This window comes from Streptomyces europaeiscabiei (assembly GCF_036346855.1).
Lineage (GTDB): Bacteria > Actinomycetota > Actinomycetes > Streptomycetales > Streptomycetaceae > Streptomyces > Streptomyces europaeiscabiei.
Genome location: NZ_CP107841.1, coordinates 6773001 through 6830671 on the forward strand (window position 1 = coordinate 6773001; position 57671 = coordinate 6830671).

Consider the following 57671-nt stretch of genomic DNA (forward strand, 5'->3'; position numbering starts at 1 on the left):
CCACCGAGGTGGACGGTGCCCCGGGGTTCCAGGTCAACGTCGTGACGGACTACACCGTGGGCGATTCGATCATTCCCGGCACCGAGGGCATGACAGCCACGGCCCAGGCGGTCGCCGTCATCCAGCCCCGCTGCGACTTCGCCCCGAACACCAACACCACGCAGCCCGTCAGCCTGGACTGCGACGGCGTGCCCGTGAACATCGACCCCGGGAATTTCAATCCGGCCGACCTTCCCGACGCGTCCGTGATGTTCTCTGTGTATCTGGCCAAGTGAGAGGAAGCCGTACCGATGAACTTTCGGCACACCACGAAGGGCCGCAGGGCAGTGACCGCGGTGGCGATCGCGACCGGGCTGCTCCTCACGGTGGCCGGTTGCGGTGGCGGAGGGGATGACGACAATAAGTCGTCGGACTCAGCCTCGTCCTCTGAGCCTTCCAGCAAAGAAAGCGGCGGCAAGGAGGAATCGCAGACCTCTGATGTTGACCCAGCGTTGGCTGAAGTGAAGAGCGGAGACATCACCCTCTCCGTGACCTCTGCCGAGCGTGACCAGGGCGGCTATGTGACGGTCAACGGCACGGTCACCAACAACGGCGGCAACTTCTGGCCCGCAGCGGACTGGCGCGGCGACGAGCGCGAACTCAACAAGAACGGATCCTCCTTGGCCGGGGCATCGCTGGTGGACGGCGCGGGTAAGAAGAAGTACCTCGTGCTCAGGGACACCGAAGGGCGCTGCCTGTGCACCAAGTTCACGGGAGGCGGAGTGGAGTCGGGGCAGACAACCGACTGGTTCGCCCAGTTCCCCGCCCCCCCCGAATCCACAACCTCCGTAGACTTCCAGGTCGGCTCCATGCCCCCCGCCACGGTCGAACTCTCCGAGGACGAGTGACGTGACGATGACCGCCCCCACCCCACGTGCCGCAAAGACCGGCACCGCGGCGCTGGCCGCAGCCGTGGCGGTCCTGGCCGCCCTCACCCTCGCGACGCCCGCCCAGGCCGCGGACGACCCGAGCGAACCCCCGGGCACCGTCACCACCTCCCCACCCCCGGAGGTGGACGCGAACAGCCCGGGACTGAAGCTCGCGCAGGGCGCCACGCTCGCCCCCGCCAAGGTCCTGGACATCAAGTCGGTCGTGGAGGACATGGGCGGCGAGGAGCGCCGGGAGGACACGAACGAGAACGTGACGTTCGCGCTCCAGGCGGAGGTCCTCTTCCCCAAGAACAGTGCGAAACTCAACCCGCAGGCCCGCTCCCGCATCCAGACGATCGCGGAGGAGGTCAAGAAGCAGAAGGCGGGCACGGTCCGCGTCTTCGGCTTCACGGACAACCTCGGCTCGTACGCCAGCGGCCTGACCCTCTCCAAGAAGCGCGCGGAGGCGGTCCACGACCTCCTCGCCGCCGACCTGGGCGGCAACGTCACCTTCGAGGTACGCGGCTACAGCGAGGACTACCCCATCGCCGACAACTCCTCCGAGGAGGGCCGCAAGAAGAACCGCCGGGTCGAGGTCTCCTTCCCCCGCACCACGACGGACACGGAATCCGACAGCGAACAGAGCTGACCGTCGCCCCACCCCACCCCGTCAGTTCTCCTGTCAACTCACCCGTCACCTCACTCCGGCAACGAATCCCGTACGTCCCGGAAGTGCTCCATCGGCCACCGCTCGATGACCTGGTACGCACGCGAGTAGTACCGGGTTTCGGCCGGCTCGTCGAGATAGTGCCGTACGAGGATCTGCTCGGCGCGGAAGGGCAGTGGACGCCCGGTCCCGAGCATCCCCAGCGCGCAGGCCGCGTCATGGACGACCGACGGGTCCGGGTCGTACAGGGCGCGGCGGAGGACGGTGTGAACGGTGGTGTGGACGGTGGGAGGCCGGCCGATGAGGCTGGAAAGGTGGGCGACGGCGTAGCGGCGTACCTCGGCGTACGGGTCGCGGGCCATGCTGAGGACGGCTTCGAAGGCTTGACGGTCCTCCGGTTCCGTGGAGGCGTCGACCGCGAAGGCGACCGCCGCCCGGACGTCGGGGTGCGGATGGCCGGCGTGCCGCAGGATCTCCCGGGCGTCGTCGGCGGACCCGGACTGCATCGACAGACCCCGGATGAGGAGACAGAGGACGGCCGGATGCTCCTCCACGGCCAACCGCGCGCGTAGCAGCGCCGCCGCCTGCCTCGTCCGGTGCCTGCCGTTGCGCAGGGAGGCGTTGTACAGGCAGAAGAAGCCCATCAGCTCCGCCGCGAAGTAGCGCTCGGGCGCCCGGGGGCTGTGCAGCGCCACCTCGGCCCCGGCCACGGTCTCGTCGTCCGCCCAGGTGTCCAGGGTCCAGCCCATCCGCATCCAGATGTCGCTGCCGGGGTCGCCGAACCGGACCGCCCGCTCCATCGTCGTCGCGAAGTCGGCCCGCTTGCCGAAGAACTTCTCCAGATCCGTGACGATCACCAGATACCCGGGCTCGTCCGGGTGCCGCTCGGCACCCTCCTCCGCGAAGTCCAGCGCGGTGCGGTTCTGTTCGTCCCGCAGGGCAACATGAGCCCCGTTCTCCCGCAACGCGTCCGCCGCGTGGTGCGCGCCCGCCCCTGCCGCCAGCATCAACGCGGTCAGCCCGCCGGGCGACCGCCCGTTGACGTCGGCACCGCTGTCGAGAAGGGATCTGACCGTCTCCTCGTCGTCGTCGCGCGCGGCCAGCCCCAGTGGCTCCAAGCCCGATCCCCCTCGAACCTCTCGAATGCCTATCCGGGGAACCCTAGGTCGGTACGCCGACACGGGCGACCGATTTCCCCGCCGAGGGCCCACGTCCGCGCGACCGGCCCTCACCCGCGCCATCCTCTCCAGAGAAGCCGAGAAGCCGAGAAGCCGAGAAGCCGAGAAGCCCTCAAGCCGAGTAATCCGCAAGCCGAGTCACCCACCAGCCGACGCCGTAGGGCCGGGAGCCGCCGCCATGCGAAAGATCGTTCTGATGATGTCCGTGTCCCTCGACGGCTACATGGAGGGCCCGAACCGCGAGATCGACAGTCACCTCTTCGACGACGAACTGTTCACGCACTTCAACGACGTCCTCAGGGACATGGGCGCCTTCCTCGGAGGCCGTGTCACCTACGAGCTGATGGCCGACTACTGGCCCACGGCCGATCGGGACCCCGCGGCACCGTCCTACGTCGCCGACTTCGCCGCGATCTGGCGAACGATGCCGAAACTGGTCTTCTCCCGGACCCTGCAGCGCGCGGAGGGGCACACGACGATCGTCCGGGACGTCGTCGTGGAGGACATCGAGGCCCTCAAGGCACAGGACGGCGGCGACCTCGTCGTGGGCGGCGCCGAACTGGCGGCCGAGTTCATGCGGCACGACCTGGTCGACGAGTACCGGATCTACGTCCACCCGGTGCTCCTGGGAGCCGGCAAGCGGCTCTTCCCCGCAGCCGACACCGCGACCCCGACCGGCCTGCGCCTGATCGAGACCCGCACCTTCGGCAACGGAGTCGTGCTCCTGCGCCACGAGCGCCCGCGCACCTGAGGCCCGTCGTCACCCTGCAGCCTGCCTCGTGACGCCGTGCAGCTCGCCCACCCCCGGCCCGGCTTCGTCCGAGCGGGAGATACCCCCACGCCGCCGCGAGGCCGCCCTCCGGGCGGCGACGGGAATGTGACGTCAGGCCTTAGGGTGCTTGTCCGTGTTCGTCCGCGTACGCCCGCAACGACCCCACCACCGTGTTCGTGACCGCGACCAACGGCACGGCCACCACCGCGCCCCCGATGCCCGCGATCATGCCACCGGCGGCGACCGCCAGGACGACGGCCAGGGGGTGCACCCGCACGGCCCGCCCGAGGATGAACGGCTGGAGGATGTGTCCCTCGATCTGCTGGACGGCGAGTACGACGGCCAGCGTCATGACGGCCGTGAAGACGCCCTGCGTCACCAGCGCCACGACCACCGCCAGCGCGCCCGAGACGACGGCACCCACCAGCGGGATGAAGGAGAACAGGAAGATGAACACGGCCAGCGGGACCGCCATCGGCACATCGAGGAAGTAGATCCCGAGGCCGATGAAGATCGCGTCGATCAGTGCCACCACCACCGTGCCGCGCACATACGCCGTCAACGTCTGCCAGGCGCGCGGCCCGGCCGCCGAGACACCCGGCCGTGCCGCCGCCGGCACCAGCTTCAGGGTCCACTGCCAGATCCGCTTGCCGTCGTAGAGGAGGAAGAGCGTGGAGAACACCGTCAGGAGGATGCCGGTGAGCGCCTCGACGATGACGGTCACGCCCTCCAGTCCCGCCGAGGTGATCGTGTCCGTGTTGTCGCTGATCGCCTCGCGGAGATTCTTGGCGATGTCGTTGATCTGGTTCTCGGTGACGTGGAACGGGCTGTCGAGCAGCCAGCGCTGCAGTTCGTCGATGCCGTCCTGGATCTGGTCGGAGAGGTCGTCGATGTTCTCCATGACCTGCCAGGTCACGAACCAGCCGATCAGTCCGATGACGACGAAGCCGAGGGCGGCGGTCAGGGCGGTGGCCAGGCCGCGCGGTACACCGTGCCGGGTCAGCCGTGCCACGGCAGGCTGGAGCATGGCGGTGATGAGCAGTGCGGCGGTGAACGACAGCACCAGCAGCTGTACGGAGCTGATGACCCGCATCAACACCCAGACGGTGCCCGCGAGCACGAGCAGCCGCCATCCGGCCTCGGCCGCCACCCGCATGCCCCAGGGAACCGCCGACGCGGGGTCGGGACGGGTGGAGAGAACAGGGGCGACCGCCCTCTGGTCCCGAGCACCGGCGGAGGAGTGCGGAGAACCCCCCGCACCGCCTTCGGCGCCCCCGGTGTCCTTCGCGATCCCGGCGCCGACAGCCTCCTCGGAGTCTCCGGAGCCGGAGCCGGAGCCGTGGGGAGTGCCGGACCCGGACCCGGACCCAGTGCCGAGGCCGCTGTCGCCACCGCCACCGTCCGCGCCGCTGTCGCGCCGGCGCCCCGCCGAGGCATCCCTGCCGTCGTCCGGACCCGCCGTCTCCGACTCGATCTCGGCCCGGCGCCGCTCCAACCGCTCGCCCCACCCGCTCAGCCCGGCGCCGACCCGGCCGAGCCACCCAGGAACTCGCGACATCATCCGCCTTCTTCCCCCGTCGCCTGTGCTGGTCACCGCTCCTCCCGGAGGCCGTCATTCCTCTCGGTGGCCTCGACCGTACATGGCCGAAGCCCCCCACCGAAGGACGGTGGAGGGCTGCGGAAGGTTGAGCGGCGGGCGGTCAGCCCTCTACGGCCTACTGGCCTAGTACCAGTGATTGGCCTGCCAAAACGTCCAGGCCTCGCACGGGCTGCCGTAGCGCGATTCCATGTAGTTGAGGCCCCACTTGATCTGCGTGGCCGGGTTGGTCCGCCAGTCCGAACCGGCGGAGGAGTACTTGCCGGCGGGCAGCGCCTGGAAGAGACCGTAGGCACCCGAAGACGGGTTGACGGCCTTGTAGTTCCAGGTGGACTCGTGGTTCACGATGTTGCTGAAGCACGTCCACTGGTCGCTGGCCACGACCGCCTTCGCCATCGCCTGGATCTCGGCGACGGTGTACGAGCTCTGCGTGGGGATGTCACCGAGCGAACCGGCGGCCTCGGACTTCGCCTCGGCGTCGGCCTGCGCCGCTTCCTTCGCCTTGCGCTCCTGCTCGGCCTTCTCCGCCGCCTTCTGCTTGTCGATCGCGTCCTGGGCCGCCTTCTTACGGGCGGTCTCCTCGGCGTCCTTGCGGGCGCTCGCGTCGGCAGCGATGGCCTGGGCGTCGGCCTGAGCAGTCAGGGACGCGGTCTGCACCTGGGCCTGCTGGCCCACGGGAATGTCGGCGAGCAACGTGGTGTCGTTCGCGACGGCCTCGGCGTCGTCAGTGGTCGTCTGGGCGGTGCTGCCAGAGGCAACTCCGACGACACTGCCGACTGCGGTGACCGCGGTGGCCGAAGCCACGGCGAATCCCCGGACCGAAATCCGGCTCACACGGTTTCCTTCCAGCATCGCCCGCCTCGGTGACCCTGGCGGACGCAATCGTGCCCCTGACGCTGGCCTCCCAACTGCGGGGTCACGGAGGCGCGGGCCCGGTGGGCAACTCCCTTGCGAGGAGTGCCACGAGATGCTCGGGCGGCATACGACGACGCTATGGAGTTGACCTGGTGATGCTGTTGTTCCGTACCGCTGGGGGTACAGGTGTGTCGTATGCGGGGTCTGACAGGAATGAGACTCTGCCGTAACCCGACACCGTGAGGCAATCCAGTGGTGAGTGTGAAAGCTCACACCTCGTTTGACGCAGGAGATGCAAGGAAACCCCCACGCGCCGAGGCGCCGCCCGGCTAGGCTCATCGCCTTTGCCGGACGGCGCCCATGGGATCCAAGGGATCGGCGGCCGACCGAAGTTGACCAAACCGGTTGAGACCGGTCAGGTCCCGTCAGATCTGTCCGTCCTCCAGCATTTCGGTCACCAGGGCCGCGATCTGGGACCGCTCGGACCTCGTCAACGTGACGTGGGCGAAGAGTGGATGGCCCTTCAGCTTCTCCACCACGGCGACGACACCGTCGTAGCGACCGACGCGCAGATTGTCGCGCTGGGCCACGTCATGGGTCAGAACGACGCGGGAATTCGCGCCGATCCGGGACAGAACGGTCAGCAGGACGTTCCGCTCCAGCGACTGTGCCTCGTCCACGATCACGAACGCGTCGTGCAGGGAACGGCCGCGGATGTGCGTGAGCGGCAGGACCTCCAGCATCCCGCGGGCGGTGATCTCCTCGATGACCTCCCGGCTGGTGACCGCGGAGAGCGTGTCGAAGACCGCCTGCGCCCAGGGGCTCATCTTCTCGGACTCGGAGCCGGGCAGATAGCCGAGCTCCTGCCCGCCCACCGCGTACAGCGGCCGGAAGACCATCACCTTCTGGTGCTGACGGCGTTCGAGGACGGCCTCCAGGCCCGCGCACAGCGCGAGCGCGGACTTGCCGGTGCCGGCCCGGCCGCCCATGGACAGGATGCCCACGTCCTGGTCGAGCAGCAGATCCAGCGCGATGCGCTGCTCCGCGCTGCGGCCCTTGATGCCGAACGCCTCCCGGTCGCCCCGCACGAGCCGGATGTTGCCGTCGGGCGTCACCCGGCCCAGTGCCTTGCCGCGCTCCGACTGGATCGTCAGGCCGGTGTGCACGGGCAGCGTGCTCGCCTCCGGGACATGGATCGACCCTTCCTCGAAGAGGATGTCGACCTGTTCGCCCGACAGGGTCAGCTCGGACATCCCGGTCCACCCGGAGGCGCCCGTGATGGCGAGTTCCGCGCGGTACTCCTCGGCGAGGAGGCCCACGGACGACGCCTTGATCCTGAGCGGGAGGTCCTTCGACACCACAGTGACGTCGAAGCCCTCCGCCTGCAGGTTGCGGGCGACCGCGAGGATGCGGGAGTCGTTGTCCCCCAGGCGGTAGCCGCTCGGCAGCACGCTGGGATCCGAGTGATTGAGCTCGACCCTCACGGTCCCGCCGAGTTCCCCGATCGGAATGGGGGCGTCGAGGCGGCCGTGCCGGACCCGGAACTCGTCGAGCAGGCGCAGGGCCTGCCGGGCGAAGTAGCCGAGTTCGGGATGGTGCCTCTTGGCCTCCAGCTCCGTCACCACGACGATCGGCAGCACGACTTCGTGCTCGTCGAAGCGGCTCAAAGCATTCGGGTCGGCCAGCAGGACGCTGGTGTCGAGGACGTAGGTGCGCCGGTCTGGCATACGGCGCTTTGTGCTGGTCACCACGGAAGGACGTACCCCCTCGGATGAGGTCGGGGAGCGACGGGTTCGAACTGGGCCGGTCGTCGGCACCGTTGCACGGGCCGGTGACCGGCCCTCCGCTGCTTCGTCCGTGCTGTGACCGCACGATCGGGCTGGTGCAAAGGGCCTCCCGGGCGGACGGCCCCGAGCCGCCCGCTGAGATCCGACACCCGTGGTTCGGGTGTCGACCTGACTGCCTTATGCCCTCGAACATGCGCCGCCATGCCAAGCGGTACGACGGCGTCCCGGTGAACTCCTCGTTACTTCTGGCCCGATGGGGGTGATGCGCACCTCACCGGCGATGCGGAGTCTCAGCCTCCGAAACGGCGGCCGCGCACCGCGTAGTCGCGCAGGGCGCGCAGGAAGTCCACCTTGCGGAAGGCCGGCCAGAAGACGTCGCAGAAGTAGTACTCCGAGTGGGCCGTCTGCCAGAGCATGAATCCGGACAGCCGCTGCTCGCCGCTCGTACGGATCACCAGATCCGGGTCGGGCTGGTCGACGGTGTAGAGATGCCGACCGATCATGTCGATGTCGACGGACTCGGCGAGTTCCTCCATCGAGGTGCCCTTGTCCTGCGCCTCCAGCAGCATCGAGCGCACCGCGTCGGCGATCTCCTGGCGACCGCCGTACCCGATGGCGACGTTGACCAGTATCCCGTCGATGTCCGAGGTGGACTCCTCGGCCTCCTTGAGCGCGCGCTGCATGCCGGGGGACAGCAGGTCCAGCGCCCCCACGTGGTGCACACGCCAGCGACCGTCGGCGGCGAGGGAGCGGACGGTGTCCTCGATGATGCCGAGGAGCGGGACGAGCTCTTCCTTGGGCCGGTTGAAGTTGTCGGTGGACAGCAGCCATAGGGTGACGACCTTGACGTCCGTCTCGGTGCACCAGCCGAGGAATTCCTCGATCTTGTGGGCGCCGGCCTGGTGGCCCTGCATCGTGGTGGAGCCCGCCGCCTTCGCCCAGCGCCGGCTGCCGTCCACGATCACGCCGATGTGCTCGGGCACCTGGGCGTGGTCGAGGTGGCCCTCGACCCTGCGTGCGTAGACCTTGACCAACAGGCCGCGCAGTGTGTCGCGCAGGTTCACGTGTTCCAGCCCCTCCGGTGCGGTGGCAGTCCCCTTGGTTGGCAGAGCCTACCGGGGCTGGAGGCCAACTCCGCCAAGGGGTGTGCGGGGTTGGGGCGGGCCCGGGGGCCTGCCGGGCGGCCCTCCGGAGGGCCGACTTCCGGGCAGAAAAAACGGGCCGGTCCGTGGGGGGGAGACGGACCGGCCCGAGGGGGGGTTTCCACCATAACCCTTCGTGAGTGATGCTGCGTGCATCGGCGTGCCACAACTACTCTCCGCAGCCGGACGACAGCGTGGCGGTGAGTGCGGAAGCGTTCATTCAGGGTGCGAACAAGGGGTGATCATGGCCGAATTCTGGCGGATTCGAAGGCGGAGAGGCGGAATCCGGGCTGGAATGCGGGGTTTGCGCATGGTTGTGTGACTTCCGGGGAGGAACGGCCCGGCGTGCTCGTACGGGTGAAGCGCGGGCGGAACGCGCGCTTGACGCCGGCCGTGGGGGCGCACGGCTTCGCGCAGCCCCCTCCACTGCGCGATGCCGTACCGCGCAGCTTTGCTCGCGCGAATTACCTTGGTCCGAACCTACGCGAGTAGACCCGGGGAAGCCAAGCCGTCGGCGATAACGATGTGGACACCGGCATGGAGGACAGGATCCGACCTATGGCGGCCCTAGCTTCGTCCCATGACGTCGACGAGCGTGAGCGTGAGGGGTGCCAGGGCCATGGCGACCGTGCAACCCATGACGGCCAGGTCGGTCACCTGGGAGCAGGCGAGTGCGCGGCGGGCGGAGCGGCAGTTCCTGGGGGCTCCGGCACCGGCCGGTACACCGGTCGCCGAGGTGGCGAGCACCATGCTGGGCGCCCACGCACAGGTGCTCTCGGCTGCCGAGCTGTCGGTGGGCCTGCGCACCGACGGGGCGACACGGGCCGGGGTACGGGCCGCGCTGTGGGAGGACCGGACGCTGGTGAAGACGTACGGGCCGCGCGGCACAGTGCATCTGCTGCCCACCGCCGAGCTGCCCTTCTGGACGGCCGCGCTGACCGCGATCCCGTCCGGGGCGAGCCCGTTCGCCCCGGACGTACGGCTCACCGACGAGCAGGCCGAGGAGGTCGTGGCCGCCATCGGCGCCGCCCTCGACGGGACCACACTGACCCTCGACGAGCTGAGCGAGGAGGTCGTCGCGCGCACCGGGTCGTGGGCCGGGGATCTCGTCATGCCCGCCTTCCAGGGCCTGTGGCCCCGCTGGCGCCAGGTGATGCACCGCGCGGGCCGGTCCGGCGCCCTGTGCTTCGCCCCCGACCGCGCACGCAGGGCGACCTACACCCGGCCACCGCACTTCGAGCCCCTGACCTCGGCGGAAGAAGGGCTGACAACGCTCGTACGGCACTATCTGCGCGCCTACGGCCCCGCCTGCCCGCGCCACTTCGCCAAGTGGGCGGCGGCACCCGGAGCCTGGTCCGACCGGCTCTTCGCCTCGCTGGCCTCCTCCGGCGAGATCGAGCGGGTCGACTTCGAGGGCGAGCCGGCCTGGGTGGCGGCGGGCGACACCGACTTCCCCGAGGACCCCGCCCGTGTCCTGCGGGGCGTACGGCTGCTGCCCTACTTCGACGCGTACGGCATCGCCGCGCAGCCTCGCGAGCGGCTGTTCCCCGGGGCGGCGTACGACCGGGCTCTCGCGCGTGGACAGGCGGGCAACCATCCCCTGCTCCTGGTCGACGGCGTGGTCGCGGGCGTCTGGCACCAGCGGCGCCGGGGACGGCGTACGACGGTCACGGTGGAGCCGCTCGGACGGCTGACCGCGCGGCAGGAGAGGGAGCTGGGGGAGCGGGTGGAGCGGGTCGGTGAAGTGCTCCAGGCGCGGGCCGAGTTGGCGATCGGAAAGGTCACGGTCGGCCCGCACGCATGAGTGTGTGCCTCACACGGCTGCCGGCTTGCGGGCCTCGAAGAGGTGCCGGGCGCTGTGTGCGACGAAGGGGCCCTCGCTCTCGATCCGCTCGTGCAGGGAGCGGAGCCGGGGGAGATATGCCTCGACGGTGAAGCCGGGCACCATCCAGACGACCTTCTTCAGGAAGTGCACGACGGCGCCGATGTCGTGGAACTCCATCCGCAGCCGCTCGGCCCACAGGTCCACGACCTCCAGCCCGGCCGCCTCTGCGTCGGCGCGCTCGCCGTCCGGGTGGCGGCCTCGGCGGGTCTCCTCCGGCAGCGGTCCGGTGAAGTGCTCGACCAGCTCGAAGACACTGCTCGGCCCCACATGCTGCGCGAAGTACGTGCCGCCGGGCCGGAGCACCCGGGCGATCTCCGCCCAGTGCGCGCGCACTGGATGCCTGCTGGTGACCAGGTCGAACGCCCCGTCCGCGAACGGCAGCGGCGCGTCCTCGGCACTGGCCACCACCACCGCGCCCCGCGGGTGCAGCAGCGCGGTGGCCTTGGCGACGTTCGGCGGCCAGCCCTCCGTGGCCACGGTCACGGCCGGAAGGCGCGGAGCGGAGCCGAGCACCTCCCCACCCCCGGTCTGGATGTCCAGCGCCGCGGAGGCCCGCCCCAGCCGCTCACCCATCGCCCGCGCATACCCCCACGACGGCCGGGCCTCCGTGGCGCGCCCCTCGAACCACGAGAAGTCCCACCCCGCGGTGGGCACGGCATCGCCTTCGGCGACGAGGTCTTCGAAGGTGCGGGAGGAGTGGGAGGAGAGGGAGGTCATGGTGATGGAGTTTCCCAAGGGAGAGCAAGGGGCCGCGACTGATTTTCCGGGCCCTTCGAGCAGGGGCGAAGCCCCGTGTCCTTCAGGGGCGCGGGGAACTGCGCGATCAGCCCCGACCGACCCGCAGCCGCCCCACGGCCCGACCCGCCGAGCTCGCAGGCGATTCCAGGCCACCCCTTACAAGGACCTACTCGCAGAGGCGCAAGGACTTACTCGGAGAGGATCGCCTCCGCGTCCAACGTGACCCCGACCGCCTGAACCACCGACGCGATCTTGAACGCCTCCTGTACGGTCGCCCGGTCCAACCCGGCCTTGCGGAGCACCCGCTCGTGGGAGTCGAGACACAACCCGCATCCGTTGATCGCGGACACGGCGAAGGCCCAGAACTCGAAGTCGACCCTGTCGACCCCGGGATCGCCGATGACGTTCATCCGCAGCCCCGCCCGCAGCCTGCCGTACTCGGGGTCGGACAGCAGATGCCGTGTGCGGTGGAAGACGTTGCTCATGGCCATCATCGCGGCCGCGGACCTTGCCGCGGTGTAAGCCTCCGGCGACAGCTTCGCCCTGGCCTCCGGTGCCAGCTCGCGCAGCACGATCGCCGAGCGCGAGGCGATCGCCGTGGCCAGCACGGTGCCCCACAACCGCTGCGCCGACAGGCCGGAGTCGCCGAGGACGGAGTCGAGGTTGCGGCGGAGGTCCGCGGCGTAGTCCGGTACCGCGGACCTGAGTGCGTCGAGCGACATGGCAGTTCACTCCCCGGCGAGCAGTTCGACGGGGTCCAGTGTCCACGAGGAGCGGCCGCAGCGCCTCGGGGAAGCGCTGCGGCCGTCGAGCGCCGCGGCACGGGTCTACTCCGTGCCGCCGCGGCACGGGTCTACTCCGTGCGGAGCCCCTCCGGTCGCATCAGCCGCACCAGCGGCGGCATGCTCAGCATCGTGACCAGGACGACGATGCCCGTGCCGATGCCCGTCATCGACAGCACGCTCGGCCAGTCCACGGCCACCGGGAAGCCCGTCATCTTCAGCAGGACCGCCCCCAGGGTCAGTCCGACCGCCGACGCGAGGACGAGGCCCAGCGTGATCGGGATCGCCGTCTGCCACAGCACGGACAGACCGAGCGTGCGGCGCCGGGTGCCGAAGGCGACCAGCGCCGACAGCAGCTTCCTGCGTTCGCGCAGCTGCTCCAGCTGGGAGACGAGGAGGCTCGCGCCGATGAGGACGAGCACGGCGGACGCGCCGACCAGCAGACCGGTGCGGATGTCCGTGAACTGGTCCAGCCGGCGGGTCGAGGTCCACTCCCAGGTCCGGATCAGCGGATCGACGGCGACGGCGGCGTTGCGCACCTCGTCGAGCGCGTTCGGGACCGCGGGATCGGTGCGGACGTAGACGGTGCTGGAGAGTTCGTCCCCGGTCTTCGCCGGCAGGGCGCCCGGGGTGGCCAACAGTCCTTCCGCGCCCATCCGCAACGGGTCGGCCCGCTGCGACACCTGCTTCACCTCGCCCGGCAGCTTCCAGGCGGTCTCGGCCCCCGGCTCGTCCCCGCTGAAGGACGGGTCGAAGTACAGCGTGTTCCCCGGGGTGCCCAGCTTCGCCGGATCAGCCTCCCGGAGGCGCTCGGGGGTATCCAGCAGGAAGACGTCACCGTCTCGGCACGAGGGGAGGGCGGCGAGTTCGCGCAGCGCGGTGCAGTCGCCGACGGTCACCCCCACCCACGCCTCGGGGTCCTTGGCGGTGGGGGAGACCTCCGCGCTGGAGAGCACGGCGATGGCCCGGGCCCCCTTGGCCCGCTTCAGCTCCTTGGCGGCGACGCTCACCGGCAGGTCGTCCGGCAGCATCATCTCCATCTGGGTACGGGTGACGTCCTGGCCGGTCGACTCGGTGTACCTGCCCTCAACACCCGCGAACAGCATCTGCAGGGCGATCGCGCCGGCCACCGCCACGGCGATGCCGTTGACCATGCGGGCCGCCGAGCCGCTGCTCAGCTGGAGCCTGCGGACCGCCAGCTGCCAGGAGAGGCTGCCGGAGCCGAGCCGGGCGACGAACGCCTCGACCACCCACGGCAGCAGCGCGGTGATGCCGAACAGCAGCAGCACGACACCGCCGGTCACCATGTACTCGTTGAACTCCCCGCCTTCCGAGCCCTGGTCGATCATCGGGTAGAGCAGGGCGAGACCGGCGAGCGGCGGCAGCAGCCGCCACCAGAGCCTGCGGCGCGCGGGCCTGGCCGTACGGACCACGCCGAGCGGTTCGATGACGACGCCGCGCAGCGCGAACAGGGTGACGAGGACGGCGGCGGCGGGCACCGCGAGCGCCACCAGCAGGGCGAGCCCGGGGGAGGGGTCGAGGTAGCTCGGGAAGACACTGACGTCGAACACCTCGACGGAGCCGATGACCTCCCGGCCGAGCAGGAAGACGAAGGTGCCGAACAGCAGCCCCAGCACGGCACCCGCGAGCGCCTCGCCCGCCGCGATCCTGCGCGTCATCCGCCCGTCCGAGCCGACCAGCCGCAGTGCCGCCAGCCTGCGGTCGCGCCGCTCGCCGCCGAACCGTACGGCCGTGGCGATGAAGACGGCGACCGGCATCAGCAGCACCACGAAGACGACCAGTGTGAGCAGCAGGAGTATCGGGTCCATCTCCTCCTGCGGCTGGTCGGTCGTACCGAATCGGTCGATCCGTGCCACCACGGAGCCGTCGAGCCGTTTCGCGAGTCCTTCGGCTCCGGCGTAGTAGGCGAGTTCACCCGGGCCGATCAGCCCGGTCTCGCCGATGGTGCCCGCCGACCGGTACGGCAGCCGACCGCGCAGGAGTTCCCCGGCATCCGACTTCAGCAGGTCCGCGAGAGCGGGGGAGACGACCATCTCACCCGGCGCGGGGAACGACATGAGCCCCGGCGGCGGCGGCGCGTCCGGGCCCTCCTGTTCGAGGAGCCGTCCCCTGATCTCCTGGTGCCGGTACTCGGTGTCGGCGTCGGCGACGATCAGGCTCCGGTCGGTCGGCTTGGAGCGGGTGTTGTCGTCCAGGTAGCCGATGCCCCGGTCCTGCCGGGCGTCCTCGCGGGCTCCCCGGGTGTCCAGGGCGTTCGGTATGGCCGCGGTGAGCAGCAGCAGCGCGACCCCGAGACCGACGCCGACCGCGGTGAGCAGGGCGCGCACCCATCCCTCACGGCCCCCGGTGAAGGTGAACCGCACCCCCATCGCCAGGTCCCGGTACCACTGGCGGACCACGGCGGAGCTCATACGACGCGCTCCATGTCCCGCGACTTCCCGTCCCGTACGACGATCTCGCGGTCGGAGTACGCGGCCACCCGCGCCTCGTGCGTGACCAGGACGACGGCGGCGTTGGTGGACCGGGCGGCCTCGGTGAGCAGCTCCATCACCCGCTCGCCGTTGAGCGAGTCGAGCGCGCCGGTGGGCTCGTCCGCGAACAGCACCCGTGGACCGGTGACCAGCGCCCGGGCCACGGCGACCCGCTGGCCCTGACCGCCGGAGACCTCACCGGGACGCTTGCGCGCGAGGTCGTCGACCTCCAGGCGCTCCATCCAGGCCAGGGCGGTCCGCTCGGACTCCTTGCGGGAGCCGCCGTTCAGCCGCAGCGGCAGCGCCACGTTCTCCACGCAGGTCAGCTCCGGCACGAGCTGGCCGAACTGGAAGACGAACCCGAACTCGCTGCGCCTCAGCGCGCTGCGCTGGGCGTCGTTCATGGTGGCCATCTCGCGGCCGTTGTACGTGATCGAGCCCGAGTCGGGCGGCACGATCCCGGCGAGGCAGTGCAGCAGCGTCGACTTGCCGGAGCCGGAGGGACCCATCACCGCGACGACCTCGCCGGGGTGGATGGAGAACTCGGCGCCGTCCAGGGCGTTGGTCGGCCCGTACGCCTTGCGCAGGTCGGTCGCGACGAGCAGGGAGCCGGCGGGGGTCATCACCGGACCACCGCCTCGGCCAGCTTGCCCAGTCGGGCGGCGGTCAGCTCCAGCCATCGCAGGTCGGCCTCCAGATGGAACAGGGCGTGGTCGCAGATCAGTTGATCGGCCAGGTCGCCCTTGCGCTTGCGGTCGGTGAGGATGCGCATCATGCGCAGGTGCTCGGAACGCTGGGTGTCGAGGATGTCGGCCGCGTTCCGGCCGGTGAGCAGGGCGAGGACGACCTTCGTGTAGAGGGTCGACTGCAGATACGGCTCGGGCTTCTCGGGCGTCGCGAGCCACCGCTGGACATCCGTGATGCCCGCCTCCGTGATGGCGTACCGCTTGCGCTCGGGGCCGCCGCCGGGCTCGATGCCGTCGACCTCGACGAGGCCGTGCTTCAGCAGCCGCGACATCGTCGAGTAGACCTGGCCGTAGTGCAGCGGCCGGTCGTGACCGAACTTCTCGTCGAAGGCCCGCTTCAGGTCGTAACCGTGTCGGGGCCCGGACTCCAGGAGTCCCAGGAGAGTGTGACCGATGGACATGAGCACGACTGTACACACGAGGTATACACCGCACGTATACATACCGTGTATAGGTCGCCGCCGGGTGTGGAGGGGGCGCAGGTCAGAGCCGATTGTCACGGTTCTGTCACTGGCGTCGGTGGCTGCGGTGCGGCGACTCATGGGTCGGGTGGGGCAACCATCTGCCCTGTTGGAACGTCCGTTCCGTTGGGATGAGGTCTATGGGCGCGCGTGTCGCGTGCGCATTGTCACGCCGCCACAGGGCGGACCGACTCCCTCTTGTCATAGTCCTCGGTGTTAGCTTGCTGAGCTGACATGACCTGAGTGACGTATGAGACCGAGCAGAAGTCGGAGCGGACCGGAGCCATGGGACGAGCGGAAGAAAGACGAGCGCGGCAGCGCGGCGGTCGCCGCGCGGCGCCCCAGCGCTCGTCCGGGAGCGAAGCAGGCGCGACGACGGCCGTCATAGGCACGCCCGAGGGCGGCGGCCGGGCGGCGGCGAGGGCGGCGGCCAAGGGCGGCGGCAAGAAGCAGCAGAAGAGCTTCCTGCGCCGCCTCTTCACCTGGAAGAAGATCCTCGGCACGTTCTTCGGGGTCTGCCTGCTCGGCATGGGTGCCTTCGTCGTGCTGTACATGACGATCGAGATTCCCGCGGGGAACCCCGATGCGACGAAGGAAAGCAACGTCTACAAGTTTTCCGACGGCAAGACCGTTCTCGCCCGTACCGGCAGCAAGAACCGCGAGATCGTCGAACTCAAGGACGTCCCCAAGAACGTTCAGCTGGCCTTCGTCGCCGCCGAGAACAAGACCTTCTACGAGGACCCCGGCGTCGACTTCAGGGGCATGACCCGAGGCCTGCTCAACACCTTGTCCGGCAAGGGCAAGCAGGGCGGCTCGACGATCACCCAGCAGTACGTCAAGAACTACTACCTGACGTCCGACCAGACGGTGACCCGCAAGCTCAACGAGCTGGTCATCTCCCTGAAGCTGGAGCGCGAGCAGTCCAAGGACTACATCCTCGCGGGCTATATCAACACCAGCTACTACGGCCGTGGCGCCTGGGGCATCCAGGCCGCCGCCCAGGCGTACTACCGCAAGGACGCCGACAAACTCACCGTCCCGGAGGGCGCGTACCTCGCCGCGCTGCTCCAGGCGCCCAGCCAGTACGACCTGGCCACCGCCACCCCCACGGGCCGGAAGCTGGTCACGAACCGCTGGAACTACGTGCTCGACAACATGGTCGAGATGCAGGACCTGACCAAGCTGACCGCCTCGGAGCGGGAGGGCATGAAGCTCCCCAAGCCGAAGCCGCCCCAGGCCGCTCCCGACATGGCGGGCCAGAACGGCTACCTGGTCGAGGCCGCCAACAACCAGCTGGCCAGAACGCTCGTGGCCAACGGCGACGCGGACGACGTCGAGGAGGCCAAGACGAAGATCGACGCGGGCGGTTGGACCATCACGCTGAACATCAACCCGAAGAAGCAGGTCGCGCTGGAGAAGGCCGTCAAGCAACGCCTCACCAGCAAGCTCGACACGAAGAAGCGCAAGGTCGACAAGTACATCCAGGCCGGCGCGGTCTCCGTCGACCCGAAGACCGGCAAGGTTCTCGCGATGTACGGCGGCGTCGACTACGTGAAGCACTTCACGAACAACGCCATGCGCCGGGACTACCAGCCCGCCTCCACCTTCAAGCCGGTGATCCTCGCTGCGGCCATCGACGGGGACGCCGAGACGCAGGATGGCGACCCGATCACCGCCAGCACGGTCTACGACGGTGACAGCCGGCACAAGGTGACGGACAACGGCACCGCGGTCGGCTTCAACCCGCCGAACGAGGACAACGTCAACTACGGCGACGTCACCGTGCAGGCCGCCATGAACAAGTCCATCAACTCCGTCTTCGCGCAGATGGGCGTCGACGTGGGCATGGAGAAGGTCATGGAGGTCGCCGGGAAGCTCGGCATGGACACCGAGGGCATGCAGGCGGTCCCCGCCCAGACCCTGGGTTCCATGGGCGCGAGCCCGCTGGAGATGGCCGGCATCTACGCCACCCTCGACAACCACGGCAAGAAGGTCACCCCGACCATCATCGCCTCGGCCACGCGCCGGGACGAGCCGGTCGAGTTCCCCGAGGCGATCGGCGAACGGGTGATCAGCGCAGAGGCCGCCGACACGGTCACCTCGGTCCTCACCGGCGTGGTCGACGACGGTACGGCCAAGACGTCCGTCCGTGACAACCCGGCCCGCAACGGCCAGCAGGTCGCCGGCAAGACGGGTACGTCCGACGAGAACCGCTCCGCCTGGTTCACCGGCTACACGCCGAACCTCGTGACCTCCGTCGGCCTCTTCGGCGAGGACATGAGCAAGGGCGGCAAGCACGTCTCGATGTACAACGCCGTCGGCGTCCCCCGGGTCAACGGCGGTGGCTTCCCCGCCCAGATCTGGGCCACCTACACCTTCGGCGTCATGGGCGAGCCCACCAAGTTCAAACTGGACACCAAGCAGGGCGCCGCCGTCGCGCCCACCGCGTCGCCGACCCCCTCGGACACCCCGAGCGAGACCCCGTCGGAGACCCCCACCACCGAGGAACCGACGAGCGAGGCCCCGACGACCCCGGAGGAGACCCCGGAGACCACCCCGGAGACAACACCGGAGGAGACCCCGGAGACGACCCCGGAGGAGACTCCGTCGGACGACGGCGGCATCGAGTTCCCGACGGATCCCAACGATCCACAGGTTGACGACTAGCGCCTGCCGCACACGAAAGAAGGGCGCCCGGTGAATTCACCGGGCGCCCTTTCGCGCCCCTGAGGGGCACGCGGCTGTGTCGATGTGCGGCTCCGCCGCGTGGGCGCGATCAGCCACGACGGACCCGCAGCCCGAAGCGCACGGCCGCCCCCGAGTGCCGGGCGGCACAGTCACCCCCGAGTGCCGGGCGCGGCTCAGCCCAGCGGAGCGCTCACGCCTGATTGAGCTCGAACCAGACAACCTTTCCCGCACTCAACCGAGTGGCTCCCCACCGCTTCGCCAGCCGATTGACCAGGTAGAGCCCACGGCCCCCCTCGTCCGTCGCCCGGGCCTGCCGAAGTCGAGGCAACTGCGGCACGTCATCGGTCACCTCGCACCGCAGCACATCGGTCCGCAACAGCCGCAGGGTGACCGGCCGAGTCGCATACCGCACCGCGTTGGTGACGACCTCGCTGATGAGCAGCTCGACGGAGTCGGTCAACTCCTCGAGCCCCCAGCGGGACAACGCATGCCGGGCCAGCCGACGCGCCCGCCCCGGAGCCATCTCCTCCGGCTCCAGGAACCAGTACGCGACATCGCTGGGAGCGATCCCATCGAACCGCGCGGCGAGCAGCGCGATGTCGTCGTCCCGGTCCCCCGGGCCGAGCATGTCGAGCACCTCGTCGCACAGCGCTTCCAGCGGCGGCGGATGATCCGGCCCGGTCAACTGCGCGGTCGCGGCCAGCTTCTCCCGCAACTGCTCTATCCCGGTCCACACGTCCCGGAGCCGGGACTCCACGAGCCCGTCGGTGTACAGCAACAGCGTGCCACCGGCCGGCGCGTCCAGCTCCACCGCCTCGAAGTCCACGCCGCCCACACCGATCGGCGCACCCGGCGGCACCCGCAGCACCTCGGCTCGCCCGCCCAGATGCAGCAGCACAGGCGGCGGATGCCCGGCGTTGGCGATGGTGATCCGGTGCGAGACCGGGTCGTACACGGCGTACAGACAGGTCGCCATGCGATCCGTACCGAGCCGCTGAGCCTGCTCGTCGAGGTGGTGCAGCACCTCCTGCGGCGGAAGGTCCAGCCCCGCCAGCGTCTGCGCGGTGGTCCGCAACTGCCCCATGATCGCGGCCGAGGTCATCGAATGACCCATCACGTCACCCACCACCAGCGCGACCCGGCTCCCCGGCAGGGGAATCGCGTCGTACCAGTCGCCGCCGACCCGCGCCGTCTCGGCGGCCGGCAGATACCGGTGCGCGAGCCGTACGCCGGTGCAGCGCGGCAGCGCCTCCGGCAGCATCGTGCGCTGCAGCTCGTCGGCGATGTACGCCTCGCGGCCGTACAGCACCGCCTTGTCGATGCCGAGCGCGCTGTGCGTGGCGAGCTGGGCGGCGACCAGCAGGTCGTCCTGCTCGAACGCCTCCCGCTCCGGACGGCGCAGGAAGACGGCCGCGCCGATCACCCGGCGCCGGCCGCGCAGCGGGGCGAGGATCGCCCGCTGGCCGGTCGGTACGGTCAGTTCGGCGTCCGGGCCGAGCAGTTCGGGCAGCGCGTCGTGCGCGGCGGGCGCGTCCGCGAAGACCGGCCGCACGCCCCGCAGTACCTCGGCGAGCGCCCCGCCGGGCCGTACCTCGCACTGCTCGGCGGTGACGACCGCCAGATCGACGGGCTGCTCGGGCTGGAGCGCGGGCATGAAGCCGCCCTCGGTGTCCCGTTCCTCGGGGATCCGGTCGGTGCGGCGCAGCCGCAGCACCATGGGCCCGGTGGGCCGCTCGTCGCCGACCGGCAGCGGCTCGCGCAGGTACACGAGGATCGCGTCCGAGAACGTCGGCACGGTGGCCCGGCACAGACCCATCACGATCTCGTCCAGGTCTATGCCCCGGGCGATCCGCCGGGTCGCGGCGCCCACGAACCGCAGCCGGTCGCCGTCCCGCCGCATGGGCATGGGGGCGCCCGGTGGCACTCCCTGCCCGCTGCGCCGTTCCAGACCGCCAACGGCTCCGCCGGACCGGTCCGGCTCACCGCCGGGCTGCGCCGGGATGGTCTCCGGTGCGGGCCGCGGGCGGTGCGGGTCCGGCTCGGTGGCCTGGGAGTGCTCGGAGAGCGCCGGCTGGGCGTGCTCCGAGGGGGCCTGTCCGCTCTTCGCGCACGGGGCCGCGGTGCCGGGCTCGGCCTGCGCGTCACCCGTGCGTGCCTGAGCGGGTAAAGCCGCGGCGGGCGTGGTGCGCATCGGCTCCTGGGTACGCAGGAGCGCCCCGCGGGGATCCGTGGGGCCTGCGGCGCTCTGAGGGCGCTCGTGGGAGGTGGGGTGCTCCGTCACGCGTGTCGAATCCATCCGTCCGGGACTGCGCGTTGTGTGCGCAGTGCGTCCCGCAAACCCGATACTTCGTCCCGCAGAAAGGCCGATACCCGGATTACGTGTCCTGGGAACGGAATTCCCGCGTGGTCAGAGGCAGTTCCTGTGCCACACACGGTACCGGCGGGCCCGCGGAACGACAGTACTGCCCGTCCGTCGGGCCGTCTCCGGCTCGTCCCGGTGTAACCCTCGTACCCCTTGATCACGTCTTGCCGCCCCTCGGTGACGTACGGTCAAGCCTTGCCCGGACTGCGGGAGTTACCCCTGTGAACTCTTGCGGAGGACGATCCTACGGTTGCGGACCGGGGGCGCATCAAGGGTCTCATGAGGCCAAGTGCGCGGGCGTACGGTCCCAGTCGTCCGGGAGAGACGGTACTCCCCATGCCGGATTCGGGCGCCAGTGCTGCCAACCGTCCGAGAACGGCGGGCCCCACGCACGGATCACCTCCACCGCGGAGTGACCCGCCTCCCGGACCCGCTCGGCCGCCGACGCGTCCATCAGGCCGTCCTGCTGAGCCTGCGCGAACTCGTCCTCGTCGAGCCAGTTCCAGGACCGGTCCGGGTACACGCAGATGTCCAGGAAGTGGTCCTCGGAGTCCACGCCGCCGTCCCAACGGGCCAGCGGCGTCTCCAGATTGACGTACCAGTTCTTGAAACGCCAACCCTGCTCCCAGAACAGCCACACCGACCACGGCTCGCCCGGTCGCGCCAGCTTCAACACGCCGGTGCCGGACCAGCGGCCGAGCCGCACACTCCGGGGCTTCTTGTACCGGGAGTCCAGCGGTTCCGAGTTCAGCGAGGTGCCGTCCGCCAGCACGGGCCGTACACACTCGGTACCGGGCGCCATCCACACGGCCAGCAGTTCCTCGTCGTCGCGTACGACCGTGACGGGGCGCGCGATATGGAAGCGTTCGCCGCCGTTCTCCCGGTAGCGCCACAGGATCTGACTCCCGGGCTCCCAGAACTCCGCCGATCCGCCCGCTTCCGCTCGTCTCACCACTCCGTCGTCTCCCATGCGCAGATATTAGGTGTCATGCGCATATGACGCTGCGGTACCGGTCACGGTTCACGCCTTGGCGGGAATCGGTTACCCGCGTGACACCTGAGAAGGCTGGAACTCGCCGTACGGTCATGGCCGTGTCATCCGCAGGACATCCAGCGCCTCGTCGAGCTGTTCCAGGGTCAGGTCGCCACGCTCCACGTACCCGCTCGCCAGGACGACCTCCCGGATGGTCCTCCGTTCCGCCAGCGCCTTCTTGGCGACCTTCGCGGCCTCCTCGTACCCGATGTACTTGTTGAGCGGGGTGACCACGGACGGCGAGGACTCGGCGTACTCGCGGGCCCGTTCCCGGTGGGCGACGATCCCGTCCACGGTCCGGTCGGCGAGCAACCGTGAGACGTTGGCGAGCAGCCGGACGGACTCCAGGACGTTCCTGGCGATGACGGGCAGCATGACGTTCAGCTCGAAATTGCCGGACGCGCCCGCCGTGGTGACCGTGACGTCGTTCCCTGTGACCTGCGCGGCGACCATGAGAACGGCCTCCGGGATCACCGGGTTGACCTTGCCGGGCATGATGGAGGACCCGGGCTGGAGGTCCGGGAGCGAGATCTCCGCGAGGCCGGTCCTCGGCCCCGACGCCATCCAGCGCAGATCGTTGGCGATCTTGGTCAGGGACACGGCTACCGTACGGAGCTGCCCGGACGTCTCGACGATCCCGTCCCGCGCCCCCTGCGCCTCGAAGTGGTCCCGGGCCTCGGTGAGCGGCAGTCCGGTGACCCGCGCGACCTCCGCGATGACGGCGGCGGAGAACCCGGGCGGCGTGTTGATGCCGGTCCCCACGGCCGTACCGCCCAGGGGGAGTTCGGCGAGCCGGGGGAGGGAGGCCTCCAACCGCTCGATGCCGTACCGCACCTGGGCCGCGTAACCGCCGAACTCCTGGCCGAGAGTGACCGGTGTGGCGTCCATGAGATGCGTACGACCGGACTTCACGACGTCCGCGAATTCCGCCGATTTGCGCTCCAGGGCCGAGGCCAGGTGCTCCAGGGCGGGGATCAGGTCGCGGGTGACGGCGGCGGTGGCGGCGATGTGGATGGACGACGGAAACACGTCGTTGGACGACTGCGAGGCGTTGACGTGGTCGTTCGGATGCACGTCCCGGCCGAGCCGCTCGCTCGCCAGCGTGGCGATGACCTCGTTGGTGTTCATGTTCGACGAGGTCCCGGACCCGGTCTGGAACACGTCCACCGGGAAGTGCTCGTCCCAGTGCCCCTCGGCCACTTCCGCGGCCGCGTCCCGGACCGCCTCGGCGATGTCCTTGTCGAGCACGCCCAGTTCGGCGTTGACCGTCGCGGCGGCGCCCTTGATCCGCGCCAGGGCCTCGATGTGGGCGCGCTCGATGCGCTGCCCCGAGATCGGGAAGTTCTCGACCGCCCGCTGTGTCTGGGCCCGCCACTTGGCGTCCGCCGGCACGCGGACCTCGCCCATGGAGTCGTGTTCGACGCGGTAGTCACTCATGTCCGGTACAGCGTCCGGACCGGGCGTGGTGTTCCCGGCCGTACCCCGTGAGGGTGAGCGTGAAATTCCGCACGCCGATGTCGGTGACGTGCAGTACGGTCACCGCGACGAGCCGATCGTCGAACGCAATGTCGAATGAAGTGCCGAAGAAGGAACGTGCATTGAGAAGCGCTGTCATACGCCGGTCCTGCGTGGCCGGTGCCGCCGCCCTGTCCCTGACCATGCTCGCCGCGTGCTCGGACTCCGGTGAGAGCGGGGGAGAGGGCGACTCGGGCGGCAAGGCTCTCTCCGCCGCGGACCTGGAGAAGGTGGTTCTGGAGGACGGGGACGTGAAGGGCCACAAGGTCACCGAGCCCACCGCCACCGTGGACCGGAAGGACATCGAGCCGGGCAGTGACGCGTGCGCGCCCGTCGCGTACGCCATGCTCGGCTCCGTGGTCGACGAGCCGGCCGCGACCGTGCAGCGCGAGACGCAGAAGAAGATCGACCCCGTCGAGGCCGCCAAGAGCGGTGACGTCTCGGGCCTCGACGCCACCCGCACCCTGCTCCGTCTGACCTCCTACGACGGCGCGGCCGCCCAAACCGTGATGAAGTCCCTCGCCACCTCGGCCAAGGCCTGCGCGGACGGCTTCGAGGTCACGGCCGACGGCACCGCCCAGGCCGTCACCAAGGTCTCCACGGACACCGCGCCCGAGGGAGCCGACGAGGCGATCGCCCTCAACTTCCTCAGCGAGGCCGAGGGCACGAAGGTCCCGATGAAGGTCGTCGTCTTCCGCGAGGGCGGCACCGTCGGCTACGTCACCGCCCTGAACCTGGCCTCGGCCGCGTCGGGCAAGGACTTCGCGTTCCCGGCGGAGGTCGTGGAGGCGCAGGTCAAGAAGCTCGCGTGACCGTTCGACGAGGTCCGTGCGCCGCATCTCAGCCCGTCCGGCGTTCGAGGACGAGCCCGAAGGGCGACAGGCGGGGGTTTGGGGACGAAGACCCGGGACGGTCCGGGGCCGAAGGGCAGCGCCCCCGGTGATGGGACGGGTAGGGGCGGCGGGGGCGCAACACCCCTACCGCCCCGAACCCACTACCTCTACGCCAACCCCGGCCCCCGCACCGGGATCGACGTGAACGTCGGCGCCGGCGCCGGGTCCTTGAAGAAGTCGTTGCCCTTGTCGTCGACGACGATGAACGCCGGGAAGTCCTCGACCTCGATCTTCCAGACGGCCTCCATGCCGAGCTCCTCGTACTCGACGACCTCGACCTTCTTGATGCAGTCCTGCGCGAGCCGGGCCGCGGGCCCGCCGATCGAGCCCAGGTAGAACCCGCCGTGTGCCCCGCACGCGTCCGTGACCTGCTGCGACCGGTTCCCCTTCGCCAGCATCACCTTGGACCCGCCCGCAGCCTGGAACTGCTCCACGTACGAGTCCATGCGCCCGGCGGTCGTGGGACCGAAGGAACCGGACGCGTACCCCTCGGGGGTCTTCGCCGGGCCGGCGTAGTACACCGGGTGGTCCTTCAGGTACTGCGGCATCTCCTCGCCCGCGTCGAGCCGCTCCTTGATCTTGGCGTGCGCGATGTCCCGCGCCACGACCAGCGGCCCGGACAGGGAGAGTCGCGTCTTCACCGGGTACTTGCTCAGCTCGGCGAGGATGTCGTCCATCGGCTGGTTGAGGTCGACCCGTACGACGTCGGACTCGTCCAGGTGCTCGTCCGTCGTCTCCGGCAGGAACCGCGCCGGGTCCGTCTCCAGCTGCTCCAGGAACACGCCCTCGGCGGTGATCTTCGCGACGGCCTGCCGGTCGGCCGAGCAGGACACGGCGATCGCGACGGGGCACGAGGCACCGTGCCGCGGCAGCCGGACGACCCGCACGTCGTGGCAGAAGTACTTGCCGCCGAACTGCGCGCCGATACCGATCTTCTGCGTCAGCTCGAAGACCTTCTCCTCCAGCTCCTTGTCCCGGAACCCGTGCCCGAGCGGCGAGCCCTCGGCCGGGATCTCGTCCAGGTAGTGCGCGGAGGCGTACTTCGCGGTCTTCAGCGCGTACTCGGCGCTCGTACCGCCCACCACGATCGCGAGGTGGTACGGCGGGCACGCGGCCGTGCCCAGCGAACGGATCTTCGCCTCCAGGAACTTCATCATGGAGGCCTCGTTCAGAACGGCCTTCGTCTCCTGGTACAGGAACGACTTGTTCGCCGACCCGCCGCCCTTGGCCATGAACAGGAACTTGTAGGCGCCGCCGTCGGTGGCGTACAGCTCGATCTGCGCCGGCAGGTTGGAGCCGGTGTTCTTCTCCTCCCACATGGTGAGCGGAGCCATCTGCGAGTAGCGCAGGTTCAGGTTCAGATACGCGTCGTAGACGCCCTTGGACAGGGCCTTCTCGTCCCCGCCCTCCGTGAGCACGTTCTGCCCACGCTTGCCCATGACGATCGCCGTACCCGTGTCCTGGCACATGGGCAGCACACCGGCGGCCGCGATGTTCGCGTTCTTCAGCAGGTCCAGGGCGACGAACTTGTCGTTGCTCGACGCCTCGGGGTCGTCGATGATCCGGCGGAGCTGTGCGAGGTGCGCCGGCCGCAGATAGTGCTGGATGTCGTGGATGGCCTCGGCGGCCAGCTTGCGCAGCGCCTCCGGCTCCACCTTGAGGAAGGTGCGCCCGTCGGCCTCGAAGGTGGAGACACCCTCGGAGGTCACCAGCCGGTACGGGGTGGTGTCCTCTCCCATGGGGAGCAGATCGGTGTACTCGAACTCAGGCATCGGTGCCCATTCCTTACTAGACAGGCTGTTTCCAGGCTCGGTTCGCCTCCGGGGCGCCACAGCCCGTACAGGGAGCCCGACCGTGCCCGGCCCCTCGGGCCTGTCGCGCGCTCGGGCTGTCCGCACAGGCGCGCCCCGTCGGCTCACTCGCCGGCGGCTGGCCTCCATCGGCAGCGCCCACCAGCGTAGAACCTGCCCGGGAGGGCGGGCTTGTGAGGTAAGGCTCAGTTCGGCTGCCACGAGTTGTCCACACCCCTGGTCGCGATCTATCGCGAGTGGGTAATCTGCTGTCGTGGACCTACAGAAGCGCCCCACCCAGGAACCGCCGTTGTCCTCCGCCGAGCTGCGCGCCTCCGACGCCGACCGCGACCGGATCGCCGACCTCCTGCGCGACGCCCTCGCCGAGGGCCGCCTCACCGCGGAGGAGCACTCCGAGCGGGTCGAGGGCGTGCTCGCCGCCAAGACGGTGGGCGAGCTGGACGTCTTCGTACGGGACCTGCCGGCCGGCCAGGCCCGCAGGGCGGCGCGGCCGTATGTGCCGCCCATGTCCTCCGTGCCCAACCGCCCGACACCGGGCGCCATCCCGATCGACCCCGACGACCGCCTGGTGGCCGTCTTCAGCGCCTCGATGCGCAAGGGCCGCTGGCGGGCCGGCCGGCGCATCCACGCGTACGCGATATTCGGCAGCGTCGAGATAGACCTCAGCGAGGCGCTCTTCGAGCACCGCCAGGTGATGATCAAGGCGATCTCGGTCTTCGGAAGCGTCGAGATCCGCGTCCCGGAGAACGTCTCGCTGCGCGGCAGCGGCGGCGGCATCCTCGGCAACTTCGAGGTGGACGCGCTGGATTCGGGCGAGACCGATGCCCCCGTGGTCTATGTGGACGGACTGGCCGTCCTCGGGAGCATCGAGGCGAGGCCCAAGCGGGGCAAGGTGATCGCAGACCTCCTCGGCCGGGTCACCGACCACGTCTCCCGCAAGGTGGACGATCATTTGCGCAAACACCTGGATCGTTGACGCTTGTGAATTCGACCACGCCCGGACACCACCCGAGGGGATCCGGTCCGGTTGTGGGCGCACGGTGTTGACGGCGAATTCCAGCGGATCGGGACTCAGTGCATAGGCCCGCGCACAGCGGGTAGGCCTTGCTGCATCGTCTCTCGCTCGCGAAGCCGTCGTCAGGAGTAGACCGTGCTGCATCCGCCGCATTCGTCCCTGCAGGTCGCTGCTGTTCCGCCCCAGCGGGTGCCAGTGCGGGACAGGGATCAGGACGCCCCGTGGCACACGGAGGCCGTGTGCCGGCGTGACGAGGCCGGGCTGTTCTTCGCCCCCTCCAAGGAACCCACCGCGTCCCGGCTCTCCCGAGAGGAAGCCGCCAAGCGCGTCTGTGCCCGCTGCCCCGTCATGGTCGAGTGCCGAGAACACGCACTGCTGCAACCCGAGCCCTACGGAGTCTGGGGCGGCCTGACGGCAGCGGAACGCCGAGTGGTCCTCGCCCGCCGCCGTCGCAGGGACGTGGAACTGCAGAAGGCGGCGAGGGCGAACGGGACGATAGCGGCGGCGGGCTGACACCGATACATACGTGCAGCAAGGGCGCCCTCTCCGCACAAGAGGGCGCCCTTGCGGTGCTGAGCGGGCTTTTTGCTCCCAGGGGCGCGGGGAACTGCGCGATCAGCCACGACGAACCCGCAGCCCAGAACTGACCGCAGCCCCCGGCTCCCCCTGCTCAGCCGACGGAACTACTTGGCCTTCTCGAAGTCGATCGAGCTGTAGGCCCGCAGCTTGCTCAACCGGTGTGTCGAGTCGATCCGCCGCACCGTCCCCGACTTCGACCGCATCACGATCGAGTCGGTGGTCGCGGTCTCCGACCGATACCGCACCCCACGGAGCAACTCACCGTCGGTGATGCCCGTCGCCACGAAGAACACGTTCTCCCCGGACACCAGGTCGTCGGTCGTCAGCACCCGGTCGAGGTCATGGCCCGCATCGATCGCCCGCTGCCGCTCCGCGTCGTCCTTCGGCCACAACTTGCCCTGGATCGTGCCGCCGAGGCACTTCACCGCACAGGCCGAGATGATGCCCTCGGGCGTACCGCCCACACCGAGCAGCAGATCGACACCCGTGCCCTCCCGCAGCGCCAGGATCGAGCCCGCGACATCGCCGTCGGAGATCAGCTTGATCCGCGCCCCGGCCTCCCGGATCTCCTTGATGATCCCTTCGTGCCGGGGCCGGTCCAGGATGACCACGGTCACATCGTCCGGCGCGGACCGCTTCGCCTTGGCGACCCGCCGGATGTTCACGGAGATCGGCGCGTCGATGTCGACGAAGTCGGCCGCCTCGGGCCCGGTGACCAGCTTGTCCATGTAGAAGACGGCCGAGGGGTCGAACATCGTGCCCCGGTCGGCCGCCGCGAGCACGGCGATCGCGTTGGTCATGCCCTTGGCGGTCAGCGTGGTGCCGTCGATCGGGTCCACGGCGATGTCGCACTCCGGGCCGGTGCCGTCACCGACGCGCTCGCCGTTGAAGAGCATCGGGGCCTCGTCCTTCTCGCCCTCCCCGATCACGACGACACCGTTCATCGACACGGTGGAGACGAGGGTCCGCATGGCGCGTACTGCGGCCCCGTCCGCCCCGTTCTTGTCCCCGCGGCCGACCCAGCGGCCCGCTGCCATCGCGGCCGCCTCGGTCACCCGGACCAGTTCCAGGGCGAGGTTGCGGTCGGGGGCTTCGGAGGGGACTTCGAGTTCGGACGGCAGCTGATGATTCTCGGTCATCGGAGCGCACCTTTCTGATACGACGACGGCCGGATGAGGGTTCCGCCCGACTCTATCGTCAGTCCGACAAAATGAGCAGGGGACCCCACGGATGAGCGGACCGGTGCACCTGCGACGATGAGGGCGTGGCAGGTACGAAAGGCAAGCAGAGCGTTCGCGACATGGTCCTCTCCCTGGGGCTCATCGTGCTGGCGGCATGGGTCATCTATCTCTTCATCCCGCACGACGAGACCGAGCAGGAGCTCAAGCGCGTCGACTACCGCGTCGAACTGCTGACGGCGCGTCGCGCGGCCTCCTACGCCGTGGTTGCGCCCGTGGGGCTGCCCGAGGCCTGGAAGGCCACCTCGGTCCGCTTCCGGGGCGACGAGTCCGACCGCTGGCACCTCGGCTTCCACGACCCCGACGGTCGGTACGTGGCGGTCGAACAGTCCACCGAGAAGCCGTCCCGGTTCATCGCGGACGCCACCCAGGACGCGAAGAAGACCGGGACCACACAGGAGATCGGCGACGAGACCTGGGCCCGGTACGAGGGCGAGCGCTACGACGCCCTCGTCCTGGAGGGCTCGGGCTCCACGACCGTGGTCGCGGGCTCCGCGTCGTTCGCTCAGCTGACGAAGATGGCCGAGGCCCTCAGGACCGAGTGACGCGCGGAGCGTGAGCCGCGTCGAGTGGCCGAATGAGCGTGCCTTGCACGTACGAAGGGCCCCGGCGACCACGGGAAGGAAAGTGGTCGCCGGGGCCCTTCGTCATGGCTGCGGTGGGGCTCAGACCGTGGTGACGACGTGGTCGAAGTCCAGGCGCGGGGAGCGCGGGCGGGACGCGCCCTCGCCGGGCCTGCCGATGTTGACGACCATCAGCGGGGTGTGGTCGTCGTCCAGGAACTCCTTCTGGACACCGGCGAAGTCGAAGCCGGTCATCGGACCGGCGGCCAGGCCGGCGGCGCGGACACCGATGATGAAGTACGCGGCCTGGAGGGAGGCGTTCATACCGGCGGCGGACTCACGGGCCGCGCGCTCGGCGAAGAAGAGGTCCTTGACCTGCGGGAGCGCGGGGAAAAGGGTCGGCAGCTCCTCGTGGAACTCGTTGTCCGCGGCGAGGATCGCGACCAGCGGGGCGGTGGCCGTCTTGGCCCGGTTGCCCTCGGCCATGTACGGCACCAGACGCTCACGGGCCTCGGCGGAGCGGACCAGCACGATGCGCAGCGGGGTCTGGTTGAAGGCGGTCGGGCCGTACTTGACCAGGTCGTAGATCGCCTGGACCTGCTCCTCGGTCACCGGCTCGTCGGTGAACGTGTTCGCGGTGTGGGCCTCGCGGAACAGCAGGTCCTGGGCGGCGGGGGCGAGAACGAGGGACATGGGGCAACCTTCGTGGCGATGTGGGGTGTACGTCCTCGACCCTACGCGCAGGAAGTTCAATCTTCAACCAAAAGTGGGGTGCGGTGATCCGCTTCACACTGCCGTGCGGGCACGGGTCACCCGGCCCTGCCGTCCCCCTCCGGGTCCTCCGCGCTCTCCGCCAGCGCCGCGTCCAGCCGCGCCCGCGCCCCGTCCAGCCAGCGGCGGCAGACCTTGGCCAGCTCCTCGCCGCGCTCCCAGAGCGCGAGGGACTCCTCCAGCGTCGTACCGCCCGCCTCCAGACGGCGGACGACCTCGATCAGCTCGTCCCGCGCCTGCTCGTACCCGAGGGCACGGTCGGCCTCCAAGGCCCCGGCCGCCCCGGTCGTCCCGTCGGCCTCGCTCACGTTGCTGGTCATGCGGCCCACCTTATGCGTCCCCTCCGACAGTCCCGGTTCCGTCGACAGGCTCCGTCCCTCCGGCCGTCCCCGGTCCGTCGACCCGGACGACGAACTCGCCCTCGGCCACCCGCGCCCGCAACGACTCCTCCGGCCCGACCTCGCCGGGCGCGCGGACCACATGCCCGTCGGCCCTCTGCAGCACCGCGTACCCCCGCTGAAGCGTCGCCGCGGGGGAGAGGGCCACCACGCGCGCGTGCGTGTGCGACAACTCCGAGACGGCGCGGTCCAGATGGTGCCCGAGGCAACGGCGGCCCCGGTCGAGCAGCGAGGCCACGTGGTCGGCACGCTCGTCGATCATGCGGTGCGGATCCTCTATCGAGGGGCGCGCGAGAGCATGCGCGAGCCCCCGCTCCTCCCGCTCCACGAACGACTCCACGCACCGCCGCGCCCGGTCCCGCAGCCACCGCACCCGCTCGTACTCCTCGCCCACGTCCGGCACGACCTTCTTGGCCGCGTCGGTCGGGGTGGACGCGCGCAGGTCCGCCACGTAGTCCAGCAGCGGGGTGTCCGGCTCGTGCCCGATCGCCGACACGACCGGCGTACGGCAGGACGCGACCGCCCGTACGAGCTGCTCGTCGGAGAACGGCAGCAGGTCCTCCACGCTGCCGCCGCCGCGCGCCACGACGATGACGTCCACGCCGTCCGTCGCGTCCAGCTCCTTCACCGCCTGCACGACCTGCGGCACCGCGTGCACACCCTGCACGGCGACGTTGCGCACCTCGAAGCGGACGGCCGGCCAGCGGCGCCGGGCGTTCTCCAGCACGTCCCGCTCGGCCGCGGAGGCCCGGCCGCACACCAGCCCGATGAGCTGCGGCAGAAAGGGCAGCGCCTTCTTCCGCTCCGGCGCGAACAGCCCCTCCGCGGCCAGCGACTTCTTCAACTGCTCCAGCCGGGCCAGCAGTTCACCGACCCCCACCGGCTTCATCTCGGTGGCCCGCAGCGACAACTGCCCGCGCGGCGCGTACCACTCCGGCTTCGCCAGGACGACGACCCGCGCGCCCTCGGTCACCACGTCGGCCACCGCGTCGAACACCTGCCGGTAGCAGGTCACGCCGACGGAGATGTCGTGCGACGGGTCGCGCAGCGTGAGGAACACCACGCCCGCGCCCGGACGCCGCGACAACTGCGTGATCTGCCCCTCGACCCACACCGCACCGAGCCGGTCGATCCAGCCACCGATGAGCCGGGAGACCTCGCCGACGGGGAGGGGGGATTCGGCGGACGTGTTGAGAGCCATGCGGCCGAGCGTAGCGGGGGGCGCCGACAAGGCCGCCCAGGAGCTCGGTGGGTGCCTGTGCGTTGGCGGGCGCGGGTGGTGTGTGGTTGCTCGCGCAGTTCCCCGCGCCCCTGAAAAGCAGGGGCTGCGCCCCATGCTTTCGGCCCGACTTTTCGCCTTCCAGGCCGACGACCCCGTGGCCTTTCAGGTTGGCAGGCTCGTAGCCTTCCAGGCCCGCAGGGGCCTGGTCCTTGAGGGGCGCGGGGAACCGCGCGGCCAGCCCCCACCGGACCCGCACCCGCCGACGAACCGACCTTCCCGCCCCCTGGCGCGCTCCCACCGGCGGAGCCCCCCACAGGGAACCCCCTACGATGGAAGACATGACCGCTTCGCCTGGCCGCCGCCGTGTCCTCCTCGCCGCCCCGCGCGGCTACTGCGCGGGTGTCGACCGCGCAGTGATCGCTGTCGAGAAGGCCCTGGAGCAGTACGGGGCCCCGATCTACGTCCGCCACGAGATCGTCCACAACAAGTACGTCGTGCAGACGCTGGAGAAGAAGGGCGCCATCTTCGTCGAACAGACGGAGGAGGTCCCCGAGGGCAACATCGTCATGTTCTCGGCGCACGGCGTGGCCCCGACCGTCCACGACGAGGCGGCGCGCGGCAAGCTCGCCACCATCGACGCGACCTGCCCGCTGGTCACCAAGGTCCACAAGGAAGCGATCCGGTACGCAGGCGAGGACTTCGACATCCTCCTGATCGGGCACGAGGGCCACGAGGAGGTCATCGGCACCTCGGGCGAGGCGCCGGACCACATCCAGCTGGTCGACGGCCCCGAGGACGTCGCCAAGGTCGAGGTCCGCGACCCGTCCAAGATCGTCTGGCTCTCCCAGACCACGCTCTCCGTCGACGAGACGATGGAGACGGTCGGCGCGCTCAAGGAGAAGTTCCCGCTGCTCGTCTCGCCGCCCAGCGACGACATCTGCTACGCCACGCAGAACCGCCAGCTCGCCGTGAAGCAGATGGGCGCCGAGGCGGAGCTGGTCATCGTGGTCGGCTCCCGCAACTCCTCCAACTCGGTCCGGCTCGTCGAGGTCGCCAAGCTCGCCGGCTCCCGCGAGGCCTACCTCGTGGACTTCGCGAGCGAGATCGACGAGGCCTGGCTGGAGGGCGTGGAGACCGTCGGCGTCACCTCGGGCGCCTCCGTGCCGGAGGTCCTCGTCGAAGAGGTCCTGGAATGGCTCTCCCAGCGGGGCTTCGAGGACGTCGAACTGGTCAAGGCCGCCGAGGAGTCGATCACCTTCTCCCTGCCCAAGGAACTCCGCCGCGACCTGCGCGAGGAGGCCGCGTCCCTGGTCGCCGAGCGCACCGGCCAGGGCGCCTGACCGCCTGAACACCCGAGTACGGCCCCGGAACGTGAAGGTTCCGGGGCCGTACGCGTTTCGGGACGTGAGGATTCCGGCACCCGGCGGCGGTCGGACACCTCGGCAACGTGACGGTCTGTCGCACGACGTAACGTAGGGCCATGCACATCTTCGGCGTGGACATCGGTGGTTCCGGGATCAAGGGCGCTCCCGTGGACCTGGACCTGGGCGACCTGGCGGACGAGCGGCACAAGGTGCTGACCCCGCACCCGGCGACGCCCGACTCGGTTGCCGACGGGGTCAAGGAGGTCGTCGACCACTTCGGCTGGACCGGCCCGGTCGGCATCACCTTCCCCGGTGTGGTCACGGGCGGCGCGACGATCCGTACGGCGGCCAATGTCGACAAGAGCTGGATCGACGTCGACGCGCGCGCCCTGCTGAGCGAGCGGATCGGCGGCCTGCCGGTGACCGTGGTGAACGACGCGGACGCGGCGGGCGTGGCCGAGGTCCAGTTCGGCGCCGGGCGCGACCGTCAGGGCACCGTCATCCTGCTCACCTTCGGCACGGGCATCGGCAGTGCCGTCTTCTCCGACGGCGTCCTCGTCCCGAACACGGAGCTGGGCCACCTGGAGCTGCACGGCCACGACGCCGAGACGCGCGCCTCCACCAAGGCCAAGGACGACCACGAGCTGACCTGGGAGCACTGGGCCAAGCGCGTCACCAAGTACCTCGCCCACGTGGAGATGCTCTTCTCGCCCGAGCTGTTCATCATCGGCGGCGGCGTCAGCCGCAAGTCCTCGAAGTTCCTCCACCTCATCGAGGACATCAGGGCGGAGATCGTCCCGGCCCAGCTGCAGAACAACGCGGGCATCGTGGGCGCGGCGATGCGGGCCGCGAAGGCCGGCTAGGAAAGAGGCGATGAGGGCCGCGAAGGCCGGCTAGGAAAGAGCGGCCCGGGGGAGCGTGTCCGGAGCGGCGGGCCGGTGATCCCGGGGGACGCGCCTAGTGACCTCGCGGCGCGGCGCGGCGAGGCTGTGCCGGAGGCCTCGGTGTCCGGGGCCCGACCGGCCGGTGGCCGTACGGGGGCCGGGCCTGGCCATCGGAAGCCCGGACCTGGCCCTGCCCACCCTGCCCTCCGACCCGCGCCCGGCCCTCCCGGTCCGCCCGCTCCCTTTCCCGTTCGACCGCCCGGGCCATCAGCCGGAGCTTGCGCACCGTCACGATGACCCCGGCGACGAGCGTGCCGCCGTACAGCCAGCCCGCCTGCATGGCGAGAGCGGTGACCAGGGCCATCAGATGCCCGCCGAGGCCGCCCTCGCCCTCGGCGAGCAGCGGCAGACCGCACGCGAAGGCGATCGGCACGACGACGGGGGCGCTCGCCAGGTCACCACGCCGTACCCACACCGCGGTCAACGCGCTGACCAGCAGGAACAGCACCCCGTACAGAACGGGCGACGCGCCGAACACCAGCCGGTCGAGGCAGGCGAGCACGAACATCGACACCCCGCAGAACAACCCGCAGCCCAGGTCGGTGAGGCGTGGGTTCGGCATCCGGCGCACGGCCCGTGCGACGCTCCGCACGGCTTGGACCGGCGGCGGTACGGGCCCGCGCGCGACCGGAGCACGACGCGGCACGCTCGCGCCGGGAACCCGGCCCCCTCTGCCCGCCTGCGGGGGAAGGGGAGATGCGCCGCGCTGCGGCCCGGTCCGAGGGGGATGCGGGGGATGCGTCCTCTGCTGCTGCTCCACTCGACCAACTTAGGTCGGTTAATGTGCCGAATGGGTTCAGAGACACGCCGTTGAGCGGACCTTGGCCAAGCGTTCGATAGGTCGCCGGGCCGGGTGCCGGCACGCCGTAAACTGGGGGATCGGCCGGTCTTCCGGCCGCTGGGGCACGATCCGCCGGACAGGCCTCAGGCCCTGCCGCTCCAGCCCCCCGGCCGCCTGGCCCTCCTACATACGGGAAGTCGCAAACGTGTCGCTCACGATCGGAATCGTCGGTCTGCCCAACGTCGGCAAGTCGACCATGTTCAACGCCCTGACCAAGAACGACGTGCTGGCGGCCAACTACCCGTTCGCCACGATCGAGCCGAACGTCGGCGTGGTCGGTGTCCCGGACGCGCGCCTCGCGAAGCTGGCCGAGATCTTCGGCTCGCAGAAGATCCTTCCGGCGACCGTCGACTTCGTCGACATCGCGGGCATCGTGAAGGGCGCATCGGAGGGCGAGGGTCTGGGCAACAAGTTCCTCGCGAACATCCGTGAGTCCGACGCGATCTGCCAGGTCATCCGCGCCTTCCAGGACGAGAACGTCGTGCACGTCGACGGCAAGGTCTCGCCGAAGGACGACATCGAGACGATCAACACCGAGCTGATCCTCGCGGACCTCCAGACGATCGAGAAGGTCCTGCCGCGCCTCCAGCGGGAGTCGCGCATCAAGAAGGACATCGGGCCGAAGGTCGCCGCCGTCGAGGCCGCCAAGGAGATCCTGGAGAAGGGCGACACCCTCTTCTCGCAGGGCATCGTGCAGGGCTCCGGCAACGAGGAACTCCTCCACGACCTGCACCTGCTCACCACCAAGCCGTTCCTCTACGTCTTCAACGTCGACGAGGACGAGCTGACCGACGAGGACTTCAAGAACGAGCAGCGCGCCCTGGTCGCCCCCGCCGAGGCGATCTTCCTCAACGCCAAGCTGGAGGCGGACCTCGCCGAGCTCGACGAGGAGGAGGCGATGGAGCTCCTGGAGTCGGTGGGCGTCGAGGAGCCCGGCATGGCGACCCTCGCCCGCGTCGGCTTCGACACCCTCGGCCTGCAGACCTACCTCACGGCCGGCCCCAAGGAATCCCGCGCCTGGACCATCAAGAAGGGCGCCACCGCCCCCGAGGCCGCCGGTGTCATCCACACCGACTTCCAGAAGGGCTTCATCAAGGCGGAGGTCATCTCCTTCGCCGACCTCGTGGAAACCGGCTCCGTCGCCGAGGCCCGCGCCAAGGGCAAGGCCCGCATGGAGGGCAAGGACTACGTGATGCAGGACGGGGACGTCGTCGAGTTCCGCTTCAACGTGTAGCGGGTGACCCACAACCACGCCGCTGACCTTGCGAAGTACAGGTCAGCAGGGGCCTGACTCTTCGGGGTCGGGCCCCTGGTTCTCCCGTGGTGGGATGCCTTCGACGACGCGGTACGGGATGGTGGCGGCGGCATGCCGTTCGTGACGGGCGGGCAAGGGCACGGGGAAAGCCGGTGTCCTGCCCGCACGGTCACTCCCCTGCGCCCCAGTCCGCCAGCCGTCCGACGGCGAACGCGACGGCGTCAGCGAAGTCGAACAGGCGGCAGTGGGCATGACCGACCCGGCCGGAGCGCACCGCCCCGGTCGCCTCGAAGGCGGCCCCCACCGCTGCGAACGGGGAGGAGTCCAGGTGCATGTCGGCGCCTTCGGGCGGGGCCGCAAGACGGCTCGGGATGCGGTACTCCGCCAGGTGGAACGCGGTGCACACGTCGAAACCGATACCCATCAACAGCACCCGGGCGTCGAGCTTCTCCAGTCTGCCCAGCGGTGACTCCTCGCCCAGGGAGTGGTCGGAGGTGATGAAGTCCGCCTGGGCGCCCAGCGCCGTGAAGGCACTCCGCGGATGAGCGCTGTGCAGGGCGGCGGGCCGGGCCCGTACCGTCTCGGCCAGGACACCGACGCCGAAGCCCGGTGCGGCGTACGGGGCGGACGAGGGCGTCCGGGCGCGGGCGTCGTCGGGTGTCGGGGTGTACACCACGAGCGTCCCGTTGGGTCCGAGGACTTCCGACAGTGCGCTCACCATGGTCTCCGCGCCGTTGGAGACGGGCCCGACAGTACTCAGGGCGGAGTGCACGAGGACGGTGTCTCCGGCCCGGAGCCCCAGTCCGCGAAGGTCATGGACGAGGTCCGCTCTGCCTCGCAGCGCCCCCGCAGGCGCGGGCCGACGACGCACGGCATCACGCAGCTCCGTCACGAACCGCTCGCCCGCGGGCAGGAGTTCGCCGCTTTCGAGCAGCGTGCGGGCGGCGGTGTCGGTGTGCTCGCGCCAGGTGTCGTACTCGCGTCGGGCGCGCTCGCCTCCCGTCCCGGAGGCGAGTTCGGTGCGCCAGAAGTCCGTCACGCCCAGATGCGCGTAGGTCCCCTGGAGCAGCGCTCCGGCGGGTCGCTGATCGGGCCGCCACGGGGCGTGGTAGCGGGCGTCCGTCGGGGGGCCGTGCAGCGGCAACAGGTCGAGCAGGGCGCCGAGTTGGACGTGCAGAAACTCGTGCACGAGGGTCAGTGCGAGCAGCACCGGGTCGTCCGGGAGGGAGGCGGCGACGGCTCCGAAGGCGCGACGGGCCGCCGAACTCACCTCGGTGCCATCGGGGTTGGGGCGCAGCGGGACCACTGTGGTCAGGCCGGCGGCGATGGTCTGCGCGTGCCAGGGGTGCCGTCGCACGAGCACGGTCCAGGCGGCCCGCAGCGCCTGTGTCCACTCCTGTGCCTGCCCGGCGGTGAGCGGTTCGGTGAGTTCGTGACCGTGCGCCTCACGGAAGGGGCCGCGGTCGGCGAGCCGCAGTTCGAGTGGCGTGCCGTCACAGATGGCGTCGACGCGGTGCCATGCCCGCCGACCTGGATCGGCCGTCAGTTGTTCCAACCACCGCAGATCAGTGGGCAGTCCGCGATCCAGCGCGGTGAGAGCCCGGGTCAGTCCCTCGTCCAGGTAGGGGTGCAGCATGACCTCGTGCCATGCCGCGCGGTCCCGCCGGTTCAGTTCGACCAGGGCGCGGTACGCCGCTTCCGCGGTGGCCTCCTCCGGATGCCCGTCTGCCGCCCGGCGCAGGGCCCGCACCATCAGCATGCGTTTGCTCAGTTGCCCGTTCCGCAACAGGTCCACGGCGGTCGCACCGCCGCGGGCGCGGGCCAGGGCTCTGAAGACGAGGGCGGGCACGGTGTGCGGGACGAGATCCTGGCCGGGGCGTGGTGCGACGCCGGCCCCCTGCCCCGTCGCCGCTCTCATCGGGACGCCTTCCGGCGGGGCGCGGTCAGTGCGGCGACGTCCCGGCGCAGCCGGGCGCCGATGTGGTCGACCAGTACCGCCAGGTCGTCGCAGTACACGGAGGGAGCCGAGAAGACCGGGGTGGCTCCGGGCGAGTATCTGTGGGCGTACAGGCCGCCGCCGCACACGCGGGAGCGGGAGCAGGAGCGGCAGACCGGGCCGAGCCCGCCCAACCCGCGCTGCCGGGCGCGGAAGGCGGGATGCGCGGCGGCGTCGGCGAAGGTGTCGCGGAACACGTGCAACCCGGTCTCGGGCGCCCCGGGGTAGCTCACCTTGAGCGAGTCGGCCTGCTCGATCGCCCCGTCGGTCTCCACGACGACGAGGTCGATGGGAGTGAGACCGACCACCTCGCTGCGGGCGGTACCGCCGAGCAGCAGCACCATGATCTCCTCGAACAGCCGGATGCCGGTCTCCCGGCTCGGGGCGCCGTACCAGCGGTCGAAGACCGTGCGCAGCCAGTCGGCGTACGGGGTGGCACGTGTGGTCGCGCCCGGTGCGGGTGGAGCCGAAGGCGGGGAGGTCCGTGCGGCGAGCCCGGGCGGCGGAGCCTGCCAGGTCCCGTGCGGGAGTAAGAGGTCCAGCCGGGGCGGAGCGAACCGCAGGAGCGCGTCGTATGTCTCCAGCGGGTCGGTGGTGGGGTCGATCACGCACAACAGGCCGGCGAACAGGTGTCGGTGGGCCGGGTTCGTCAGCAGTTCGAGCGCACGGGCGGTGGCGGCGTGACTGCCTCGCCCGTCGGCCCGCCTCCGGTGCCGGTCGTGCCCGGCCGGGGTGCCGTCCAGGCTCACCCCGATCCGGACCCCGTGACGGTCGAGAACGGGGAGCAGCCGCGGGTCCTCGGCGAGCCGGATGCCGTTGGTCTGCAGGGTGAAGCGAGGTGCGGCGATCCCGTCCAGGGCGTCCGTGACCGTCCCGAGGAGTGTTTCCAGGTGCTCCGATCCGACCAGCAGGGGCTCGCCGCCGTGCAGCACCACATGCACCTCGGACAGTCCGTGCTCCGCGGCGTGTTCGGCCATCAGTCGCGCCGCCCGCCGAACCGTCGCCGGAGCCATGCTCCTCGGGCGTTGCCGCCAGCTCTGGTCGGCCGCCTCGTACATGTAGCAGTACGTACAGGCCAGGTTGCACCGGCTGTGGATCTTCAGCAGGAACTGCCGGAAGGGCACGGACTCCGTCCCGCTGTCCGGCGCGGCGGGTGGGGTGTTGGTGGCGGACATCGGCATCGATCGCTCTGGTACGGCGGCGGAGGAAAGAGGCCATCATAGGTACCCCGTAGGCGCCGTGTGGCGCTTGAGGCGGATGACGTCCGCTGATCAGGTAGTCGGTGGTTCAATGTCGGAGTCGAGTCGTTTTCCGGACAGTATCGTCCGGGTCGTGGGGTGTGCCTCGCCCAGCTTGTCACGGGCCCTGCGCGCCGCCTCCGCCTCCAACTGCCCTGCCTCCTCGGTACGGCCGATCGCCCGCAGGCTCAGGCCCAGGTTGGAGGTGATGCTGATGGCGTCGTAGTGGTCGGGGCCCAGCAGGTCGAGGAAGTACCGCCGCGCACGCCGGTCCCACTCGACCGCCTCTTCCAGGTGGCCGGCCAGAGCGAGGTCGTTCGCGTGATTGATCATGCAGCTGAGGTTGTACGGGTGACTCTCCCCGACGATCCGTGACATCTGGTGCAGAGCCTTGTGGGACAGCTCGCGTGCGGAGTCCGTACTGCCCGTCAACCGCCGGTAGACCGAGAGGTTGGTGGCACAGGCCAGCGTGACCGGATGTTCCGCGCCCAGGTAGGTGCTGTAGCGGTCCATCGCACGCTCGGCCAGCTGCCGTGCCCGCTGTGGCTCCCCGAGCGCCGCCAGGTCGCAGGCGAGACCGCAGGCCGCGGCGAGCGTGTCCGTGTGCTCCGTGCCGTGCGCCTCGACGTAACGGGAGTGGATGTCCTCGTCGATCTTTCTCGCCTGTTCGTAGTCACCGGCCCGGCGCAGGGCCACGGCGAGGTTGCGACGCGTCCTCAGCGTCTCCATATGGCTGTCCCCGAGGGTCTGTTCGTACCACTGGACGGTGGTGCGCAGCAGCTCCAGGGCCTCCCTCAGACTCCCCGTCTCACGCAGATCCCGGGCGTAGTTGCTGGCGAACAGCAGGGAGTAGAAGTTGTCCCGGCCGCGCGCCTCGCTCTGCTGCCGGTAGGCGAGTTCGTGGAGATCCAGGGCGGCCCGGCGATCGCCCGCGAGGTACTCCGACATACCGAGGTTGTTGGTGTACATGAGGGTGCGCGGGTGGTCGTCACCCAGTGTCCGCAGGGCTCCGTCGAGGGTCTGGCGGTCGAGTTCCCGGGCTTCCAGGTAGCGGCCCAGCGCGCGTAGGTCGGCGGCGACGTTCCCGGCGGCCGCGAGCGTGTGCGCGTAGTCCGGGCCCTTGGTGCGGTGGAACCGCTCGAAGGTGTCCAGGTCGATCTCGTACGCCTTCTCCAGCCGTCCCCTGGAGCGAAGCACGTTGCCCAGCTGGATGCGCAGCATCAGGGTCTGTGGGTCGTCGGCGCGTCCGATGCCGCAGTCCTGCCAGCGGGCCAGTGTCCGTTCCGCGAGCTCCTGACCGTCGGCGCGCAGGCCGCGTTTCCACAGGTAACGCACGGAATCGGTGACCCACTTGCGCACTTCGGGGTCCGAGCTCTCGGCGGCCAGGCTGGGTCGCAGATGGGGCAGGAGTTCCGCGTAGCGGTCCCAGTCCCCGGGGACGTCGGGGTCGCCCGGGTCCGCGTCCACCAGCGCGGCGTGCACGACACTGCGGGCCTGTGGTTTGCGCGCGTCGTCGACCTGGTCACGGATCACGGCCTGCACCAGCCGGTGCACCGTGAGGGTCGCGCTGCTCTGGTCGCTCTTGGCCAGGCCGAACCGGTTGATCGCGCGCACCAGTTGGGCCACCGCCATCTCGTCGCGCGGCTCCCCCGGAGGCAGGGTCAGCGCCTTGGTGACGGCCTTGCTGTAGAGGAGTCGCAACGGAATGGGGTCGGGTCCGAAGAAGGAGCAGATCTCCAGCATCTCGGCCGCCGCCTGGTTCACCCGGCGCAGTTCGTCCACGGCCAGATGCCAGGTCGCCGCGGCGGAGTGGGGGTAGTCCCGCTCCGGTAACTGGGTCGTCTGCAACACCTCGGTGAGGCGGTCCTTGAGCAGCGCCAGATAGGTGGCCACCGGCATGCTGCTCTCGCTCAGCCAGACCGCGGCCTGGGCGACGGCCAGCGGCAGGTCGCCCAGTTCCCTGGCCACCTCCTCGGCGTCCGAGGCCGTGAGCCCGGTGTTGAGGCGGTGCAGCAGGTCGGTGCTCTCCTGACGCTGGAACACCTCGACCTCGACCAGTCCCGCGTCGTTCACCCAGGTGCGGTCGCGGGAGCTGAGGAGGACATGTCCGCCGGGCGGCCCGGTGGGGAGGAACTCCGCGAGCTGTTCGGGGCGCCCGGCGTTGTCATAGACCAGAAGCCAGCGGTCGAAGGGCTCGCCCCGTCGCAACGCCCTCAGCACCGACTCCGCGGTGCTCGCCATGTTCTCGCCGACCTCCAGGCCGAGGCGCGGCGCGAGGTCGGCGAGGGCCGGGCGGATCAGACCGGGTTGCGCGGCGGTGACCCACCAGACCACGTCATAGGCCGCTTTGAAGCGATGTGCATACTCCTGGGCTATTTGCGTCTTCCCTACCCCGCCCAGCCCGTAGAGGACCTGTGTCGTGTTGCCGGAGGTGAAACCGTTGCGCAGCCGCTCCAGCAGAAAGCCCCGGCCGGTGAAGGAGACGTTCCTGGAAGGAACGCGCTGCACCGCGGGGGACGTACCGGGAAACGGCGGGGCGGGCGAGCCGGGAGTCGGTGCGACGCTGCCCGGGACGCGGGCACGGCGGACCGGGCCGACGACCGACAGCAGCTGGGTCTCCGCCTCCTCGGGGGAGCAGTGGGTGAGATCGGCGGCGAACCGTCCCCTGAAGGGGTCCCGGGCAGTGGTTTCGAACTCCTGTACGCGTACCGCCAGCAGCGACCTGTCGGCGCTCTCATGACCTCTCAGCTGCTTCCAGACGTCCTGGGCGCGCCGCTGCACCATGTACTCGGGGGAAAGCAGGGCGAGCAGCCGCCCGCGCCCCTTCAGGACGGGGGCGACCTCGGGCAGCGTCCCGGTGCCCGGTTCCGCCGTGCTGTGCAGCGAGACCTGGTATCCGATGCCCTCCAGCCGGGCCGCGATCCATTCCGCCCACATCCGGTCGGCCGAGGCGTAGCTGACGTGGATGCGCGGCCACGACGTTCTGGGGTCGAGGTAGGAGGCGCGCATCCGCTGCCGCTCCTCCTCCGGATGAGGGACGAGGGATCGCACCCGGCCCTCGGTGATCCACGCGGTGAGCCGCTCGAAGGCCGCGAGCAGGTTGCCCGGCTGGGAGGGCCGGTCACGGACCGTGGTCGGTATCTCGGCGTAGGCGTAGTACTTCTTGTAGGGGATCTCGACCTCTCCCCAGTACTGGTCGTGCTCCGATTCGACCAGCCAGGACAGGAACGGGCCGAACTCGGCACGAGCCAGGTCCCGGCCCCATTCGAGCAGCTCCTGTTCGCCGTCCTCGACGCGCATGGGGACGGGGAGGATGCGTACGGGGTGGCGCACCTCCGAGGCCACGGACTGCGCGACGTCCAGGCCGCCCTCGATGCTCTGGTGGTTCAGCACGAACCCGTCGACGAGGACGTCCGGCATCAAGGTGGTGCAGATCCCCGAGATGTCGCTGACGCCCGTGCGGCTGTCGATGAGGACGTAGTCGTACGAGGCCTTCATCTCCTCCCGCAGCGCCTGGAGGAAGGAGCCGCCGCCCAGACGTTCGTAGAACGCGCGCCAGTTGAAGCTGGTGACGTCCGCGGAGTACGAGGGGGACATCCGCCCGGCGGGCAGGAAGTCGAGTCGGCCGCCCGCGGGGAAGCGCAGGTCCAGGCCGGTGGTGCGAGGGCCGAGCCGTGCGTGGGAACGCAGTTCCTCGTCACTCATCACGCCGGCCTCGGGGCCCGGTTCCGTTGGCTCCCCGGGGCTTATCACCTGTCCGACGAAGGAGTTCACCATGTTGATCAGACCGTCGGTGTCCCGCAGCTTCGGGTCGAGGAGGAAGGGGCGCAGATACCGGTGCAGCCCGGGGGCCTCGAGGTCCCAGTCGACCAGCAGCACCCGCTTGCCGTTGCTGGCCATGATCCAACCGACGTTGACCAAGGCCATCGTGCGGCCTGTGCCACCTTTGTAGGAGTAGAAGGTGACTATCCTGCCGGTGTCCTGAGCCTCGGCCTCAGCGCTCATCGTCCTGATCCTTCTGCAGGGGCGTACGACCCGGCGACTCGACCGGATCGTCGGTGCTGGAGGGCGGTGTGTACGGGACACTGAGTCCCGGCATGGGCGGTGCCGACGGCCCGGCGGGCAGCCGGCGCGGTACGGCCTTCTCCATGAGACGGTTCTGGGCGACGACCACCATGCGGGCCAGCCGGTCCTCGAACCGTTGTCTTTCGACCTGGACCTGGAACAGCGGATCGTAGGGGTCGTTGCGCCGCATCCAGTTGCGTCTGAAGATCTGCTGAAGGTCGGTCCACAGCTTCTCGTCGACGGATTCCTCGTCCGTCTCGTGACACGGCACGAGCACGCCGGTGACAGGGTGGTTCTGCCGGTCGTAGTCGGACAGCGGAGCGCGGTACCGGCTTTCCCGGGCGGCCCACGCGTCGACCAGCAGCACGGATGTCTGGTTGTTGTTCGTGGCCTCGTCGAGCTTCTCGCCGAGGCCACGGTCGACGACTTCCAGGCTGCTCGTGCACCCCTCGTCGATGATCACGCGCTGAGCCCGGTAGGCCACGGTGGGATGGATCGGCGGGTGGTACGGCGTCCAGTCGAGTGGTGAGGGCCCGTAGTACTCGCACCGCTGCCGGCCCGTGGGTAGGGGGTCGGTGACACCCGCGGCGATGAACACCCGGACGTGACCGGTGTTATGTCTCCCCGGCCCCGCGGGTTCCCGCCCTTCGAAAGGGCTGCGCACGGCCCCCAGGTCGAGGCCCTGCGCGCGGGGCAGCCGAAAGAGATCGGCGACGTGCTGCACCCGCTTCGCGACGAGTTCCAGGACGGTGCGGTAGGCGCGGCCTCCTGGAGCGGAACGCAGCAGCCCCATCAGACCCTGCTCCAGGTACTCCTGACCCATCGGAGGTTCGAAGTACTGGTACTTGCTGATCTCCGGCGGCATCGCATGGTGCAGGGGGACCCACAGGACCGGTATGAGCGCCGGTACCTCTATGTCGGTCTGCTCGCGATACCTGACCAGCCGGGATTCGAAGGCGGCCCATTCCTTGCCGCAGTAGAGACTGTTGACGTAGGCGGGCGAGCACAGGGTCACCAGGGCCCGACAGTGCCCGATCTCGTTGCCGAGCGCGCTCTCCCAGTCCATGCCCAGGCCGAGCCGTTCGATGTCGAGGAACGGCTGCTGTCCGCTGCAGTCCGCACCCAGGCGGCCCAGCTCCGCCAACAGGTCGTCGTAGAAACGACGTACGAAGGCGCTGCCCCGGTCGTCCCGGCGCGCATAGCTCAGGAAGAAGTACGGCTCTCGCTCCAAAACACCCCCCGGCCGTCGTATCCGGCCGCGGGCGTTTCACCGCGCCTATGAGCCGGGATACGTGCGTGGCAACGTGATACCCCACTGGGCGGGGGCTCAACTCACCACGGGGGGGGACGGATCGTAGTTGGCCGAAAGGAGGCGAGGAGGGCTGTCGACGTGTCAGAGAAGCGCCGACGAGAATGCGGCGAAGCTCTCGCCCGACGGGAATCGCACATCGCGGAGCACCGACGCGAGGACCGTGTCCGGCAGATCCTCCAGCGCGTCCATGGGCAGGTCGGTGATGTCCACCAGGTCCGAGACGTACTCGGGGCCGCTCGTCTCTCTCAGCACCTGCGTGCCTTTCTACCTCGCACGCGCCGACTGTGGGGGCGTGCTGGTTGTCCGGTGCCACGCCGGGGCCCGGGGCGACGGGACAGAGCCTAGTCGCAGAGCAGCTCTGTTACGCAGTGGGGAGGCCCGCCAGAGGGAAATTCACACCCTTTGTCGCCGGTGATCGACGCTCGGGCGGGGGTGAAGGCGTGGGCACCTTCGTCGACCGTGCGGGACGTTGTCGCGGTGCCCGACCCCAGGGGGTCGTTCTCCAGCGGCCCCTGTCTTCTCCCTGTCGGGAACGTGCGGGTTCGAGGGTGTCGATCTCTTGGGGTGGGCAGTCCTTGAGCAGGTCGGCACATCAGGCTGGGGAGGGGACCACATGTGGGTGGCATGGGCGATACTCGGCGTGTTCGTCGTGTTCAGCGGTGAGTTCCGTGTGCTGGCGGTCGCCGCCGGAGCGCTCCTGCTGTGGGTCGGGTACAAGCGGAGCAACATGCTGCTGACGGCGGTCGGCGCGGGCTTCCTCGCGCTGATGCTGTACGTGGCGTACTGACGCCGACTCCGGTCGTGCCGTTCACCGGCCCGGCCGGAGTCCCCGGTCCCTCAGCTCCCGGTCAACCCCGTCTTCAACCCCGCGCCGCACAACGGCACCACCGCCGTACGGGTCCCGAGTGCGCCCTCCCGTACGGCCGCCCAGCAGGCCACGCCCGTGGACTCGACGTACAGGCCGCGGGAGGCCAGGTCGCGTTGGGCGTGGCGGAGCTGGTCCTCGGTCACGGTGAGGAAGGCGCCGCCGGAGTCGCGGACGGCGCGGAGGATCTGGCGGGCCCGGGGAGGGTGGGGGATGGCGATGCCCTCGGCGAAGGTGGGGGCCGTCGGGGTGGTCCCGACGAGATCGTCGGCGCCCTCGGTCCAGGCGTGGGCCAGGGGCGCGACGGCGGCGGACTGGACGGCGTAGAGGGCGGGGCGGCGGTCGATGAGGCCCGCCGCGTGCAGTTCGGCGACGGCGAGGGCCGCGCCCAGCAACAGTGTGCCGTTGCCGACAGGGACGACGATCACCTCGGGGAGACGGCCGCCGAGGTCCTCCCACAGTTCGTGGACGTAGGTCTTGGTGCCGTGCAGGAAGTACGGGTTGTAGACGTGCGAGGCGTAGAAGACGCCGTCCGCGTCCGCCGCCTTGCGGGCCACGCGGGCCGTGGCCTCGCGGTCGCCGTCGACGAGGTGAAGCTGCGCGCCGTGCGCCCCGATCTGCTCCAGCTTCTTGTCCGACGTACCGGCCGGGACGTACACGGTGCAGGGCAGCGCGGCCCGTGCGCAGTACGCGGCGACCGCCGTGCCCGCGTTGCCGCTGCTGTCGGCGATCACCCGCCGGGGCCCGAGCCGCAGGGCCAGTTCGGCGAGGAGCACCGCGCCCCGGTCCTTGAAGGAGAGTGTCGGCATCAGGAAGTCGAGCTTGGCCCGGATGCCGTCCCTCAGATCGACCAACGGGGTCCGGCCCTCGCCCAGCGAGATCGTGGGCCCCGCGAGGGGGAGGCATTCCGCGTAGCGCCAGAGAGAGTTCACCCGTCCGGTCAGGGACTTGAGCGGTGCCGGTGTGGGTGCGAAGTCCAGGTCCAGGGGGCCACGGCAGGCCGGGCAGCACCAGGCGAGCGAGGCGGCGGGGACGCGCGTGCCGTCCGTCGGGCAGAAGCGATCCGGCAGAGGGGTCATGAGCGAAGGTTAGTTGGGTCGGTCGGGGCGGCCGGGACGGTCGGTGACGGTGCGTCATGGTGGGACCGGGCGGGCGCTGCGTCCTTGCCTGCGATCCGATCACCCGGGGAGGGCCCCATGCGGTGTCCCGACCCGTTCCGTGTCCCGCCCCGCCCGACGTATCGCCCACGCCCGTCCCCCGCTTACCATGCGCCCAGTCGTACGTCAGTTCCCACCCCGCTCGGCGCAAGGAGCACCCGTACCCGTGACCACACCCCCACCCCTCGGGCCCCCGCCACCCCATGGTGGTGGCCAGTTCCCGCCCCCGGGGCAGCCGCAGGCCGGGGCCGGGCAGCCGTTTGCGTACCAGGTGCCTCCGCAGGTCCCGGGTCAGGCGTGGGGTCGGACCTGGGGGCAGCCGTATCCGGCGTTGCGGCCGGCCCCGCCTGTCAACGGACTCGCGATCGCCGCCCTGGTGCTCGGGGTGCTGTGCTTCCTGCCCGGCGTCGGGCTGCTGCTGGGAGTCGTCGCGCTGGTGCAGATCCGGAGGAAGGGGGAGCGCGGCAAGGGCATGGCGGTGGCCGGAATCGTCCTCTCGACGGTCGGCGCGCTGCTGATGACGCTGGCGTTCACCACGGGAGGCGCGCGCGACGCGTGGGACGGCTTCCGCGACGCGGCGAGCAGCGCGGGTGGCACCTTCTCGGTGGCCAGGGGGGAGTGCTTCGACTCCCCGAGCGGCTCCCTGGAGGAGTACGCGTACGACGTCGACATCGTGCCGTGCGACGGTGAGCACGACGCGGAGGTGTTCGCCGGCTTCTCGATGCCGGACGGCGCCTACCCGGGCGACGACGCGGTCACCGACGCCGCCGACGATGAGTGCTACGCCCGCTCGGAGCTGTACGCGATGGATCCCTGGGCGCTCCCGGCCGACGTCGACGTCTACTACTTCACGCCCTCCCGGCAGAGCTGGCGGTACGGCGACCGTGAGATCACCTGCATGTTCGGCAACGTGGACCCCGAGGGCAGCCTGACGGGGTCGCTGCGGCAGGACGGCACGACCCTCGACGACGACCAGCTCGCCTTCCTGGAGGCCGACGCGATCCTGGACGACGCCTTCGACGGGGTACCCGCCACGGAGTACGTCGAGGACGACCTGACCGGGCACAAGGCGTGGGCGTCGCAGGTGGTCCACGCCCTGGAACAGCAGACGCAGGCGTTGCGCGCGCACGACTGGGAGTCCTCCGCCGCAAAGGCGGTCACCGACTACGCCGAGGCCCTGGACCGGGCGCGCGAGGAGTGGGAGGCGGCGAGCAGAGCGAGTGAGGCCGAGGACTTCACCGACCACTGGGACAAGGCGCACCGGCTGACCGACGGCCCGAAGGCGGTCACCGCACGCGAGGCTCTGGGGCTGGCCACCGAGTCGCCGGTATACGACGACGAGGACTACGACGAGGACAACGGCGAGGGTGACGGCGAGGACGGCTCCGACGCAGAGGTGTGACGCCATCCATAGTGGGGAGAAAGTGCCTGCGTAAAGCCCCCACCGGCCACATGTCATCACATCGAGTGATTCTCTGGCCTTCGCTTGCATGGCCGAACCCACGGTTGCCACGCTGTTGCTGTCTGTACATCCTGATGGGAGCGGCCAGTGACTTTCGGTGAGCAGCCGGCGTACTTGCGTGTCGCGGGTGATCTCCGCAGGAAGATCGTGAACGGTTCGCTGCCGCCGCACACCCGTCTCCCTTCCCAGGCCCGTATCCGTGAGGAGTACGGCGTTTCGGACACGGTCGCGCTGGAGGCCCGCAAGGTGCTCATGGCCGAGGGGCTGGTGGAGGGCCGCTCCGGTTCGGGCACGTATGTGCGAGAGCGGCCGGTGCCGCGTCGGGTCTCCCGCTCCGGGTTCCGGCCCGCGGGCGGTGCCACGCCCTTCCGGCAGGAGCAGGCCGATGCCGAGGCGCGCGGCACCTGGGAGTCGCGCAGCGAGCAGGTAGAGGCGGGCCGGACGGTCGCCGAGCGGCTCGCGATCCAGCCGGGCGACCGTGTGATGTGCACCCGGTACACCTTCCGGGACGCGGGGGAGGCGATGATGCTCTCCACCTCCTGGGAGCCCCTGGCCGTCACCGGCCGCACGCCCGTGATGCTGCCCGAGGAGGGGCCTCTCGGGGGAATGGGCGTCGTCGAGCGCATGGCGGCCATCGACGTCGTCGTCGACAACGTCACCGAGGAGGTCGGCGCCCGCCCCGGCCTCGCCGAGGAGTTGCTCGCCCTCGGTGGCGTCCCCGGACATGTCGTCCTGGTCGTCCACCGCACCTACTTCGCCTCCGGCCGCCCGGTGGAGACGGCGGAGGTGGTGGTCCCGGCGGACCGATACCAGGTGGCGTATCACCTGCCGGTGAAGTGAGCGCCGGGTGTCGCTCGTTCGGGAAACCGCTGAATCCGTGTGTACGGGACGGTGACGCGGGCATGGGTCAAGTGGCCTTTGCCGGGGGGAAGTTGGACTTGTCGGAGCCTTGGGAATTCGTCCGAACGTAGTTCGAATTCGGTCGTTCTTGGCGCCGGGTCACCATGACGCCCGGTAGCGGCCCGTTTCGTACGAACGGCACTGGACCGCTGCTCGTCGGAGCGCTGGGGGGCGCGCGAGGAGTGATCGATGGCGCGTTGTACGGGGTGCGCCCCCCTCGTCTTGGCCGGTTGCGTACCTCTTTGTGAAAAGACGGATTCGCTGCGTGAAGGTTAGGCGTACGCTCGGGCATATGCGGAATGCGGTTTCCTTAGGCGGCGGGGCGCGGCGGCATCCGGGGGCGGGACCTGGGCGAGCCGGGGCGGGAAGGAGCGGTGGGGGTCGATGAACGACGGCACGATCACTCTTCCCTGGCTCGTCATAAGGCAGGACGACAACGGCAATCGCTACCGGGTGGGCAGGTATGCGACGCGTGCCGAGGCGCAGAAGATCGCGGACAGCCTCGACAGCCGCGGCCACAAGCAGCTCTACTGGGTCGAACGCGTCGGGCAGAACGGCCAGAACGGGCAGAGTGGGAGCAACTGATTCACTCCGCCCGGCGTCCGTGTCCGCTCCCGTAGGCTCCCGCGCATGACCGAACCGATCGTGGTGGTGGGAGCCGCTCTGCTGAGTGACGGGCGACTGCTGGCCGCGCGCCGCAGCGCACCGCCTGAGCTGGCCGGACGCTGGGAACTGCCGGGCGGCAAGGTGGAGCCCGGTGAGCCGCCCGAGCAGGCGCTCGTGCGTGAGTTGCGCGAAGAGCTGGGTGTCGAGGCGAAGTCCGCGGAGCGGGTGCCCGGTGAGTGGGTGGTGCGTCCGGGGTATGTGCTGCGGGTCTGGATCGCGCATCTGCTGTCCGGTGAGCCCCGGCCGCTGGAGGATCACGACGAGCTGCGATGGCTCACCGTGGACGAGGTGTGGGATGTCGACTGGCTGGAGCAGGATGTGCCGGCGGTGATGGAGGCGGCGCGGGTGGCTTGGGGTGACGTTGGCTGAGTGGTGGCCGGGGGTGTGATGCGCTGCCGGGTGCGTGGATCTTGCCGCCTCCGCTCCCCCTTGCCCTGCCTCCTGCACCCTCGGCTTCGTCGAGTGGGGGACCCCCGTCCAGGCGTGCTGCCTCCTCGGCCCCGGACTGCCTCTGAGGGGCTGTCGTCCCGGGCTGCGGCGCGCGTTGGGTGTGGCCGGTCGCGCGGGTTCCCCGCGCCCCTGACGGGGTCCGTCGTGGCGGACCCCGCAGTTTCGTCAAGGATGGCCCTTTTCTTGTGCGGCGCGATGCGCCCCCTACGCCGTTCGTGCCACAGTGCGCCCTCGTGCGCGGTACTTCGTGCGGGATATCGGGTATGTGCCCATTAACCCCATGAAACCGGACAGGGCCTGCTTCTGGACTGGGAAGTGATCGGCGTGATCGACAGCGGAGACGACTGCGCCGAGTGGACCTTTCCGGCGGAGCCGGGAGCGGTGCGGGACGCTCGTGCGGTGGTGCGAAGGCAGCTGCGTGAGTGGGAACTCGATGTGCTCGGGGACATCACCGCCCTGTTGGTGAGCGAGCTGGTGACCAACGCGCTGCGACACGCGACGGGACCCATCGGAGTGCGGCTCGTGCGCCCCGCCGGCCCCTCGGGTGCTCTCCTGGTCGAGGTCTCCGACCCTCTGCCCGATCCGCCGCGCGAGCGCGCGGCCGATGTCGACGACGAGAGCGGCCGGGGTCTGCAGTTGGTGGCCTGTTCCTCGCGAGCCTGGGGTACACGCCCCGGGGAGGCGGGCAAGACGGTCTGGTTCGAGCTGGCGGTTCCCGGCTGAGCGGCCTTGCCGACGTACGGGGTGAAGGTCCTGGTGCACGGCGGGAGTCCACGGCGTACGGCCGGGGGAGGGGGCGGCTCCCCGGGGCGTGCGTGCGACCGACTGGTTCAAGCCAGTAGGGCTGGCCGGAGTCTTTGATTCGAGAGGGCATCGCCTGGTTAGAAGACTTGGGAGTATGTTCCGGCCGGTCCAAAAACGATCGGGACCGTGCTGTGATCGTGAACACCGTGTTGTGCGGCGCCGTAGTGCTGGATACTGCGGGCAGCCGCCCCTGGTGACCGAAGCCGGACGCGGTGAGCTGGAGGGGACGGTTCGCGTGAGCGAGATACCAGCGAAGGCCACGGAGTCCACGGGTTCCAAGGACCCGTCGGACCGCGCGAGGCCCGAGGCCGTGGACGATTCCGGCCTGGGCGGAGCCACTCGCGACAGCGGGGCCGCACGCGACGAAACGGGTGACGGTCCGACGGACGGTCCGTGCGTGGGCTGCGAGTCCGAGGGGCGGACGTCCGGCGCGCGTGTCCGTGAGGCAGGCGGTTCCGACGGTGGCGCAAGTGTCATGGGTGGTCACGGGACCGGTGACTCGATGTGGCAGACCAGCCCGCCGGGGTCCATGTACGAATACATCAAGGTCGCTTCGTTCTCGATCGGTCCTGACGGGCTCGTCGACCAGTGGAGTCTGCGCGCCGAGCAGTTGTTCGGGATATCGGCCAAGCGGGCCGTGGGGATGGACCCCGTCGAGGCGTTCATCGACCCCGATCGGCGTGAAGAGGGCCAGCGGAAAATGGCCGAGGTCCTCGACGGCCGGGAGTGGACCGGAGTGGTCCCCTTCCGTGTGCCGGGTCCCGAAGGGGTGGAGGGGCTCGCCGAGGTCTATGTGATGCCCACCACCGTGGAGGGCGGCGAACGGGCCGCCGTGTGCATCGTCGTGGACGTCCGGACCCTGCGCCGGATAGAGACCGACCTTGCTGCTTCGCAGGCGATTTTCGGCCAATCCCCGTTCGGGTTCCTTCTGATAGACACCGATCTTCGGGTAAGGCGCGCCAACCATCGCTTCGCCTCCATCTACGGTGGCGAGGCCGACGACCACCGCGGCCGGGGCGTCCATGACTATCTGCAGTCCCCGGAGGCCGAGCGGGTCGAGGCGACCCTGCGCCGGGTGCTGGAGACCGGCGACTCGATCACGGACATGCACATCACGGGCTTCGTGCCCGGTTCCGAAGAGCGTCGCCACTGGTCCATCAACCTCTTCCGCGTGCACAGCGGCACCGGTCGTCCCATCGGCATCGCCTGGCTCGCCACCGACATCACGGCCCGCCGCTCCGCCGCCCGTGAAGCGGCCGCCGCCCGGCGGAATCTCGCCCTCCTCAACGAGGCCGGGACGCGCATCGGCAACTCCCTCGACCTGGAGACCACCGCCCGCGAACTCCTCGCCGTCGTCGTCCCCGGCTTCTGCGACCTCGCCACCGTCGACCTCTACCAGGGCCTCCTGATGGGGGACGAGACCCCGCCCGGACTCGCCGACGGCAGCGCCGAACTGCGCCGGGTCGCTTTCGCCAGCGCCGTCTCCGACGCGCCCTTCGTCGGCGGCCCCGCCCCCGTGGACGTCGGCGCGGTCCACCACTACCCGTTCAACTCGCCCTGCGCGGACGCCCTGCGTACCGCCCGCCCCCAGCAGGTGCCCGAGGACGGCGGTCTCATCCAGTCGACGCTCGCCGTACCGATGGTCGCGCACGACACCGTCGTCGGACTCGTGCAGTTCTCCCGCACGAAGGGCAGCGAACCGTTCGGCGAACGCGACCGGGGCCTCGCCGTCGAACTGGCCGCACGCGCCGCCGTCTGTATCGACAACGCGCGCCTCTACCGCCGTGAACACGAGCGCGCCCTCATCCTGCAGCGCTCCCTGCTCCCGCCGGGCGACCCCGAGGCCTCCGGGCTCGACATCGCCTGCCGCTATCTGCCGGGCAACGCGGCCACCGAGGTCGGCGGCGACTGGTTCGACGTCATCGAACTCCCCGGCCACCGCACGGCACTCGTCGTCGGCGACGTGATGGGCCGCGGACTGCGGGCAGCGGTGGCGATGGGTGAACTACGCACGGCCGTTCGCACGTTGGCCCTGCTGGACCTCGAACCCGCCGAGGTCCTCTCGGCGCTCGACGAGATCGCCCGTGGCCTCGGCACCCCAGGCGGTGGCCAGTCGGCCTCCCGCACCTCCTCCAGCCGCCCCCGCGACAAGGACCTGGCCGAGGTCTATCTCGCCACCTGCGTCTACGCCGTCTACGACTCGGTGACCCGCCGCTGCACCTTCGCCAACGCGGGTCACCTGCCCCCGGTGCTGGTCGAGCCGGGCGAGAGCGCGCTGATGCTCGACGTGCCCCCCGGTATGCCGCTCGGCGTCGGCGGCGAGCCGTTCGAGGAGGTGGAGGTCGAACTGCCCGAAGGCGCACTGTTGGCGCTCTACACGGATGGACTGGTCGAATCCCGCGACCATCCCCTCGACGAGGGCCTCCAGGCGTTCGTCGGCGCCCTCACGGACCCCACCCAGCCGCCGACCGGGCTGCGCGCCGGCCCGCCCCGGTCGCTGGAGGACGTCTGCGACCACGTCCTCAGCACCCTCGACACCCACCACGGCGAGGACGACATCGCGCTGCTGATGGCCCGTGTCCAGGGGCTGCCGGAGGACTCCGTCGGCGACTGGACCCTGCCGCGTGAGCCGCGCAGCGTGGGCCGCGCCCGCGAGTACGCCCGCGGCCGGTTGCAGGCCTGGGACCTGGAGCCCCTCATCGACACGGCGGAACTGCTGGTCAGCGAGCTGGTCACCAATGCCCTGCGGTACGGCGAGGGTGAGATACGGCTCCGGCTCCTCCTCGACAGAACGCTCGTCTGCGAGGTGTGGGACGCGGGCCTTGTACAGCCGCGTCGGCGCCGGGCCCGTGACACGGACGAGGGTGGGCGTGGGCTCCAGCTGGTCGGCCTGCTGTCCGCCGCCTGGGGGTCGCGCCGGACGCCTCGCGGCAAGACGGTGTGGTTCGAACTGCCGCTGCCGGGTGGGGAGCACGGCCTGACGGATCCGGCGGAGGCGTTGCTGAGCCTGTTCTAGGGCGGGGTCCTACCCGTGTTGCTCAGAACTGGCCGCCTGCCGTTCTGCGGGCGCGGGTCGCCGTTCCGCCGTAGCAGGCGGGGCCCCGTAGGTCGGCCCGGCCGTCGCCGTCGGGGGGCTCGCCGAGGATGATGCCGCCCAGCAGGGCGCCGGCCAGGCCGTCGCCGACGGGGCCGCCGTACGGGTTGCCGTACGCCCGGACGTCCTGCTCGGCCAGGTGCCGGGCCTCCTGGGCGAGGGCGTGGGCCCGTTGGGCGTGCCGGGTGTTCTCGGCGGTCCCGTCACTCTCGTTCTGCTCGCCTGAATCCGCCGGTATCGCCTGCGCCAGGTGCCGCTCAGCCTCCCACAGTCGGGTCCTGGCCGTCGCCCCCACCGCTCCCCGGTGCGTGGTGAGGAAATCGGCTGCCGCGGCGACCGCGCTGCGGGCCGGCAGGAGCCAGTGGCCCTGTCGGCGGAGGACGTCGAGCGGGTCGTCGTACGAGCCGGTGCGGAGGGCACCCTGCTCGACGGTCCCGGCAGCGTGCGCCAGCTCGGCGGCGAGCCGCTCCACCCCGGTCACGAACATGTCCGCCTGGTCGATCGCGCCCTCGGCGGCCCGTAGGTGTACGGCCGCGGTGTGCAGGTCGCCCGGGTAGGCGGCCTGGCGGGCGCGGTTCAGCTCGCTGGTGGCGAAGACCAGGCGGTCCTTGGCCTGTTCGACGTGGCCGGTGACGGGGAGGGAGGCGGCCGGGGCGTAGCCGTCGCGGAGCGCGGTGAGGGTGGTGGTCGCGGTCGCCGTACGGCCGGTCAGCTCGCGGAAGCGGGACTCCGCGCACTCCAGGGCCGGGGTGATGTCCCTCTCCAGGGCGCGGAGTTGATCGAAGGCGGGCGTCGCCGTGTCCAGCCGCCGCTGTGCGGTCGTGCACCGGACGAGGATCTCCGCCAGCAGCGCGCGTTCCTCGTCGGGCGACAGGGCGTCACGCTCCTCCTCCCACCGCAGAGCCGCTCGACAGGCCCCCACCAGCTCCCCCCGCGCATCCGCCAACGCCTCCACGAACGGCTGCACCGCGTCCCGAGCGGCGGGTGTCTCCGCAAAGGCCATGGCCGGGTCGAGCACGACCGCGCCCTCCACGAGCGGCCCGCCCGATTCAGCCCCCGGCGACTTCTCCGGGTGCGGCTGGGGGCCACTGGGGTCGGCGGGGTCGGCTGTGGGTGGTTCGGGTCCGTCGTGGCCGACCGGGCTTTCCCCCTGCGGCTCCGCTTCGTCACGAGCTCCCGCCTTCTCCGGGTGCGGCTGGGGGGTGCTGTCACTGGCGGGGCTGGCGGGGTCGGCGGGGTCGGTGGTGGATGGTTCGGTTTCCGCAGGGCTCGCCGGGCTTTCCTCGTGCGGCCCGGCGTCTTCGCGGTCCGTCGGCCCTTCCACCGGCGGCTCGGCGGCACCACGGCCCGGCCGGGCCGCCGCGAAGCGGAGTTCCTCCGTGCTGGTGCGGACGCTGTCGTCGGTCTCGACGAGGAGCCGCTGGGCCCGGCGGTGGAGGTCGGGCAGCGGCGTGGTCGGCGGTTCGAAGGTGCCGGTCGGGGTCGTGCGCAGCTGGGCGCGGCGCCGACGTCGTACGAGTGAGTACGCGGCCACGGCGACAGCCGTACCCGCGGCGGCCACCGGCAGGATCAGATCCGTCCCGGAGCCCTCGCCGTCGGCCGGAGCGGCCACGCCGACCGGGGGAGCCACGAACCACGCGCCGACGGCCGGAGTCTCGGGCAGCCCGCCGATGGCCGGGACCGTGGACCGTCCGGGGCCGACCGGGCCCGTGGGTCGACCGCCCACCGGCGGGACCACGAGCGGCTCGTCCGGGGCCGGAACCCTGAACAGCTCACCGCCGACCGGAGTCACGGGCCGCACGCCGACGGACAGCTGGTCGGCGTGCCGCTCGGTGGCCTGGCTCTCGGCCGGCTCCGTTGTCGTGGGCAGCAGGAGCCAGGCCATGGCTGCCAGCCCGCCGAACGCGGTGTGGGCCACACGCACGGCTATGTGCGACGTGGCGCCTCGCGCTCGGCTCCTTCTCAGACGCGACGTCACATTTGGGAGCGTATGGCCGGTGTCGCGCGGTCGCGAGTGGGGTGGGGCGGAGTGGGGGAGCCGGAGGCTGGTCCCGGTGGCGGGGGCATGCCATGATCGCCTCGTTCGCAAGGGGGAGGCAGGGGCATGCTGACGACCGTCGGGATCGGGTTCCTCGCGGTGGCCATGGTGGCCACGACCGTGTTCGGTGTCGTCGCGGTCCGTACGGAGTGGATGTTGCCGTGGCTGCGGCGCAGCACGCTGCGGCCGGTGCTGTGGGGCTGGGCCACGCTCAGCGGCAGTGCGGGGCTGGGCCTGTGGTGCGTCGCCATGGCGACCGAACGCGCGGACGCGTTCGGTCTCCCGGGCCTGATCCTCATCGTCACCAACACGGTGCTGTCGTACCTCGCGACCCGCCCCGGCCGCGTCACCGCCCCGTGACGGCCCCGCGCCCCGTGACGGCCCTGCACGTTGTGAGGGCCCCGTGCTCCGTGACGGCCCTGCACGTTGTGAGGGCCCCGTGCTCCGTGACGGCCCTGCACGTCGGGACCGCCCCGCGCCCCGTGACGGCCTCGCACGTCGGGACCGCCCCGCGCCCCGTGACGGCCTCGCACGTCGGGACCGCCCCGCGCCCCGTGACCGCCCCGCGCAGGCCCTCACCCAGTTGAGGAACGCCTCCTGATCTTCGAGCCCAGCCACACCAGTGGGTCGTACTTGCGGTCGACAGCACGTTCCTTGAGCGGGATCAGCGCGTTGTCCGTGATCTTGATGCCTTCGGGGCAGACCTCGGTGCAGCACTTGGTGATGTTGCAGTAGCCGAGGCCGTGTTCGTCCTGGGCCGTCTTCTTGCGGTCCAGGCCGGCGTCCTCCGCCGCGTCCAGCGGGTGCATGTCCAGTTCCGCGACGCGCATCAGGAAGCGCGGACCGGCGAAGGCCGGCTTGTTCTCCTCGTGGTCGCGGACGACATGGCAGGTGTCCTGGCAGAGGAAGCACTCGATGCACTTCCGGAACTCCTGCGGGCGGTCCACGTCCTCCTGCATCATCCGGTACTCGCCGGGGCCGAGCTTCTCGGGCGGCACGAAGGCCGGGACCTCACGCGCCTTGGCGTAGTTGAAGTTGACGTCCGTGACCAGGTCGCGGACGACCGGGAAGGCCCGCAGCGGGGTGACGGTGATCGTCTCGTCCCGCTCGAACACCGACATC

General features: G+C 70.3%; 49 protein-coding genes (2 of these 49 cut by a window edge). 21 read left to right on the plus strand and 28 right to left on the minus strand.

Annotation, left to right across the window (positions count from 1 at the left end):
• The 3 genes in view from OG858_RS29710 to OG858_RS29720 are tightly spaced (at most 15 nt apart) and all read left to right on the plus strand, a layout consistent with a single transcriptional unit that may run on beyond the window.
• Positions 1-275 carry the 3' portion of a pilus assembly protein TadG-related protein gene (locus OG858_RS29710; protein WP_330346589.1) on the plus strand. The gene continues 328 nt to the left of window position 1, outside the view, so the window shows 275 of its 603 coding nt (coding positions 329-603); the start codon falls outside the window, past its left edge; it ends in the stop codon at positions 273-275.
• Between the two features lie 15 nt (positions 276-290).
• The gene (locus tag OG858_RS29715; protein ID WP_328544256.1) at positions 291-887 is read left to right on the plus strand and encodes a hypothetical protein; all 597 of its coding nucleotides are present in this window, start codon (positions 291-293) and stop codon (positions 885-887) included.
• Position 888: 1 nt separating this feature from the next.
• Positions 889-1557 carry an OmpA family protein gene (locus OG858_RS29720; RefSeq protein WP_319066444.1) on the plus strand — a complete coding sequence of 223 codons (669 nt, stop codon included), beginning with the start codon at positions 889-891 and terminating at the stop codon, positions 1555-1557.
• 50 nt (positions 1558-1607) lie between these two features.
• Here the strand turns inward: OG858_RS29720 and OG858_RS29725 are convergent, their stop codons facing one another.
• The gene (locus OG858_RS29725) at positions 1608-2693 is read right to left on the minus strand and encodes an ankyrin repeat domain-containing protein (protein WP_218779591.1); all 1086 of its coding nucleotides are present in this window, start codon (positions 2691-2693) and stop codon (positions 1608-1610) included.
• 238 nt (positions 2694-2931) lie between these two features.
• Between OG858_RS29725 and OG858_RS29730 the strand changes: the two genes are divergently transcribed.
• On the plus strand, positions 2932-3504 hold the full coding sequence (locus OG858_RS29730) for a dihydrofolate reductase family protein (protein WP_086747442.1): 573 nt from the start codon (positions 2932-2934) through the stop codon (positions 3502-3504).
• A 139-nt stretch (positions 3505-3643) separates the two neighbouring features.
• Here OG858_RS29730 and OG858_RS29735 read toward each other — a convergent pair whose 3' ends face one another.
• The 4 genes from OG858_RS29735 to OG858_RS29750 form a co-directional block, all read right to left on the minus strand.
• Entirely contained in the window at positions 3644-5083 is a 1440-nt protein-coding gene (locus OG858_RS29735) for an AI-2E family transporter (protein ID WP_328544255.1), read from the minus strand.
• A gap of 165 nt (positions 5084-5248) precedes the next feature.
• Positions 5249-5956, minus strand: coding sequence for an aggregation-promoting factor C-terminal-like domain-containing protein (locus tag OG858_RS29740; protein ID WP_456243138.1), 708 nt, complete (start codon positions 5954-5956; stop codon positions 5249-5251).
• A gap of 446 nt (positions 5957-6402) precedes the next feature.
• Positions 6403-7728, minus strand: coding sequence for a PhoH family protein (locus tag OG858_RS29745; RefSeq protein WP_319066448.1), 1326 nt, complete (start codon positions 7726-7728; stop codon positions 6403-6405).
• Between the two features lie 326 nt (positions 7729-8054).
• Entirely contained in the window at positions 8055-8828 is a 774-nt protein-coding gene (locus OG858_RS29750; protein WP_319066449.1) for an isoprenyl transferase, read from the minus strand.
• A gap of 697 nt (positions 8829-9525) precedes the next feature.
• On the opposite strand from OG858_RS29750, the gene OG858_RS29755 reads away from it, so the two are divergent.
• Positions 9526-10710: a winged helix DNA-binding domain-containing protein gene (locus OG858_RS29755; RefSeq protein WP_408059497.1), complete on the plus strand. Its 1185-nt coding sequence runs from the start codon at positions 9526-9528 to the stop codon at positions 10708-10710.
• A 9-nt stretch (positions 10711-10719) separates the two neighbouring features.
• Here OG858_RS29755 and OG858_RS29760 read toward each other — a convergent pair whose 3' ends face one another.
• From OG858_RS29760 to OG858_RS29780, 5 genes are all read right to left on the minus strand, one after another.
• On the minus strand, positions 10720-11508 hold the full coding sequence (locus OG858_RS29760; protein WP_328544254.1) for a class I SAM-dependent methyltransferase: 789 nt from the start codon (positions 11506-11508) through the stop codon (positions 10720-10722).
• Positions 11509-11717: 209 nt separating this feature from the next.
• Positions 11718-12251, minus strand: coding sequence for a carboxymuconolactone decarboxylase family protein (locus tag OG858_RS29765; protein ID WP_328544253.1), 534 nt, complete (start codon positions 12249-12251; stop codon positions 11718-11720).
• A gap of 131 nt (positions 12252-12382) precedes the next feature.
• On the minus strand, positions 12383-14743 hold the full coding sequence (locus OG858_RS29770; RefSeq protein ID WP_328544252.1) for an ABC transporter permease: 2361 nt from the start codon (positions 14741-14743) through the stop codon (positions 12383-12385).
• Complete coding sequence (locus tag OG858_RS29775; protein WP_037694769.1) at positions 14740-15426, minus strand: ABC transporter ATP-binding protein; 687 nt, start codon at positions 15424-15426, stop codon at positions 14740-14742. The genes OG858_RS29770 and OG858_RS29775 overlap by 4 nt, the downstream gene beginning before the upstream one ends.
• Positions 15426-15950: a PadR family transcriptional regulator gene (locus OG858_RS29780; protein ID WP_319066457.1), complete on the minus strand. Its 525-nt coding sequence runs from the start codon at positions 15948-15950 to the stop codon at positions 15426-15428. The genes OG858_RS29775 and OG858_RS29780 overlap by 1 nt, the downstream gene beginning before the upstream one ends.
• A gap of 345 nt (positions 15951-16295) precedes the next feature.
• Between OG858_RS29780 and OG858_RS29785 the strand changes: the two genes are divergently transcribed.
• Positions 16296-18677, plus strand: a complete 2382-nt coding sequence (locus OG858_RS29785) for a transglycosylase domain-containing protein (protein WP_319066598.1) — start codon at positions 16296-16298, stop codon at positions 18675-18677.
• A 211-nt stretch (positions 18678-18888) separates the two neighbouring features.
• Here the strand turns inward: OG858_RS29785 and OG858_RS29790 are convergent, their stop codons facing one another.
• From OG858_RS29790 to OG858_RS29805, 4 genes are all read right to left on the minus strand, one after another.
• Positions 18889-20994, minus strand: coding sequence for an ATP-binding SpoIIE family protein phosphatase (locus OG858_RS29790; RefSeq protein WP_319066458.1), 2106 nt, complete (start codon positions 20992-20994; stop codon positions 18889-18891).
• A gap of 343 nt (positions 20995-21337) precedes the next feature.
• The gene (gene fomD / locus OG858_RS29795; protein WP_319066459.1) at positions 21338-22030 is read right to left on the minus strand and encodes a cytidylyl-2-hydroxypropylphosphonate hydrolase; all 693 of its coding nucleotides are present in this window, start codon (positions 22028-22030) and stop codon (positions 21338-21340) included.
• A 114-nt stretch (positions 22031-22144) separates the two neighbouring features.
• The gene (locus tag OG858_RS29800) at positions 22145-23530 is read right to left on the minus strand and encodes a class II fumarate hydratase (protein ID WP_327724829.1); all 1386 of its coding nucleotides are present in this window, start codon (positions 23528-23530) and stop codon (positions 22145-22147) included.
• Complete coding sequence (locus OG858_RS29805) at positions 23523-23708, minus strand: hypothetical protein (protein WP_319066461.1); 186 nt, start codon at positions 23706-23708, stop codon at positions 23523-23525. The genes OG858_RS29800 and OG858_RS29805 overlap by 8 nt, the downstream gene beginning before the upstream one ends.
• On the opposite strand from OG858_RS29805, the gene OG858_RS29810 reads away from it, so the two are divergent.
• Positions 23692-24420, plus strand: a complete 729-nt coding sequence (locus OG858_RS29810; RefSeq protein WP_319066463.1) for a hypothetical protein — start codon at positions 23692-23694, stop codon at positions 24418-24420. The genes OG858_RS29805 and OG858_RS29810 overlap by 17 nt on opposite strands.
• A gap of 188 nt (positions 24421-24608) precedes the next feature.
• Here OG858_RS29810 and OG858_RS29815 read toward each other — a convergent pair whose 3' ends face one another.
• On the minus strand, positions 24609-26273 hold the full coding sequence (locus OG858_RS29815) for a fumarate hydratase (protein WP_037694787.1): 1665 nt from the start codon (positions 26271-26273) through the stop codon (positions 24609-24611).
• A gap of 292 nt (positions 26274-26565) precedes the next feature.
• Between OG858_RS29815 and OG858_RS29820 the strand changes: the two genes are divergently transcribed.
• Positions 26566-27288, plus strand: a complete 723-nt coding sequence (locus OG858_RS29820) for a DUF1707 SHOCT-like domain-containing protein (RefSeq protein WP_319066464.1) — start codon at positions 26566-26568, stop codon at positions 27286-27288.
• Between the two features lie 174 nt (positions 27289-27462).
• Positions 27463-27840: a WhiB family transcriptional regulator gene (locus OG858_RS29825; protein WP_041669242.1), complete on the plus strand. Its 378-nt coding sequence runs from the start codon at positions 27463-27465 to the stop codon at positions 27838-27840.
• Between the two features lie 170 nt (positions 27841-28010).
• Here OG858_RS29825 and glpX read toward each other — a convergent pair whose 3' ends face one another.
• The gene (glpX, locus tag OG858_RS29830; RefSeq protein ID WP_005480703.1) at positions 28011-29045 is read right to left on the minus strand and encodes a class II fructose-bisphosphatase; all 1035 of its coding nucleotides are present in this window, start codon (positions 29043-29045) and stop codon (positions 28011-28013) included.
• Positions 29046-29170: 125 nt separating this feature from the next.
• Here glpX and OG858_RS29835 point away from each other — a divergent pair, with 125 nt between their 5' ends.
• Positions 29171-29689, plus strand: a complete 519-nt coding sequence (locus OG858_RS29835) for a DUF4245 domain-containing protein (RefSeq protein ID WP_319066467.1) — start codon at positions 29171-29173, stop codon at positions 29687-29689.
• A 120-nt stretch (positions 29690-29809) separates the two neighbouring features.
• On the opposite strand, the gene OG858_RS29840 is transcribed toward OG858_RS29835, so the two are convergent.
• The 3 genes from OG858_RS29840 to xseA all read right to left on the minus strand — a co-directional run bounded on the left by OG858_RS29840 (position 29810) and on the right by xseA (position 32077).
• Positions 29810-30400, minus strand: a complete 591-nt coding sequence (locus OG858_RS29840; RefSeq protein ID WP_319066468.1) for a malonic semialdehyde reductase — start codon at positions 30398-30400, stop codon at positions 29810-29812.
• A 116-nt stretch (positions 30401-30516) separates the two neighbouring features.
• The gene (locus tag OG858_RS29845) at positions 30517-30798 is read right to left on the minus strand and encodes an exodeoxyribonuclease VII small subunit (protein WP_319262951.1); all 282 of its coding nucleotides are present in this window, start codon (positions 30796-30798) and stop codon (positions 30517-30519) included.
• Positions 30799-30808: 10 nt separating this feature from the next.
• Positions 30809-32077: an exodeoxyribonuclease VII large subunit gene (gene xseA, locus OG858_RS29850; RefSeq protein WP_319066470.1), complete on the minus strand. Its 1269-nt coding sequence runs from the start codon at positions 32075-32077 to the stop codon at positions 30809-30811.
• A 350-nt stretch (positions 32078-32427) separates the two neighbouring features.
• Here xseA and OG858_RS29855 point away from each other — a divergent pair, with 350 nt between their 5' ends.
• Both OG858_RS29855 and ppgK read left to right on the plus strand, forming a co-directional pair.
• The gene (locus OG858_RS29855; RefSeq protein WP_319262949.1) at positions 32428-33438 is read left to right on the plus strand and encodes a 4-hydroxy-3-methylbut-2-enyl diphosphate reductase; all 1011 of its coding nucleotides are present in this window, start codon (positions 32428-32430) and stop codon (positions 33436-33438) included.
• Between the two features lie 140 nt (positions 33439-33578).
• Positions 33579-34325, plus strand: a complete 747-nt coding sequence (gene ppgK / locus OG858_RS29860) for a polyphosphate--glucose phosphotransferase (protein ID WP_319066472.1) — start codon at positions 33579-33581, stop codon at positions 34323-34325.
• Between the two features lie 94 nt (positions 34326-34419).
• Here ppgK and OG858_RS29865 read toward each other — a convergent pair whose 3' ends face one another.
• Positions 34420-34968, minus strand: coding sequence for a DUF6542 domain-containing protein (locus OG858_RS29865; RefSeq protein WP_319066473.1), 549 nt, complete (start codon positions 34966-34968; stop codon positions 34420-34422).
• A 424-nt stretch (positions 34969-35392) separates the two neighbouring features.
• Between OG858_RS29865 and ychF the strand changes: the two genes are divergently transcribed.
• Positions 35393-36481, plus strand: a complete 1089-nt coding sequence (gene ychF / locus OG858_RS29870) for a redox-regulated ATPase YchF (RefSeq protein WP_319066474.1) — start codon at positions 35393-35395, stop codon at positions 36479-36481.
• A 190-nt stretch (positions 36482-36671) separates the two neighbouring features.
• Here ychF and OG858_RS29875 read toward each other — a convergent pair whose 3' ends face one another.
• From OG858_RS29875 to fxsA, 5 genes are all read right to left on the minus strand, one after another.
• Positions 36672-38420, minus strand: a complete 1749-nt coding sequence (locus OG858_RS29875; RefSeq protein ID WP_328544251.1) for an AAC(3) family N-acetyltransferase — start codon at positions 38418-38420, stop codon at positions 36672-36674.
• A complete protein-coding gene (locus OG858_RS29880; protein WP_319262945.1) occupies positions 38417-39679 on the minus strand; it encodes an FxsB family cyclophane-forming radical SAM/SPASM peptide maturase in 1263 nt (420 codons plus the stop codon). The genes OG858_RS29875 and OG858_RS29880 overlap by 4 nt, the downstream gene beginning before the upstream one ends.
• A gap of 90 nt (positions 39680-39769) precedes the next feature.
• Positions 39770-43741 (minus strand): FxSxx-COOH system tetratricopeptide repeat protein, encoded by a 3972-nt coding sequence (gene fxsT / locus OG858_RS29885; protein ID WP_319066478.1) that lies wholly within the window; start codon positions 43739-43741, stop codon positions 39770-39772.
• Complete coding sequence (locus OG858_RS29890) at positions 43731-45032, minus strand: TIR-like protein FxsC (RefSeq protein WP_319262943.1); 1302 nt, start codon at positions 45030-45032, stop codon at positions 43731-43733. The genes fxsT and OG858_RS29890 overlap by 11 nt, the downstream gene beginning before the upstream one ends.
• Before the next feature lie 162 nt (positions 45033-45194).
• A complete protein-coding gene (gene fxsA, locus OG858_RS29895; RefSeq protein ID WP_319066480.1) occupies positions 45195-45365 on the minus strand; it encodes an FxSxx-COOH cyclophane-containing RiPP peptide in 171 nt (56 codons plus the stop codon).
• A 361-nt stretch (positions 45366-45726) separates the two neighbouring features.
• On the opposite strand from fxsA, the gene OG858_RS29900 reads away from it, so the two are divergent.
• Positions 45727-45900, plus strand: coding sequence for a hypothetical protein (locus OG858_RS29900; protein WP_199923910.1), 174 nt, complete (start codon positions 45727-45729; stop codon positions 45898-45900).
• A gap of 50 nt (positions 45901-45950) precedes the next feature.
• On the opposite strand, the gene OG858_RS29905 is transcribed toward OG858_RS29900, so the two are convergent.
• The gene (locus OG858_RS29905; RefSeq protein ID WP_327724834.1) at positions 45951-47057 is read right to left on the minus strand and encodes a threonine synthase; all 1107 of its coding nucleotides are present in this window, start codon (positions 47055-47057) and stop codon (positions 45951-45953) included.
• Positions 47058-47301: 244 nt separating this feature from the next.
• Between OG858_RS29905 and OG858_RS29910 the strand changes: the two genes are divergently transcribed.
• The 6 genes from OG858_RS29910 (at position 47302) to OG858_RS29935 (ending at position 54433) form a co-directional block, all read left to right on the plus strand.
• The gene (locus OG858_RS29910; RefSeq protein ID WP_327724835.1) at positions 47302-48537 is read left to right on the plus strand and encodes a DUF4190 domain-containing protein; all 1236 of its coding nucleotides are present in this window, start codon (positions 47302-47304) and stop codon (positions 48535-48537) included.
• A 147-nt stretch (positions 48538-48684) separates the two neighbouring features.
• Positions 48685-49437, plus strand: a complete 753-nt coding sequence (locus OG858_RS29915; RefSeq protein ID WP_037694825.1) for a GntR family transcriptional regulator — start codon at positions 48685-48687, stop codon at positions 49435-49437.
• A gap of 444 nt (positions 49438-49881) precedes the next feature.
• Positions 49882-50082: an SPOR domain-containing protein gene (locus tag OG858_RS29920; protein ID WP_319066485.1), complete on the plus strand. Its 201-nt coding sequence runs from the start codon at positions 49882-49884 to the stop codon at positions 50080-50082.
• A 45-nt stretch (positions 50083-50127) separates the two neighbouring features.
• Complete coding sequence (locus OG858_RS29925; RefSeq protein ID WP_319066486.1) at positions 50128-50532, plus strand: (deoxy)nucleoside triphosphate pyrophosphohydrolase; 405 nt, start codon at positions 50128-50130, stop codon at positions 50530-50532.
• Positions 50533-50928: 396 nt separating this feature from the next.
• Positions 50929-51336: an ATP-binding protein gene (locus OG858_RS29930; protein WP_037694833.1), complete on the plus strand. Its 408-nt coding sequence runs from the start codon at positions 50929-50931 to the stop codon at positions 51334-51336.
• Positions 51337-51652: 316 nt separating this feature from the next.
• Positions 51653-54433 carry a SpoIIE family protein phosphatase gene (locus OG858_RS29935; protein WP_406198772.1) on the plus strand — a complete coding sequence of 927 codons (2781 nt, stop codon included), beginning with the start codon at positions 51653-51655 and terminating at the stop codon, positions 54431-54433.
• 22 nt (positions 54434-54455) lie between these two features.
• Here the strand turns inward: OG858_RS29935 and OG858_RS29940 are convergent, their stop codons facing one another.
• Positions 54456-56429 (minus strand): hypothetical protein, encoded by a 1974-nt coding sequence (locus OG858_RS29940; protein WP_328544250.1) that lies wholly within the window; start codon positions 56427-56429, stop codon positions 54456-54458.
• Positions 56430-56615: 186 nt separating this feature from the next.
• On the opposite strand from OG858_RS29940, the gene OG858_RS29945 reads away from it, so the two are divergent.
• Positions 56616-56909: a hypothetical protein gene (locus OG858_RS29945; protein WP_327724837.1), complete on the plus strand. Its 294-nt coding sequence runs from the start codon at positions 56616-56618 to the stop codon at positions 56907-56909.
• Between the two features lie 215 nt (positions 56910-57124).
• Here the strand turns inward: OG858_RS29945 and OG858_RS29950 are convergent, their stop codons facing one another.
• Positions 57125-57671, minus strand: partial view of a succinate dehydrogenase/fumarate reductase iron-sulfur subunit gene (locus OG858_RS29950; RefSeq protein ID WP_086753107.1) — the 3' portion only. Its footprint extends 230 nt past the window's final position; 547 of the gene's 777 nt are visible here — the last part of the coding sequence; its start codon lies off the right edge, out of view; it ends in the stop codon at positions 57125-57127.

What these genes read in the sequence shown, in the direction of transcription:
- OG858_RS29805 (WP_319066461.1), bottom strand. Translation starts at nt 23,708, where the DNA reads ATGACAGCGCTTCTCAATGCACGTTCCTTCTTCGGCACTTCATTCGAC.
- OG858_RS29925 (WP_319066486.1), top strand. Translation starts at nt 50,128, where the DNA reads ATGACCGAACCGATCGTGGTGGTGGGAGCCGCTCTGCTGAGTGACGGG.
- OG858_RS29815 (WP_037694787.1), bottom strand. Translation starts at nt 26,273, where the DNA reads ATGCCTGAGTTCGAGTACACCGATCTGCTCCCCATGGGAGAGGACACC.
- OG858_RS29845 (WP_319262951.1), bottom strand. Translation starts at nt 30,798, where the DNA reads ATGACCAGCAACGTGAGCGAGGCCGACGGGACGACCGGGGCGGCCGGG.
- OG858_RS29755 (WP_408059497.1), top strand. Translation starts at nt 9,526, where the DNA reads ATGGCGACCGTGCAACCCATGACGGCCAGGTCGGTCACCTGGGAGCAG.
- OG858_RS29920 (WP_319066485.1), top strand. Translation starts at nt 49,882, where the DNA reads ATGAACGACGGCACGATCACTCTTCCCTGGCTCGTCATAAGGCAGGAC.
- OG858_RS29770 (WP_328544252.1), bottom strand. Translation starts at nt 14,743, where the DNA reads ATGAGCTCCGCCGTGGTCCGCCAGTGGTACCGGGACCTGGCGATGGGG.
- OG858_RS29900 (WP_199923910.1), top strand. Translation starts at nt 45,727, where the DNA reads ATGTGGGTGGCATGGGCGATACTCGGCGTGTTCGTCGTGTTCAGCGGT.
- OG858_RS29790 (WP_319066458.1), bottom strand. Translation starts at nt 20,994, where the DNA reads ATGGATTCGACACGCGTGACGGAGCACCCCACCTCCCACGAGCGCCCT.
- OG858_RS29730 (WP_086747442.1), top strand. Translation starts at nt 2,932, where the DNA reads ATGCGAAAGATCGTTCTGATGATGTCCGTGTCCCTCGACGGCTACATG.
- OG858_RS29765 (WP_328544253.1), bottom strand. Translation starts at nt 12,251, where the DNA reads ATGTCGCTCGACGCACTCAGGTCCGCGGTACCGGACTACGCCGCGGAC.
- OG858_RS29760 (WP_328544254.1), bottom strand. Translation starts at nt 11,508, where the DNA reads ATGACCTCCCTCTCCTCCCACTCCTCCCGCACCTTCGAAGACCTCGTC.
- OG858_RS29905 (WP_327724834.1), bottom strand. Translation starts at nt 47,057, where the DNA reads ATGACCCCTCTGCCGGATCGCTTCTGCCCGACGGACGGCACGCGCGTC.
- OG858_RS29735 (WP_328544255.1), bottom strand. Translation starts at nt 5,083, where the DNA reads ATGTCGCGAGTTCCTGGGTGGCTCGGCCGGGTCGGCGCCGGGCTGAGC.
- OG858_RS29780 (WP_319066457.1), bottom strand. Translation starts at nt 15,950, where the DNA reads ATGTCCATCGGTCACACTCTCCTGGGACTCCTGGAGTCCGGGCCCCGA.
- OG858_RS29865 (WP_319066473.1), bottom strand. Translation starts at nt 34,968, where the DNA reads ATGCCGAACCCACGCCTCACCGACCTGGGCTGCGGGTTGTTCTGCGGG.
- OG858_RS29715 (WP_328544256.1), top strand. Translation starts at nt 291, where the DNA reads ATGAACTTTCGGCACACCACGAAGGGCCGCAGGGCAGTGACCGCGGTG.
- glpX (WP_005480703.1), bottom strand. Translation starts at nt 29,045, where the DNA reads ATGACCGAGAATCATCAGCTGCCGTCCGAACTCGAAGTCCCCTCCGAA.
- OG858_RS29785 (WP_319066598.1), top strand. Translation starts at nt 16,296, where the DNA reads ATGGGACGAGCGGAAGAAAGACGAGCGCGGCAGCGCGGCGGTCGCCGC.
- OG858_RS29800 (WP_327724829.1), bottom strand. Translation starts at nt 23,530, where the DNA reads ATGAGTGACTACCGCGTCGAACACGACTCCATGGGCGAGGTCCGCGTG.
- OG858_RS29775 (WP_037694769.1), bottom strand. Translation starts at nt 15,426, where the DNA reads ATGACCCCCGCCGGCTCCCTGCTCGTCGCGACCGACCTGCGCAAGGCG.
- OG858_RS29945 (WP_327724837.1), top strand. Translation starts at nt 56,616, where the DNA reads ATGCTGACGACCGTCGGGATCGGGTTCCTCGCGGTGGCCATGGTGGCC.
- OG858_RS29875 (WP_328544251.1), bottom strand. Translation starts at nt 38,420, where the DNA reads ATGAGAGCGGCGACGGGGCAGGGGGCCGGCGTCGCACCACGCCCCGGC.
- OG858_RS29880 (WP_319262945.1), bottom strand. Translation starts at nt 39,679, where the DNA reads ATGCCGATGTCCGCCACCAACACCCCACCCGCCGCGCCGGACAGCGGG.
- OG858_RS29855 (WP_319262949.1), top strand. Translation starts at nt 32,428, where the DNA reads ATGGAAGACATGACCGCTTCGCCTGGCCGCCGCCGTGTCCTCCTCGCC.
- fxsT (WP_319066478.1), bottom strand. Translation starts at nt 43,741, where the DNA reads ATGAGCGCTGAGGCCGAGGCTCAGGACACCGGCAGGATAGTCACCTTC.
- xseA (WP_319066470.1), bottom strand. Translation starts at nt 32,077, where the DNA reads ATGGCTCTCAACACGTCCGCCGAATCCCCCCTCCCCGTCGGCGAGGTC.
- fomD (WP_319066459.1), bottom strand. Translation starts at nt 22,030, where the DNA reads ATGGGAGACGACGGAGTGGTGAGACGAGCGGAAGCGGGCGGATCGGCG.
- ppgK (WP_319066472.1), top strand. Translation starts at nt 33,579, where the DNA reads ATGCACATCTTCGGCGTGGACATCGGTGGTTCCGGGATCAAGGGCGCT.
- OG858_RS29840 (WP_319066468.1), bottom strand. Translation starts at nt 30,400, where the DNA reads ATGTCCCTCGTTCTCGCCCCCGCCGCCCAGGACCTGCTGTTCCGCGAG.